Annotated in this window: 55 protein-coding genes and 2 pseudogenes (1 of these 57 running past the window's edge); 45 read left to right on the top strand and 12 right to left on the bottom strand. The window is 42.9% G+C overall.

Features of this window, described 5'->3' with window-relative positions; genetic code table 11:
- Window positions 1-280 precede the first annotated feature (280 nt).
- The 3 genes from ACVRYP_RS07425 (at window position 281) to ACVRYP_RS07435 (ending at window position 2,040) form a co-directional block, all read left to right on the top strand.
- Window positions 281-850 (top strand): TetR/AcrR family transcriptional regulator, encoded by a 570-nt coding sequence (locus ACVRYP_RS07425; protein ID WP_447468102.1) that lies wholly within the window; start codon window positions 281-283, stop codon window positions 848-850.
- Window positions 851-955: 105 nt separating this feature from the next.
- Window positions 956-1,279 (top strand): hypothetical protein, encoded by a 324-nt coding sequence (locus ACVRYP_RS07430; protein ID WP_447468170.1) that lies wholly within the window; start codon window positions 956-958, stop codon window positions 1,277-1,279.
- 8 nt (window positions 1,280-1,287) lie between these two features.
- Window positions 1,288-2,040, top strand: coding sequence for a ferredoxin reductase domain-containing protein (locus tag ACVRYP_RS07435; protein WP_447468103.1), 753 nt, complete (start codon window positions 1,288-1,290; stop codon window positions 2,038-2,040).
- Window positions 2,041-2,187: 147 nt separating this feature from the next.
- Here ACVRYP_RS07435 and ACVRYP_RS07440 read toward each other — a convergent pair whose 3' ends face one another.
- The 5 genes from ACVRYP_RS07440 to ACVRYP_RS07460 are packed head-to-tail and all read right to left on the bottom strand — an operon-like array spanning window position 2,188 to window position 5,680.
- A complete protein-coding gene (locus tag ACVRYP_RS07440; protein ID WP_447468104.1) occupies window positions 2,188-2,784 on the bottom strand; it encodes a response regulator in 597 nt (198 codons plus the stop codon).
- A complete protein-coding gene (locus ACVRYP_RS07445; protein WP_447468105.1) occupies window positions 2,781-3,878 on the bottom strand; it encodes a sensor histidine kinase in 1,098 nt (365 codons plus the stop codon). Before ACVRYP_RS07445 ends, ACVRYP_RS07440 begins: the two co-directional genes overlap by 4 nt.
- A complete protein-coding gene (locus ACVRYP_RS07450; protein WP_447468106.1) occupies window positions 3,878-4,609 on the bottom strand; it encodes an ABC transporter permease in 732 nt (243 codons plus the stop codon). The genes ACVRYP_RS07445 and ACVRYP_RS07450 overlap by 1 nt, the downstream gene beginning before the upstream one ends.
- A complete protein-coding gene (locus tag ACVRYP_RS07455) occupies window positions 4,606-5,496 on the bottom strand; it encodes an ABC transporter ATP-binding protein (RefSeq protein ID WP_447468107.1) in 891 nt (296 codons plus the stop codon). The genes ACVRYP_RS07450 and ACVRYP_RS07455 overlap by 4 nt, the downstream gene beginning before the upstream one ends.
- The gene (locus ACVRYP_RS07460) at window positions 5,483-5,680 is read right to left on the bottom strand and encodes a hypothetical protein (protein WP_447468108.1); all 198 of its coding nucleotides are present in this window, start codon (window positions 5,678-5,680) and stop codon (window positions 5,483-5,485) included. The genes ACVRYP_RS07455 and ACVRYP_RS07460 overlap by 14 nt, the downstream gene beginning before the upstream one ends.
- A gap of 78 nt (window positions 5,681-5,758) precedes the next feature.
- On the opposite strand from ACVRYP_RS07460, the gene metG reads away from it, so the two are divergent.
- The 5 genes from metG to ACVRYP_RS07485 all read left to right on the top strand — a co-directional run bounded on the left by metG (window position 5,759) and on the right by ACVRYP_RS07485 (window position 12,768).
- Window positions 5,759-7,927 carry a methionine--tRNA ligase gene (gene metG, locus ACVRYP_RS07465; RefSeq protein WP_447468109.1) on the top strand — a complete coding sequence of 723 codons (2,169 nt, stop codon included), beginning with the start codon at window positions 5,759-5,761 and terminating at the stop codon, window positions 7,925-7,927.
- A gap of 115 nt (window positions 7,928-8,042) precedes the next feature.
- Complete coding sequence (gene gloA, locus ACVRYP_RS07470; protein WP_447468110.1) at window positions 8,043-8,420, top strand: lactoylglutathione lyase; 378 nt, start codon at window positions 8,043-8,045, stop codon at window positions 8,418-8,420.
- Between the two features lie 174 nt (window positions 8,421-8,594).
- Entirely contained in the window at window positions 8,595-10,265 is a 1,671-nt protein-coding gene (locus ACVRYP_RS07475) for a phosphoenolpyruvate carboxykinase (ATP) (RefSeq protein WP_447468111.1), read from the top strand.
- A 243-nt stretch (window positions 10,266-10,508) separates the two neighbouring features.
- Complete coding sequence (locus tag ACVRYP_RS07480) at window positions 10,509-11,285, top strand: hypothetical protein (RefSeq protein WP_447468112.1); 777 nt, start codon at window positions 10,509-10,511, stop codon at window positions 11,283-11,285.
- Between the two features lie 70 nt (window positions 11,286-11,355).
- Window positions 11,356-12,768, top strand: a complete 1,413-nt coding sequence (locus ACVRYP_RS07485; RefSeq protein ID WP_447468113.1) for a polysaccharide deacetylase family protein — start codon at window positions 11,356-11,358, stop codon at window positions 12,766-12,768.
- 338 nt (window positions 12,769-13,106) lie between these two features.
- Here the strand turns inward: ACVRYP_RS07485 and ACVRYP_RS07490 are convergent, their stop codons facing one another.
- Both ACVRYP_RS07490 and ACVRYP_RS07495 read right to left on the bottom strand, forming a co-directional pair.
- Window positions 13,107-14,195: a DEAD/DEAH box helicase gene (locus ACVRYP_RS07490; RefSeq protein WP_447468114.1), complete on the bottom strand. Its 1,089-nt coding sequence runs from the start codon at window positions 14,193-14,195 to the stop codon at window positions 13,107-13,109.
- Window positions 14,192-15,175, bottom strand: coding sequence for a Gfo/Idh/MocA family protein (locus ACVRYP_RS07495; protein WP_447468115.1), 984 nt, complete (start codon window positions 15,173-15,175; stop codon window positions 14,192-14,194). Before ACVRYP_RS07495 ends, ACVRYP_RS07490 begins: the two co-directional genes overlap by 4 nt.
- Window positions 15,176-15,342: 167 nt before the next feature.
- Between ACVRYP_RS07495 and udk the strand changes: the two genes are divergently transcribed.
- The 11 genes and pseudogenes from udk to ACVRYP_RS07550 all read left to right on the top strand — a co-directional run bounded on the left by udk (window position 15,343) and on the right by ACVRYP_RS07550 (window position 25,590).
- A complete protein-coding gene (gene udk, locus ACVRYP_RS07500; protein WP_447468116.1) occupies window positions 15,343-15,969 on the top strand; it encodes a uridine kinase in 627 nt (208 codons plus the stop codon).
- 169 nt (window positions 15,970-16,138) lie between these two features.
- Window positions 16,139-17,167: a DNA polymerase III subunit delta gene (holA, locus tag ACVRYP_RS07505; protein WP_447468117.1), complete on the top strand. Its 1,029-nt coding sequence runs from the start codon at window positions 16,139-16,141 to the stop codon at window positions 17,165-17,167.
- An 81-nt stretch (window positions 17,168-17,248) separates the two neighbouring features.
- Window positions 17,249-17,857 (top strand): superoxide dismutase SodA, encoded by a 609-nt coding sequence (gene sodA / locus ACVRYP_RS07510; RefSeq protein ID WP_447468118.1) that lies wholly within the window; start codon window positions 17,249-17,251, stop codon window positions 17,855-17,857.
- A gap of 110 nt (window positions 17,858-17,967) precedes the next feature.
- The gene (locus ACVRYP_RS07515) at window positions 17,968-19,305 is read left to right on the top strand and encodes a D-alanyl-D-alanine carboxypeptidase family protein (protein ID WP_447468119.1); all 1,338 of its coding nucleotides are present in this window, start codon (window positions 17,968-17,970) and stop codon (window positions 19,303-19,305) included.
- 163 nt (window positions 19,306-19,468) lie between these two features.
- The gene (locus ACVRYP_RS07520; RefSeq protein ID WP_447468120.1) at window positions 19,469-19,786 is read left to right on the top strand and encodes a PadR family transcriptional regulator; all 318 of its coding nucleotides are present in this window, start codon (window positions 19,469-19,471) and stop codon (window positions 19,784-19,786) included.
- Window positions 19,783-19,965 (top strand): annotated as a pseudogene (locus ACVRYP_RS07525) (DUF1700 domain-containing protein); the annotation flags it as partial. The gene ACVRYP_RS07520 and the pseudogene ACVRYP_RS07525, both read left to right, overlap by 4 nt.
- A 33-nt stretch (window positions 19,966-19,998) precedes the next feature.
- The gene (locus ACVRYP_RS07530) at window positions 19,999-20,946 is read left to right on the top strand and encodes a DUF4097 family beta strand repeat-containing protein (protein ID WP_447468171.1); all 948 of its coding nucleotides are present in this window, start codon (window positions 19,999-20,001) and stop codon (window positions 20,944-20,946) included.
- Between the two features lie 158 nt (window positions 20,947-21,104).
- Entirely contained in the window at window positions 21,105-22,697 is a 1,593-nt protein-coding gene (cshA, locus tag ACVRYP_RS07535) for a degradosome RNA helicase CshA (protein WP_447468121.1), read from the top strand.
- Window positions 22,698-22,814: 117 nt separating this feature from the next.
- Window positions 22,815-23,732, top strand: a complete 918-nt coding sequence (locus ACVRYP_RS07540) for a diacylglycerol/lipid kinase family protein (RefSeq protein WP_447468122.1) — start codon at window positions 22,815-22,817, stop codon at window positions 23,730-23,732.
- 227 nt (window positions 23,733-23,959) lie between these two features.
- The gene (locus ACVRYP_RS07545) at window positions 23,960-24,778 is read left to right on the top strand and encodes a glycosyltransferase family 8 protein (protein WP_447468123.1); all 819 of its coding nucleotides are present in this window, start codon (window positions 23,960-23,962) and stop codon (window positions 24,776-24,778) included.
- 32 nt (window positions 24,779-24,810) lie between these two features.
- Entirely contained in the window at window positions 24,811-25,590 is a 780-nt protein-coding gene (locus ACVRYP_RS07550) for a sulfite exporter TauE/SafE family protein (protein WP_447468124.1), read from the top strand.
- Window positions 25,591-25,673: 83 nt separating this feature from the next.
- Here ACVRYP_RS07550 and ACVRYP_RS07555 read toward each other — a convergent pair whose 3' ends face one another.
- The 4 genes from ACVRYP_RS07555 to ACVRYP_RS07570 form a co-directional block, all read right to left on the bottom strand.
- A complete protein-coding gene (locus ACVRYP_RS07555) occupies window positions 25,674-26,246 on the bottom strand; it encodes a xanthine phosphoribosyltransferase (protein WP_447468125.1) in 573 nt (190 codons plus the stop codon).
- Window positions 26,247-26,251: 5 nt separating this feature from the next.
- Window positions 26,252-27,565 carry a uracil-xanthine permease family protein gene (locus tag ACVRYP_RS07560; protein WP_447468126.1) on the bottom strand — a complete coding sequence of 438 codons (1,314 nt, stop codon included), beginning with the start codon at window positions 27,563-27,565 and terminating at the stop codon, window positions 26,252-26,254.
- A 65-nt stretch (window positions 27,566-27,630) separates the two neighbouring features.
- The gene (locus ACVRYP_RS07565) at window positions 27,631-27,930 is read right to left on the bottom strand and encodes a GIY-YIG nuclease family protein (RefSeq protein ID WP_447468172.1); all 300 of its coding nucleotides are present in this window, start codon (window positions 27,928-27,930) and stop codon (window positions 27,631-27,633) included.
- On the bottom strand, window positions 27,920-28,666 hold the full coding sequence (locus tag ACVRYP_RS07570) for a tRNA1(Val) (adenine(37)-N6)-methyltransferase (RefSeq protein WP_447468173.1): 747 nt from the start codon (window positions 28,664-28,666) through the stop codon (window positions 27,920-27,922). Before ACVRYP_RS07570 ends, ACVRYP_RS07565 begins: the two co-directional genes overlap by 11 nt.
- A gap of 64 nt (window positions 28,667-28,730) precedes the next feature.
- Between ACVRYP_RS07570 and ACVRYP_RS07575 the strand changes: the two genes are divergently transcribed.
- From ACVRYP_RS07575 to pepF, 15 genes are all read left to right on the top strand, one after another.
- Window positions 28,731-29,486, top strand: coding sequence for a lysophospholipid acyltransferase family protein (locus ACVRYP_RS07575; protein WP_447468127.1), 756 nt, complete (start codon window positions 28,731-28,733; stop codon window positions 29,484-29,486).
- Between the two features lie 49 nt (window positions 29,487-29,535).
- Window positions 29,536-30,216 (top strand): helix-hairpin-helix domain-containing protein, encoded by a 681-nt coding sequence (locus ACVRYP_RS07580; RefSeq protein ID WP_447468128.1) that lies wholly within the window; start codon window positions 29,536-29,538, stop codon window positions 30,214-30,216.
- On the top strand, window positions 30,200-32,437 hold the full coding sequence (locus tag ACVRYP_RS07585; protein WP_447468129.1) for a DNA internalization-related competence protein ComEC/Rec2: 2,238 nt from the start codon (window positions 30,200-30,202) through the stop codon (window positions 32,435-32,437). The genes ACVRYP_RS07580 and ACVRYP_RS07585 overlap by 17 nt, the downstream gene beginning before the upstream one ends.
- Window positions 32,438-32,772: 335 nt before the next feature.
- The gene (locus ACVRYP_RS07590) at window positions 32,773-34,326 is read left to right on the top strand and encodes a 2-isopropylmalate synthase (protein WP_447468130.1); all 1,554 of its coding nucleotides are present in this window, start codon (window positions 32,773-32,775) and stop codon (window positions 34,324-34,326) included.
- Complete coding sequence (leuB, locus tag ACVRYP_RS07595; RefSeq protein ID WP_447468131.1) at window positions 34,327-35,364, top strand: 3-isopropylmalate dehydrogenase; 1,038 nt, start codon at window positions 34,327-34,329, stop codon at window positions 35,362-35,364.
- A 2-nt stretch (window positions 35,365-35,366) separates the two neighbouring features.
- Entirely contained in the window at window positions 35,367-35,642 is a 276-nt protein-coding gene (locus ACVRYP_RS07600) for a DUF1294 domain-containing protein (RefSeq protein WP_447468174.1), read from the top strand.
- On the top strand, window positions 35,639-37,021 hold the full coding sequence (gene leuC / locus ACVRYP_RS07605; protein ID WP_447468132.1) for a 3-isopropylmalate dehydratase large subunit: 1,383 nt from the start codon (window positions 35,639-35,641) through the stop codon (window positions 37,019-37,021). Before ACVRYP_RS07600 ends, leuC begins: the two co-directional genes overlap by 4 nt.
- Before the next feature lie 15 nt (window positions 37,022-37,036).
- Complete coding sequence (gene leuD / locus ACVRYP_RS07610) at window positions 37,037-37,627, top strand: 3-isopropylmalate dehydratase small subunit (protein WP_447468133.1); 591 nt, start codon at window positions 37,037-37,039, stop codon at window positions 37,625-37,627.
- A 71-nt stretch (window positions 37,628-37,698) separates the two neighbouring features.
- On the top strand, window positions 37,699-37,968 hold the full coding sequence (locus ACVRYP_RS07615; protein ID WP_447468134.1) for a hypothetical protein: 270 nt from the start codon (window positions 37,699-37,701) through the stop codon (window positions 37,966-37,968).
- Window positions 37,969-38,259: 291 nt separating this feature from the next.
- Window positions 38,260-39,636, top strand: coding sequence for a 6-phospho-beta-glucosidase GmuD (gene gmuD / locus ACVRYP_RS07620; protein WP_447468135.1), 1,377 nt, complete (start codon window positions 38,260-38,262; stop codon window positions 39,634-39,636).
- 19 nt (window positions 39,637-39,655) lie between these two features.
- On the top strand, window positions 39,656-40,741 hold the full coding sequence (locus ACVRYP_RS07625) for a DUF871 domain-containing protein (RefSeq protein ID WP_447468136.1): 1,086 nt from the start codon (window positions 39,656-39,658) through the stop codon (window positions 40,739-40,741).
- Between the two features lie 53 nt (window positions 40,742-40,794).
- The gene (locus tag ACVRYP_RS07630) at window positions 40,795-41,106 is read left to right on the top strand and encodes a PTS sugar transporter subunit IIB (RefSeq protein ID WP_447468137.1); all 312 of its coding nucleotides are present in this window, start codon (window positions 40,795-40,797) and stop codon (window positions 41,104-41,106) included.
- 29 nt (window positions 41,107-41,135) lie between these two features.
- Complete coding sequence (locus tag ACVRYP_RS07635; protein ID WP_447468138.1) at window positions 41,136-42,527, top strand: PTS sugar transporter subunit IIC; 1,392 nt, start codon at window positions 41,136-41,138, stop codon at window positions 42,525-42,527.
- 103 nt (window positions 42,528-42,630) lie between these two features.
- Complete coding sequence (locus tag ACVRYP_RS07640; RefSeq protein ID WP_447468139.1) at window positions 42,631-43,611, top strand: competence protein CoiA; 981 nt, start codon at window positions 42,631-42,633, stop codon at window positions 43,609-43,611.
- Window positions 43,598-45,397 (top strand): oligoendopeptidase F, encoded by a 1,800-nt coding sequence (pepF, locus tag ACVRYP_RS07645; protein WP_447468140.1) that lies wholly within the window; start codon window positions 43,598-43,600, stop codon window positions 45,395-45,397. The genes ACVRYP_RS07640 and pepF overlap by 14 nt, the downstream gene beginning before the upstream one ends.
- A 374-nt stretch (window positions 45,398-45,771) precedes the next feature.
- Here the strand turns inward: pepF and ACVRYP_RS07650 are convergent, their stop codons facing one another.
- On the bottom strand, window positions 45,772-46,341 hold the full coding sequence (locus ACVRYP_RS07650; protein WP_447468175.1) for a TVP38/TMEM64 family protein: 570 nt from the start codon (window positions 46,339-46,341) through the stop codon (window positions 45,772-45,774).
- A gap of 135 nt (window positions 46,342-46,476) precedes the next feature.
- Between ACVRYP_RS07650 and ACVRYP_RS07655 the strand changes: the two genes are divergently transcribed.
- The 11 genes and pseudogenes from ACVRYP_RS07655 to ACVRYP_RS07705 all read left to right on the top strand — a co-directional run.
- On the top strand, window positions 46,477-47,022 hold the full coding sequence (locus ACVRYP_RS07655; protein ID WP_447468141.1) for a GNAT family N-acetyltransferase: 546 nt from the start codon (window positions 46,477-46,479) through the stop codon (window positions 47,020-47,022).
- Entirely contained in the window at window positions 46,995-47,507 is a 513-nt protein-coding gene (locus tag ACVRYP_RS07660) for a GNAT family N-acetyltransferase (RefSeq protein ID WP_447468142.1), read from the top strand. Before ACVRYP_RS07655 ends, ACVRYP_RS07660 begins: the two co-directional genes overlap by 28 nt.
- A 52-nt stretch (window positions 47,508-47,559) precedes the next feature.
- Window positions 47,560-48,267, top strand: coding sequence for an O-methyltransferase (locus tag ACVRYP_RS07665; protein WP_447468143.1), 708 nt, complete (start codon window positions 47,560-47,562; stop codon window positions 48,265-48,267).
- Between the two features lie 69 nt (window positions 48,268-48,336).
- Window positions 48,337-49,311 (top strand): peptidylprolyl isomerase, encoded by a 975-nt coding sequence (locus ACVRYP_RS07670; RefSeq protein WP_447468144.1) that lies wholly within the window; start codon window positions 48,337-48,339, stop codon window positions 49,309-49,311.
- Window positions 49,312-49,537: 226 nt separating this feature from the next.
- Window positions 49,538-50,035, top strand: coding sequence for an LURP-one-related/scramblase family protein (locus tag ACVRYP_RS07675; RefSeq protein WP_447468145.1), 498 nt, complete (start codon window positions 49,538-49,540; stop codon window positions 50,033-50,035).
- Window positions 50,036-50,058: 23 nt separating this feature from the next.
- Entirely contained in the window at window positions 50,059-52,680 is a 2,622-nt protein-coding gene (alaS, locus tag ACVRYP_RS07680) for an alanine--tRNA ligase (RefSeq protein WP_447468146.1), read from the top strand.
- Between the two features lie 184 nt (window positions 52,681-52,864).
- A complete protein-coding gene (locus ACVRYP_RS07685; RefSeq protein ID WP_447468147.1) occupies window positions 52,865-53,878 on the top strand; it encodes a Gfo/Idh/MocA family oxidoreductase in 1,014 nt (337 codons plus the stop codon).
- A gap of 9 nt (window positions 53,879-53,887) precedes the next feature.
- Window positions 53,888-55,332: pseudogene (locus tag ACVRYP_RS07690) on the top strand (amidase).
- Window positions 55,333-55,554: 222 nt separating this feature from the next.
- Window positions 55,555-56,442, top strand: coding sequence for a transporter substrate-binding domain-containing protein (locus ACVRYP_RS07695; RefSeq protein WP_447468148.1), 888 nt, complete (start codon window positions 55,555-55,557; stop codon window positions 56,440-56,442).
- 369 nt (window positions 56,443-56,811) lie between these two features.
- Window positions 56,812-57,483 carry an amino acid ABC transporter permease gene (locus ACVRYP_RS07700; RefSeq protein ID WP_447468149.1) on the top strand — a complete coding sequence of 224 codons (672 nt, stop codon included), beginning with the start codon at window positions 56,812-56,814 and terminating at the stop codon, window positions 57,481-57,483.
- Window positions 57,484-57,664: 181 nt separating this feature from the next.
- Window positions 57,665-57,671, top strand: partial view of a DUF1576 domain-containing protein gene (locus ACVRYP_RS07705; RefSeq protein WP_447468150.1) — the start only. Its footprint extends 1,286 nt past the window's final position; 7 of the gene's 1,293 nt are visible here — the first part of the coding sequence; the start codon lies at window positions 57,665-57,667; its stop codon lies beyond the right edge, outside the window.

Below are 57,671 nucleotides of genomic sequence, written 5' to 3' on the forward strand. Positions count from 1 at the left end.
GGCCCTATCTTTCGTTTTTCTCCCGTCACAAACAGCCTTAATGGTCTGGTATTTTCTTGTTTCTGTCATGGTTAAGTCTATCCTTTGCATGATACTAGAATAACAGATGGGACATTTTTACCTTCGATCTAACTAGGACATTATCACTTTCGAATGATATTAGGTCTAAAACATTTTCCAAAATATTTGACAATTATTAAGTTGAGGGTTATAATATGAATGAATAATAAAAAATATTCATTCACTCATTTATTCATCTAATAAAAAGAAAGGAGCTAGGATGCCAGAAGTTAAGAAACAAGTTATAAGGACTGTTGCACAGGAAATCTTTTCGCAAAAAGGTTACAAGGCGACAGGAATTTCGGAGATTGCCAAGCAGGCTGGAATAGCAGTAGGTTCGTTTTACAACTACTACGACAGCAAAGAAGCCATTTTCCTTGATGTTTATATTGCTGAAAACAGGCGCATTCGTCAGGAGATGATGGACAGTCTGGATTGGAAAGCAGAAGCAGTTGAGCTAGTAACCCAAATCTTTGCCTGGTCTAGGACGATGATTTCCTCCAATAAAATCTTACTAGAATGGTATAATCCAGCGATTTCGGACTATCTGCACGGTTATTTTGCATCGGAAAAAGGTCAGCAAGAAAACCTTTTTCATCAATTTCTGATAGACAATTTCACGCAACGTCTGTTGGCTGAAGGCTTTTCGCAGGCCAAAATCCAAGAGATTTTGCAGGTCTACCAGTTGTTTTATTACATGGATATGCACATCACAGAGGATGATTTTCCAGATGTTAGCAGGACGCTAGAAACTTTAGCAACTAACTTTGTGAAAGGTGTTTTTAAATAAAGAATTCATTTCTTTATTTTTAAAAGAAAATGAATGAATAAAAAATATAATTCATTCAAGTAAAAATAAAAGGAGAGATTTATGGCTACACAAGGAGGAAAGCGAATGAGGGGATTATCAATGATAGGACTATGTTGCGTGTTAGTGGGAATTTTAGTGGTTATTTGGGGAGCCTGGCTGAAGCCGATTGATTTATCACGTCCTGATTTTATGTCCTTTGCCACTGGTGGACTCATCTTGCTAGCAACAGGACTTTGCCTGATAGCTGGCTTGCCTGCCATTCTGCAAATGACAGGAATCTGGCTGGCGGCACTGGCCACTATGGTTTATATTTACAGCCTGCCAGATACTGATTTAATTGTCAAGGTGATTGGCTTTGTCCCTGTCATTGCACTGGCTGCTTGGCTATCTTTTAAATTTTGGAAATGAGGAAAACAATGAAAAGAGGTAAGAAAATGTTTGTAATCATTGTAGCAGTTCTTGGCGTTATTGGTCTGATTGCTTGGGGGGTATTTGCCTATCTTGGACGCAGTCAAACCTTGTCTGTTAAATCCATTGAAAATCCGAGTGGAGATCTTTATCTGCTTCATCTGGAAAAACCAAATAATATGACATGGGAAGCTGGCTCTTATGCTCAGTTTACCCTACCTGATGTGAAGGAAAGTGGGCAAAACAGTCGGTTCCTAACCATTGCTTCTATCCCTGATGAGAATGAACTCCTTATTTTGACACACAATAGTGGCAGTCTCTATAAGGAAAACTTGACCGATTTATCAGTAGGGAGCAAGATTGAGATGAGTTGGCTAGGGTCTCATTTGCAAGTTGCAGATGGAAAGGAACCGCTTGTTTGCTTTGCCTCTGATGTCGGTATTGCAGCCATACGACCTATCGCCAAAGAATGGGCTGGTAAGCGTGAGCTTGTCCTCAGTCATTTGGATAAGGGGGTGACAGTTTTTGATACGGAAATGGCAGAGTTGGCAAATATGGAGGATGCTTTTACTTATGAAAGCAGTGCCAGCCTTTCCCACAGTCAGGAACAATTGAAAGGGGCAACAGAAGCGTATGGCAATAATGCTATCTATCTCTTGGCTGGTCAACCTGATGATGTTGAAGCCATGAAAAAATTCCTTCAAGAAAAAGGAATTGATCTCAAGCAAATAAAAGTGGATAGTTTTAAAGGGTTGAAATAGTTGGCAATTCGTGACCCTCAACTCTTTTGATAAGTTTAAAGCAGTATATACTCAAATAAACAGAGTTGGCGGCAATTTTAAGGAATAACGGCTGAGCGAGTGCTCAGTCGTTTGCTAGAATCTAGGGATGTAAAAAAAGTAAGATGATTAAATCCAATCCTGTTCCTGAGCGATTTTGATGGCTTCCACACGATTGCTGACGCCCAACTTGTTAAAAATGGAACTGGTGTAATTTCGGATGGTACCATCGGATAAGAAGAGCCGCGCAGCAATTTCCTTGCTAGTCTTTCCTTCAGCGATTAGTTCTAACACCTTTTGTTCTTGGTTGCTGAGGGGATTTTCATTGATTATAATCGTTTCCATCAGTTCAGGCGAATATTCTTTCTTCCCTGCAAGGACCGTGTGAATAGTTGTCATCAGCTCTGAAATGGAGCGGTCTTTCAAGACATAGGCATCTACGCCAGCCTTGAGCGCCCGTTGGAAGTAACCAACCCGCTTGAAGGTGGTTACGATGATGACCTTGGTTTTCTGATAGGTTTTGATCCATTCTAAGACATCGAGTCCAGTCTTTTGGGGCATTTCAATGTCGAGGATAGCAACATCAATGCTTTCTTTTTCTAACAGGGTGATGGCTTCTAGGCCATTAGAGGCTTGAAAAACCACCTCGACTTCGTCTTCCATCAGTAAGAGCTGGCAGAGGGCGTCTCGGAGCATGGATTGGTCTTCGGCGACTAAGAGTTTCATGGGCCTACCTCCTTATTGGCCAAGCGGACTTGAATGGTTGTTGGGTCTTGACAGGATAAGATGTGTACCTCTCCCTTGACCAGTTGCAGGCGTTCACGGATGGAATGGAGTTCCTGCCCAGTTAGGTCACCAAATCCCTGGCCATTGTCCGTAACAGTAATCGCAATACCATCTTGCTCTTGTAGGGTAATCTGGCAGCTAGTGGCCTTGGCATGCTTGATGATATTAGTGGTCAATTCACGCAGAATCATGCTCATACTGGATTGCAAGACAGGAGAAAGTTGGTTGGTTTCTAGTTGATTATCAATGGTAAGCTCAATATCAGATAGGGAAAAAACGTCAGAGATGGCCGTCAGTTCTTCTGAGACAGTCCGGTATTTGAGATTGTTAATCAGCTCTCTGACTTCTTTCATAGAGGTCTGGCTAATGGCTCTCAAGTCTTCTAACTCTTTTTGGACAGCTGGGAGATTATCCTTGTCTAACTGCTTGAGGGCCAGCTCGGTCTTCAAGGTCATCATGGCAAAGGTGTGTCCGAGGGTATCATGCAAATCTCGTCCAATCCGATTGCGTTCATTTTCAGCTGCCAAGAGGTTAATGGTTTCATTTTGCTGGTAGAGTTCAGCTTTCAAACGGTCTTCCACCATGGATTTTCGTTGGAAATAGTAAATCGTTAGAATAAAACCTGTGACAGCTAAAGCAATTATTTTACTGATAGTAGGGCTATTGCTCAACCAAACACTGGTATTTAAAAAGAGCAAACAGGCTAAAAAGCTGACCATACGATAACTGCTATAGCTATCTTCAAAACGATAGACCAGGAGATTGGCGATATAGAAGAAGAACCACATCATTGTGCCTTCAATGCCAATCGTCATGAGGGTAATATAGGCCAAAAGGTAAAACCAAAGACAGGCAATCAGAATCTTGTGCTGATCTCTGATATGAATAATAGCCAAATAAGACAAGGCAAAGCCTATTGTTGGGATTAAGGTCCACATAGGGTAATCAAACCAAAAAATACCACCAATAGGAAAAATCAGAAAGACTAGTCCGATGTAAAAGAGCGGGTCGTATTTTTGAAAGGGTCGAAACATTAGTCTACCTCAGTTCTGTGTTTGATAGCAAGGGCTATTCCTGAGATGATTATAGCATAAATGAGGACGATTCCCAAGGACTTCCAGAGCAGGTCACCGTCTTTGGCATACTGGACAACGACTTGGTTAATATGGTAGGTCGGTGTTAGCTTAGAAATGTTTTGCAGCCATTTTGGAAAGGTCTCAATCGGCATCCATGAGCCACCGACAATAGCTAATCCTAAGAAGGCAATATTGCCGACGATGGACATGAGTTGGCTAGATGGGATTTGGGCAATTAAGAGACCAAAGGCTAAAAACAAGAGACTCATCAGAAGTAAGAGAAGGATGGCTCCTAGCCATCTGCTTGCTGGCATGGACACTCCTCGAAAGTTGGCACCAACTGTGAAAGTCACTGCGATGGACACGGTAAAGTTCAGAAGCACTCGAATGACCTTTGACAGATAATATTGGCTGATTCGAAGAGGTGAGTGTTCGATATAGGACAGCCAGTGTTCTCGCTTGTCTTCTAAAAGCATGAAAGGGAAGGTGAAAAAGCCAAAACTAGACATGGAAAAAGCAGTCATGGTTAACATGTAAGATTGGACAAATGCTTTTTGCATTTCAGGGTCTTTATACATGTCCATTCCTGAGTAAAAGAGGAAGAAACCAAGGGGCATACCAATAGCAAGGATAAAACTTGGCCATTCCCGCCAGGTCTTAACCCATTCGATGTTTACTAAAGCTTTCATGAGGCATCTCCTTTCGTGCTGTCAAAGAGGGTGTTAAGCAGTGTCTTGTTTTGCACTTCCAGGTCTGATAGTGTGCAACCGACTTCTTGCAAGGCCTGCCAAACGGTTTCAATATCCTTGGTCATAAAGCTGACAGTGTCGGTCTTGGTCTCTATCTGATAAATCCCTTCAAGTTGGTCGACAGCAGCTGCAAATTGACGGGGTAAGGTCATCTGCTTCTCACAAGCTTCCTGCCGCATGGCAAAAGGTGTCGTGTCCCGAATGAGCTGTCCCTGATGCAAGACGAGGATACGGTCGGCAGTGTGTTCCACCTCTTCGATATAATGGCTGGAGTAGACGATGGTTGTACCTTGAGCCTTTAAATCAGTCACAATCTCCCAAAAGCGTTTACGAGTTGAGGTGTCCATACCGGCCGTTGGCTCGTCCAAAAAAAGAACACTTGGTTTTCCAATCAGACAAAGAACAAAGGCCAGCAAGCGTTTTTGCCCACCGGACAATTTATCCGTCAAGAGATTTTTTTGATTTTCCGTAAAACCAAGTAGCGTATCGATTTCCCTCAAGGTTAAATAGTCCTTGTAAATGGACTGGAAAAAGTCTAATAATTCCTTGACCTTGAGGCTAGTCGGCACAGCATTTTCTTGTTGCAAGAAGGCTATCTTAGCCTTGTTAGTCGTTGCTTTAGGAGGCTGTTCGTTAATGAGGACACTTCCTGTACTTGCTTTTTTGTCACCTAAAAGGCAGGACATGAGCGTGGTCTTGCCCGCCCCATTTGGCCCGACAAGGGCCACGCATTCCCCTTGATGGATGGAAAAGGTCATATCTGACAGAATGGGTTTTCCCTTTATGGTTTTGGACAGATTGCTTGCCTGTATCTTAATTGTTGTCATGACAAGCTCCTTTCTGAGGGGTTAGGTGAGGATATATAAGGCCGATGATGAGACTAGCAGGTAGGGACCAAGCGAGGTACTGAAGGGCAGTTGCTGGGAGGCTTGCTAGTGGACGACCAAACAGGATACAAGCGGCGTAGATTAGCACAAATGCGGTGATTGTAGGTGTTATGTATTTTTTCATAAGTAACTCCTTTTCGTTCTTGTCTTTAGTTTACTGGAAAAAGGCGGAGCTGATTAGTCGATTCTGTCATAACATGAGATGACATTTGTCATATCTGAGTGGTCAAGAGGTCTGTTCACTGGTCAAAATTATGATATAATAGAGTGTTATCAAATAGAGGTTTCATTCGCCTCGAAGGAGAAAAAAATGACTGAAAAGAATTTCTACATTACCACACCGATTTATTACCCATCTGGTAAGCTTCATATCGGCTCTGCCTACACGACCATTGCCTGTGATGTGCAAGCCCGCTACAAGCGTTTGATGGGCTATGACGTCTACTATTTGACTGGCCTTGATGAGCACGGTCAAAAGATTCAACAAAAAGCAGAAGAAGCCGGTGTTACACCTCAAAAATACGTTGATGGTATGGCTGTCGGAGTTAAATCTCTTTGGGAATTACTGGACATTTCCTATGATAAATTTATCCGAACCACGGATGATTACCATGAAACTGTTGTTGCAGAAGTTTTTGAAAAATTACTAGAGCAAGGCGATATTTATCTCGGCGAGTATTCTGGTTGGTATTCTGTCTCGGATGAAGAATATTTCACAGAGAGCCAACTGGCGGAAGTCTTCCGTGATGAAGACGGTCATGTGATTGGTGGAATTGCGCCGTCAGGACATCAAGTTGAACTGGTTTCTGAAGAATCCTATTTCTTTAAACTCAGCAAGTATCAAAAGCATTTAGAAGCTTTCTTTAAGGCCCATCCAGATTTTATTAGTCCCAACAGCCGGATGAATGAGATGCTGAGAAACTTTATTGAGCCAGGTCTTGAAGATTTAGCCGTTTCTCGGACGACCTTTACATGGGGCGTTCAGGTGCCTTCTAATCCAAAGCACGTGGTCTATGTCTGGATTGATGCTCTCTTGAACTACGCAACAGCTCTTGGCTATGGGCAAGCAGATACAACCAATTTTGATAAGTTCTGGACTGGTCAGACAGAAGTTAAATCATGGACAGATGAAGAGGGTAAAACTTGGGAATTCAATGTGGCGTCTAATGTCAATCACATGGTTGGTAAAGATATCTTGCGTTTCCACAGCATTTACTGGCCGATTATCTTGATGGCTCTAGATGTTCCATTACCGAATCGCCTAATTGCTCACGGTTGGTTTGTCATGCAAGATGGCAAGATGTCCAAATCTAAAGGCAATGTGGTTTACCCAGACATGTTGGTAGAACGTTTTGGTCTTGATCCGCTTCGCTATTACCTTATGAGAAGTTTGCCAGTAGGCTCTGATGGCATCTTTACGCCAGAAGATTATGTTGGTCGGATTAACTATGAGTTGGCCAACGACCTTGGAAACCTCCTTAATCGTACGGTCGCTATGATCAACAAGTACTTTAACGGTCAAGTCCCAAGCCTTTCTACTGGTCGGACGGATTTTGACGCAGACCTAGAAGCTGTGGCGACGCAAGCCATTGCAGACTACCACAAGTACATGGACCTGGTTGACTACCCACGTGCTCTTGAGGCTGTTTGGAGCTTGATTGCCCGTACCAATAAGTACATTGACGAAACAGCACCTTGGGTTCTGGCTAAAGACGAGGACCAAAAAGGCAACCTTGGCTCTGTCATGGCGCACTTAGCAGAAAGTTTGCGCGTGGTAGCTCATTTAATCGCACCATTTATGATGGAAACGTCAACTAGCATTGTTAGCCAATTGGGGCTTAGTGAGGTTGCGTCAATGGAAACCCTAACTTTTGGTCAATTCCCAGATGGCGTGACAGTGGTTGCAAAAGGTACCCCAATCTTCCCACGTCTGGACATGGATGAGGAAATTGCCTACATCAAGGACCAAATGGTTGCTGGCAAACCTGCTACGGAAAAAGAGTGGGTGCCAGAAGAGGTTGAATTGACCCTCAAAAAGCCTGAAATCAAGTTTGAAGATTTTGACCAGACTGAAATCCGTGTGGCAGAAGTCATCGACTGCCAAAAAGTCGAAGGCTCTGACAAATTGCTCCAATTCCGTCTGGACGCAGGAGATGTGGAGCATCGTCAAATTTTGTCTGGCATTGCCAACTTCTACCCAAATCCAGAAGAATTGATCGGCCTCAAAGTCCAAATCGTGGCCAATCTCAAACCGCGTAAAATGATGAAAAAATACGTCAGCCAAGGTATGATTCTCTCGGCTGAGCATGACGGCAAATTGACCCTCTTAACTGTTGACCCAGCCGTTCCAAATGGCAGCGTGATTGGGTAAATCTAGCCTTAAAAGAGTTGGAGAGAGTCTTCTTTCCAGCTTTTTTGTTTCAAATTTTTGAATATCATTTGTAAAAATAGTAGAATAAAAGTATGACAAAATGGAGGTGTTTAATATGGCAAAAATGGCGCATACCTGTTACCGCGTTCAGGATTTGGACGCATCCTTGAAATTTTATCAAGAAGCATTAGGGTTTGAGATTTCGCGTCGCCGCGATTTTGAAGAACACAAATTTACTTTGGTTTATCTGACTCTGCCGGGCGATGATTACGAGTTGGAGTTGACTTATAATTATGATCATGGACCTTATACGATTGGCGATGGTTATGGTCACATTGCAATCAGTGTGACGGACCTTGAAGCCTTACACGAAAAGCATGTAGCTGCTGGTTATGAGGTTACTGATCTCAAAGGATTACCAGGAACTGACCCGAGTTACTACTTTATTACAGACCCAGATGGCTATAAGATTGAAGTCATCCGCGAAAAATAAAACCATGTAAGATGCAGACGGAAAACCGTGTTGCATCTTTTTTTGTATTACTGCAATGATGGTTCTGAAAATTATCTCTAGTTTGCTAAAAAAATAACAATTTTTATTGAAAACGCTTTCTTTATAAAATAAAAAGGTGTATAATAAGGGTATTAAAGAAAGAGAGGTAACTTTATGGTCACACATCATCGCTTTAGTAATGAATTGCTTTCTAAGAAAAGCGGCTTTATTTCTCCTTTAAAGGCTACGGTTCAAACAGCATTTTACGGGAATAATGTGCGCGAGATTGAATCGATGGAAGAAGTTTATCACTTGGTTTCAGCTGCCCCTAATGCAGTGCTCCTTCATCAAAAAGTTGCTCACGCTAAAGAGCTTGGATTACCTGAAGATGCGCGTGTTATTCTCACCAATGATGGTGCTGTTGTTGGTCGTACAGCTAAAGCAAGACGGATTTTGGGACAAAAACCAGAAGAAGATGCAAAACTTTTGCCAATTGTCCGTGAAGCCGTCTACCAATCAAGCTTTTTCCCATTTTTAAAAGCTTGCGCGGTTGTGGGCTTAGATGAAGACTTTATGGTAAGAGCCCATATCACTATGCCAGAACACGAAGTAGCAAACCTTTATTCCTGGCTCTTAAATTTCCAATTCCTCAATGAAACCTACTATAAACGCCTCCAAGAGTCTGTTCCGTATGATGAAAATGATATCTATATTTTCTTTGATCCAACTTGGTCTCATCCAGACTACCCAGATGGTTTAGCTTATTTTGACACCAAACACAACTGTGCGGCTATCTTGGGGATGAACTATTTTGGTGAAATCAAGAAAGGAACACTGACCATGGCTTGGGGAACAGCTGCTCGTAACAACTATGCAGCTTGTCATGGTGGGCTAAAAGAATTTAAAACCAAAGATAAGGCCCTCGTTGCATCTTTCTTTGGTCTGTCAGGTTCTGGGAAATCTACGCTTACCCATGCCAAACACAATGGCAAATATGATGTCAAAGTCCTTCACGATGATGCCTTTATCATCTCGATGGAAAATGGGTCTTCGGTGGCTTTAGAACCAAGTTATTTTGACAAGACTAACGATTATCCTGTTGGACACCCAGAGCAAGAATACTTTGTTACTGTTCAAAACTGTGGAGTTGCGCTTAATGAAAATCTTGAGCGTGTACTGGTCACAGAGGATATCCGAAATGGTAACGGTCGGACAGTGAAATCACGCTATTCAACGCCTAACCGTGTGGATAAGGTTGAAGAACCGATTGATGCTATTTTCTGGATCATGAAAGATGATGCTCTGCCACCTCTCATTAAAATTAAAGATCCCGTTTTAGCAACGACATTTGGTTGTACCCTAGCTACTAAACGGAGCACAGCTGAAAATACGACTGAGAGTCGCGACTCCCTGGTTATTGAACCGTATGCCAACCCATTCCGAGTATATCCTTTGGTAGATGATTTTACCAACTTCCAAAAACTCTTTGAGTCAGGGGTAGATTGTTATATTGTCAATACTGGAGCTTATCTTGGTAAGGATGTAACCAAGGAAGCGACACTTGCCTTGATCGAAGGGGTTGTTGATGGGACTGCTGATTTTAAACCGTTTGGTCCATTGGTAGGGTTTGAATATGCGGACATTGAAGGTTACGAAGTCCCTGACTTTGATGATGCGTATCTCTATTTGCTTCGCGATCGTTTGCAGTTCCGTTTAGATTTCCTTTTGCAATTTAACCAAGACAATCCAAGCCAACCTCTGCCAGTAGAAGCCATCAAACATGTTCAGGAACTGGTGAACCTTTTGCCTAAAAATGAAGCATCTGAAGAAGATTCAGAAGGATAGTGACTGATACTCCTTGCAAATAAGATTGAGGTTGCGCTACCATTGGTTAATAAGATGGGATTGTGATAATCACTAATACTCAACAAACGCGTTTGGAAAATGATGTCCAAGCGCGTTTGTTGAGTTAGGGCCAGTCTCAACTGAACGTGTATACCCTTTAAACGATTGAATAGCTCTAAGATTGAAAACGCTTCAAAACTTAATCTATTTTTGCTATAATAGAAAGAGAAAGAGGTGATTAGGATGTCAAAAAAACAGCAATTTAGTCTCCTTGGGCTAGTAGTATTGATTGTTCTTGGCTTAGGCATTTGGTTCGCTCAGCAAAAAAGACAAGAAAAAGTCGCCAATGAAGCTCTGACACAGTATGTCAACCATCGAATGGAAAGTCATAAATCCCTATCCGTTTATTCTATCTTTGAGCTTGATAAAAATGGCTTATCCTATGTGAAAACCCTTAGAACAAGCCGTCCAAACGATAGAAATCAAACTGATAATGCTGTGTTTGACCGCCGATATCAAGAATTACAAGAACAGAAAAAAGCAGACAAACTAGATCATGTCGATCTGGTCCATTTTGACTCTTATGTTTCTGACACAGGTTTACCATCAGTCAAAAGGATAACCCTAACGGAATGGTACCTTTCCTATAAGAATAATCAATTTCAGGCCAAAGGTGGACCTAGTCCGGTACTTGACACCTACTATGTTTTTACAGAAGGAACTCAACTAAACCTTGACGATACCAGCAGAACCCTTGACCGATTGACCTATTCGGATGTTTTCTCAGAGGGTGAGGCTTTTGAGAGTTTAGCCAAGGAAAAGATGGTTTCAAGCGGATTTAGTGAGACAGAAGCAGAGGTAAAGTTCACCGAGCTCAAAGAAAACTTAGACGTTGCCATTTTTGATCCCAGAACAGATCGTCTGGTTCTTAATTTTGATAAGGAAAGGATTTACCTGGAGTTTCCGTACAGTGATATAGAATCTTTCTTAGCGGAGGGTATCTTAGAAGAAGGAACATAACCGTACCGTTCGGGAATTAATTTTGAAAAAATCGTCAAAAAAGGACAGCATTTGTGCTATAATGGGTGGTATGAGTCAAAAGATACAAAAAAACACACCATTTAGTTCTCCTAAGCTTATTTGGTCACTCGCGGGTGGCCTCCTTTTATGCCTTTTAGTCTTTCTAGGATGGCAAAATTACAAACAAGAAGAAAGACGGAAAGCTTTGGAGGTGTCCGCCAATCAATTGTTAACCCATCAAATCCAAAACCATCAAGATCAAGGTCTTTCAACTCAAGACCGTTTGGACCGAGACAGCCATCCCCTAGCTCTCGTGTCAGTTCTAGCTGATTCATCAGGCAATCCGATAGAAGGTTTAGAAAATCTTCAAACGGAGCGTATCGCGCTCGCTTCAAACGATAATGCTATTGATTTGATCCAGTTTCAGTATCAAACCCAGGATAGTCCCTTGGGTGGAGTTAAGGATATTCAAGTGCTAGAGACGAGCTATAAGGCAGATGAAACAGAGTTTGTACCTTTTCAGGAGCAGTTGGAACTAAAACGGTTCTACTGGCAAGACAGTGGTGGTCTCTTCACTCTTGAAATCTTTTTAAGGGATAAAGAAGAGTTTATCAACCAGGTGACCAAAAAGTTAAGCCATTCCGGCTGGTCTGAGGAGGAGATTGCTTTATCTGCGGATCAAATTTTGCAAACGGCAGCATCCCTCCCGATGACTCTGACAGGGCACAGTTTAATCATTCCTTTAGGAACTCAGTATACTCCCGTTGAAATGCTCTATTCTGATTGTTATGAAGCCATCAACACAGATTTCTTGATTGGCGATGCTAGGGGAGCTTACGAAAACTACTTGGTTGAAAAAGCAGCAGAAGAAGAACGCTTAGCCCAAGAGGCTGCTTTAAGGGCCAAAGGTCCTAATCCTGTTGCAGTTGGTAAGGTTATTGCCTTAACTTTTGATGACGGTCCTGACCCGAACACAACCAAGCAATTACAGGATATCTTGCGCCAAAATCAGGTGAAAGCAACCTTCTTTATCCTTGGACAAAAGGTCTCAGGAAACGAAGCATTGTTGCAGGAATTGGTCCAAGAGGGTCATCAATTAGCCAACCACACCTGGTCTCATCCGAATCTAACCAAGCTATCATCAGCTCAGGTACAAGCCGAAGTCGGAAATACCCAACAAGCGATTTATAATGCAACTGGGGTTTGGCCAACTGTTCTAAGGCCTCCTTATGGTAGTTCTAATGCTGCTGTAGCGCAAGCAGCGGGTCTCCCGATTGTCAATTGGACGGTTGACACTCTTGATTGGCAATCTCGGAATACCGAAGCTATTTTGACCAAGGTCAAAGCCCATGTTCAACCAGGTGGTGTCATCTTAATGCATGATATCCATCAAACCAGTGTCGATGCCGTTCAACCAGTCATCGACTACCTAAAAGCAGAAGGCTACAGCTTTGTGACCATTAATGAGCTTTATGGGTATTAATAATAAAAGACATTTGCGGTGGGCAAATGTCTGAGATTGAAGACAAAATCTCTTTTGAAACTTTCCTTAGGTGATAACGGACGGTAGCGACTCCCTTCGGGATTCCAAACCTAAGTTTTGAGCCCAAGGTCTCAAAACTTCCGAGTGCCTGAAACGCAATGGTTTCAGGCACTTTTACCACAGCGGAAAGTTTCGATAATTGCTTGCTTAGCTCGCAAAAAATCAACTCTTTAAATCCTTGAAAGAACTTCGTAATGTCCTGTTGACAGAAAATTAGGGTTTGTCTACGTCCTCAGACATTTGCAATGGCAAATGTCTTTTTGGGTTTTTAATAGAAGCTAGTCTTCTAGGATAAAAGCTTGATTCTTTAGGCTGATAGCCTGAACCTTGGCGTATTTTTTGAGGGTTTTAAGCTCTTCGGGATGAGAAATGAGGGTAATGACAGCTCCGTTTTTTCCCATACGCCCTGTTCGTCCTGACCGATGCGTATAGACTTCTAGATCTCTTGGGACGTCGAAATTGATAACGCATTCCAGATTATCAATATCGATCCCTCGCGCAACTATGTCTGTGGCTAATAAGAGGTTGATCTCGTTAGCTTTAAATTTTTCAAGGATGATTTTGCGGAACTTAATATTGACATCACTGGCTAGAGAAACGACATTTGCAGACCTGAAAGTTAGTTTTTCGTCGCTAGCCCCTAGATCAGATAAGCTATTAAAGAAGACCAAACCTCGGAAATCAGGAATATTGGACATTTTACGGAGCAACTCAATCTTGTCTCGTTTAGAGACTTCAAGGTAATAATGGTCTATGTTACTGAGAGAGGTCGTTTCTCGGACATCGATAGTCACTGTGTCTTCAGCAATCAGATCTCTTTTAAACTTATCCGTCGCTGACATGTAAACGAGTTGGTAATCGCGAGGAGCATGATTGAGAATATGGTTAACAAAGTGTGCCTGGCTTTCTTCAAACAGTTGGTCAAATTCATCTAAAACCATTTTATCAACAGCCATCATTTTAATTTTTTTGAGTTTAATCAACTCCCAAATGCGACCAGGAGTTCCAATGATAATTTGGGGCACTTTTTTGAGGCGTTCAATCTGCCGTTTTTGGCTAGATCCGGAAATTAAAACCTGAGCAGTCAGATTGAGCGGTTCCGCCCAAGTTTTTGTAACATCAAAAATTTGGCCAGCTAATTCTGTATTTGGAGCCAGGATCAAAATCTGTTGTGCCTTTTGACTGGTCAGGGAGGAAAGCAAGGGCCAGAGATAAGCCAGAGTCTTACCTGTACCGGTTGGGCTAATGCCTAGGACACTTTTCCCGTCACGAATAGGCTCAAAAGCTTTTTCTTGGATCGGTGTAAACTGGTTAAAATTCAGCTGGTCTAGCTGGTCTTGCCAGATGGGTGGAAATTTGTTTTTCATAAGTCGGCCTCAAATTGGATGTTGGCGTCTTGACGCATCAAGGTCATGGTTTGATTGACTTGTTGCGCGACGGTCAGGAGATGAGTATAGAGGTCTTGATGCTCCTCAGGTTTGCTAAGGATCCTTTCAAAGACCTGAGCCTCTTCTAACATCAGATGCTGAAGAGGTTTTAGGGGAATGGTTCTGGTATTGCCATCAAGGCCACGAAACTGTGCCGATTGGAGTCCCTGAATATGGTTAAGAATAAGGGTTCCTTGATCCGTGTAAATCTCGTTAGCTAGGCTTGATTGCGCGTTTTTGCGGACGATCATTGATACCTGAAAGTTATCATAGATCAGCTGGCCACAGCCTGCCACATCGACCCCCGTTGGTAATAAATCAGCAGAATAACGAGCTGTTTTAGGCTGTCCAAATAATCTGTAGGCAGCATAAATCTCATAAATACCAAGGTCAACTAAAGCCCCGCCAGACATTTTCCCTTGGAAGGTATTATCGTAGATGCCAGCTAGTAAATTCTCCATACGGGAGGAATATTGCGCAAAGTTGAAGCTAGCACCATAAATGGTTTTGTCCTTTAAAAATGCTTTAATACTGTCAAAGTTGGCCTCATGGTAATTGCGAGCCGCTTCTAAAACCAGAACTTGGTTGCTCGTAGCAACCTCAATAATATGAGCAAATTCCTTCGGATTTGAAAAGGCTGGTTTTTCAACTATTAAATGTTTACCCGCTTCTAAAATCATCAGGGCTTGCTGATAATGCAGGCTATTGGGACTCGCCAGGTAAATCACATCGAGATCACTAGCCACAAAAGCTTCTAGTTCAGTAAAAAGCTCAATATCCCCATAAGGCAGGGCAAATTGAATAGCCGTTTCTAACCGACGTGAATAGATGGCACTTAGCATATAGCCACCTGCCAGTTGAGTGGCTTGAATGAATTGGTGGGCAATATTGCCTGTACCAATGATTCCGAGTTTTAACATAGCGTCTCCTTGTCCTGTCTTTCTTTCTAGATTATACCATGAAAAGGGTTGCTAGAGCATTTTTTTTCAATAATCTATGCCACAATCTGTCATTTTAGAGAAAGTTATACGCTTTTAAGGCCATTTATGATAAAATGAAAGGAGTGAAAAAATAGAGTGAGGTTAGGATGAAAAAACCTATTATTATTGGTGTTACGGGTGGTTCTGGTGGCGGTAAAACATCGGTATCCCGTGCTATTTTAGCAAATTTTCCAGATGAAAAGATTGCCATGATTGAGCATGATTCCTACTATAAAGATCAGGCTCATTTAACCTTTGAAGAGCGCATCAAAACGAATTATGACCACCCATTGGCTTTCGATACAGATCTGATGATTGAACAACTGAAGGAACTTTTGGAAGGTCGACCTGTTGATATTCCTGTTTATGATTATGCAGCGCATACAAGGTCAAATCAGGTTTATCGTCAAGAGCCACAGGATGTTTTCATTGTGGAGGGAATCTTAGTTCTTGAAGATAAACGTCTCCGTGAGTTGATGGATATCAAGTTATTTGTGGACACAGATGATGATGTGCGAATTATTCGTCGGATTAAGCGGGATATGGTTGAGCGCGGACGCAGTCTGGACAGCGTTATCGACCAATACCTCGGTGTTGTGAAACCGATGTACCATCAATTTATTGAGCCGAGCAAGCGGTATGCTGACATCATTATTCCAGAAGGCGTCAGCAATACAGTTGCGCTAGATTTAATCACCACAAAGATTGCAGCTATTTTAAGTGAGAGAAAGTGAACCTAATCCAGTAGGGTGACCTTGTTATTAAGTCAGAATCGGATGACGAGAGCATACCAGATGAGCTTTAATCTGTTATCCTCTGCAAACTTGAAGTGTATAGAGCTTTGGGATTACAATTTTTGCAATGATTCATCAGTTAAAAGCGTTAAAGGTGGAAAGGAGTACGATGTTAGCGATTGAACGGGTTGAGGAAATTTCACGAGAGAATTTACCAGCCTTAACCGTCCTGGCTGGGGATGATATCGGTCAATTTAGCCAAGTCAAAGCGCGATTGCTGGAAAAGCTGGCCTATGATCCCAGTGATCTGTCTCAGGCTTACTTTGACATGCGAGAGGCTAATTTTGACGATGTCGCCATGGATTTAGAATCCTTACCTTTCTTTTCTGAGGATAAGCTGGTATTACTAGACCATGTTTTGGATTTAAGCACTGCCAAGAAAAGGGTTCTCTCTGATGAACAGTTAGAGCGGCTGGAAAATTACCTGGAAAATCCAGTGGAAACAACTAAATTAATCCTCCTAATACCAGGTAAGTTAGATGGCAAGCGGCGCGTGGTTAAACTGTTAAAGCGTGACGCTCTCTTGATTGAGGCTAATGATCCCAAAGAAACAGAATTGCGAGCTTACTTTACCAGAGCCGTTCAGAAGATGGGCTTTGCCATGGAAGGCAGTGCATTTGAAACGCTTCTAGCTAAATCTAATTTTGATTTTAGTCAGATTCAACAAAACTTAGCTCTTTTAAAAGCCTATAAAGGGTCTGGCACGATTTCCCATCACGATATTGAAGTGGCTATACCGAAAAGCTTGCAGGATAATATTTTTGATTTAACGCAGCTCACACTTAAGGGGCAAATGGAACCGGCTCGCCAACTGGCCAAGGATTTGAGTTTGCAAGGTGAAGACGAGGTGAAACTGATTGCCATAATGGTGACCCAGTTGCGACTCTTTGCGCAGGTTAAAACCTTATTAGACCAAGGAAAAACAGAAACACAGATGGTTGGCATATTATCTGATATTCTGGGACGTAAGGTTAATCCTTACCAGATTAAGTATGCCTTGAGAGATAGTAAGAATCTTTCGATGCTTAAGGTTCAAAAAGCCCTAAAGGTTTTGATTGAGACGGACTATCAGATCAAAACGGGTGTCAATGACAAAAGCTATCTATTTGAAATTGCTCTGTTTAAAATAGCCTCTTGAATAATAGAGCGTAATTCTTGAAAAGGATTGCAAAAAACGTTATCATAAAAGTAATCATTAAAATGAAAAGAGGACAAGATTATGGCTATTACTTTACCAGACCTTCCCTATGCATACGACGCTTTAGAGCCGCAGATTGATGCTGAAACAATGACACTTCACCATGACAAGCACCATGCAACTTACGTTGCTAATGCTAATGCAGCTCTTGAAAAACACCCTGAAATCGGTGAAGACTTAGAAGCACTCTTGTCAGATGTTGAGTCTATCCCAGCAGATATCCGTCAAGCTTTGATCAACAACGGTGGTGGTCATTTAAACCACGCCCTTTTCTGGGAACTGTTATCTCCTGAGAAGACAGAAATTTCGTCAGAATTAGCAGCAGACATTGACGCGACATTTGGTTCATTTGACGACTTCAAAGAAAAATTCACGACAGCAGCAACAACTCGTTTTGGCTCAGGTTGGGCTTGGTTAGTGGTTAACAAAGAAGGAAAATTAGAAGTTACTTCTACGCCAAACCAAGACACGCCACTTATGGATGGCTTAAAACCAATTCTTGGTCTGGATGTTTGGGAACATGCTTATTACCTCAACTATCGAAATGTCCGTCCAAATTATATCAAAGCTTTCTTTGAAATCATTAACTGGGATAAGGTTGATGAGTTGTATAAGGCAGCTAAAGCATAAGAGAGTACCCCTTTTAATCCGAGAGTTTTCTCGGATTTTTTTGATTTGCCTGTAGAATCTCTACTAGAGATATGGTAAACTAGAAAGGTAGTACAATTTAGGAGAACAGTGTGAAGAAAAAGTTTATCAGTTGGATAATAGCCCTTGCTTTTAGCATACAGCCGGGAGTTGTTGCAGCCAATTCATTGATTGAGATAACACATAATGCTGGCTATACCGATTCCTTAGAAAGCAATCAACCCAAAGCCTCCATCGTCATCGATGCCAAGTCAGGCGATGTCCTTTGGGAGGATAACGCAGACACGCTTCGTGACCCTGCGTCGATGTCCAAAATGTTAGCTTTATATCTCGTGTTTGAGGCCATGGAAAATGGAAAATTTAGCCCAGATACGATTATAACCGCAACTGAAACAGACCAGGCAATCGCTAGTATCTATGAGATTAGCAATAACAAGATTGTGGCAGGTGTCGACTATACTGTTGCTGAGCTAATCATAGCGACTATAGTACCATCATCCAATGCAGCAACTCTTATGTTAGCTAACTTGGTTGAACCCGATCCAGATGCCTTTATTGATTTGATGTCGGCAAAGGCAGCTGAGCTAGGCATGACAAATACAACTATTAATAATGGAACAGGAGCAGTGATACGTGCTTTCCAAGGGCACTATGCGGTTCAGCGCCACGATATTTATAGTCCAAACGAGACAACTGTCCGAGATTGGGCTATCTTAACCTACCATTTTGTCAATCGTTTCCCTAATATTTTAGATTACACTGGGGAGTCCTACATCACCATCAAAGCGGGAACGCCTTATGAGGAGACCTTCAAATCCTACAATTATTCTCTTCCAGATGGCAAGTACGCCCTTGAAGGGGTCAATGGGTTGAAAACAGGATCCAGCCCGAGTGCGGGTTTTAACATTACAGCTACCGCTAAACGGGGCGACCAAGAATTGATTGCTGTTCTAATGGGGGTCGGAGATTGGTCGGACCAAAATGGAGAATTTTACCGCCACCCATTTTTAAATGCCCTCTTGGAAAAAGGGTTCTCAGAGTACGATTACCAGCAAATAGCACCAGCAGGAAAAGCAGAGGCTTCTGGGAAAACGGTCACGCTTGAGGAACCAATCTATGGCACTATTCCAGTTGGCCAAACAGTTGATTTGGTTTATGCCGATAATCATGTAACCGTTTCTAATGGCCTGACCAAGGTATCTCCCTTAGTGGCTGAGCAACAAGTAGTTGTTGCTAAATCATCTGGACTCTTTGGTTTTGGCAATTCAGATAGCACGGATACGAGTGCTCAAACCAATAAAAAAGGTGGCTTTCTGCAACTCTTTTTAGGGGTCCTATCAGCCATTCTTGTTGTTATTGGTCTGATCTACCTTATTGAAAAGCGGAGTCGCAAAGACCGCCGCAGTCATAAAATGAACCAGAAGAAATAGTTTTATCACCACAGGAAGCTAGATTTGCCTAGCTTCTTTTTTTAATCTCTTCTAACAATATATAAAAATGTTACATATTTACTTGACATTAAGACCTAATAGGTATAAAATTTATATATAAAATATTTATATATAAAAATTTCTAACATAAGGAGGACGACGGATGCACTTTCCGGTTTCGTCAACCTTGATTGAGTTTTTAGTGTTAGCCATCATCGAAAGACAGGATTCGTACGGCTATGAGATTAGCCAAACGATAAAGTTGGTCGCTAATATCAAGGAATCCACACTTTATCCTATTTTGAAAAAAATGGAACAAGCAGGTTTTGTGATAACTTATAAACAAGAACATCAAGGTAGACAGCGCAAATATTATGCGATTACAACGGTGGGGCGTGAGCAATTAACCTATCTCAAGGAAGAGTGGGCAAAACACACAGCTACCTTATCTGACATTATTGAAGGGAGATTACGACTATGACGCGCGAAACCTACTTAGCAGAGTTAGCCAGCTATCTCAAGAGATTGCCAAAGGCTGATTTTGAAGACAGTATGGCTTATTTTACGGAGTTGTTTGACGATGCTGGAGTTAATGGAGAGGCAGACTTAATCGCAAGTCTTGGAACACCAAGAGAAGCAGCTGCAGAAATTTTGAGCCATTTCAAAGTGACAGTTGACAATCAAAATAAACCAATGAATCCTTCAGAAAGTGAAACAGATGACCAAAATCGTTCAGAAACCTCTCAATATGAAAGGTTACCTGAATTTAATCATATTAACATCAAATTGGATTATGAAAATGTTATTATAGCGTCAACAGATCATTCATTTGGCCTTTCTCATCCAACATTGAAGTCTTCAATTAGATATTGTGTTAAAAATGGTGTTCTTGATATAGAGTCTCTAAAAAAAGATTATAGAATCAATTCTATTGGTATGGGATTTAGACATTTCATTAGCAAACAGTTTCAAGAGACAGACAACTTAATAATTAGTTTACCGAAAGACTATTCCCTTAACAATTTATCACTGAATCTTGGCAGTGGGGATTTTCAGTTAAAGGAATTGACAATTTTAGGTTGTTCCATAGCTCTCGGTAGCGGGGATGTGACCCTTGAACAAGCATCGATAGCCAAAGCGGAAGTCAATCTTGGTAGTGGGGATGTTGAAGTAGTAGATAGTAAGGTTCACCAGACTACGGTGAATACAGGCTCTGGTGATATTGAACTAACCTCCTCTCATCTTGAAGATGTCAATTTAAATACAGCATCTGGTGATATCATTGTGACTAATACTCAGACGAATTCAAGTATGATTGTTGCAAATTCAGGCGATATTGAGTGTAAAGGAGGACAGATTTCTCAAGTTGAAATGGTTGCAAATTCAGGTGACATAGACTTAGATATGCACTATAAAGGCCTAAATAAGATTGAGACAAGTTCAGGCGATATTACCATTAAAGGTTTTGAAGAGCATTATCATCGTTTGTCAGTTACTGCAGAAACACTTAGTGGTGAGATTGAAGTTTCACTGCAAGACAGTGGAGACAGAGTGTTTGAGGGTAGATATACGCATAGTGTTAGTGCTCCGTCTGATCAGTTGTACCTTCAGACAAACTGTGGCGATATTAGTCTAGGTTAAAAGTTCTTTTCGAAAACTTCTAAAGCTCAAACAGGCATTATGCCTGTTTTTGTGTTATAATAGATAGGTTGCAATTCTGTAACGTAATACAAGCCCTATAAGACAGCTTCGCACTGTCTTGCATGAAGACCTTGTCTTCCAATAGAAAGAAGAACACATTGAAATTTACAGAACTTAATCTGGCGGAAAACATCTTGTCAGAAGTCGAAAAAGCAGGCTTTACAGAGCCATCACCAATCCAGGAACAAACGATTCCACTTGCCCTTGACGGTAAGGACGTGATTGGCCAAGCCCAAACAGGTACTGGTAAGACCGCAGCCTTTGGTCTCCCAACCTTAAACAAAATTGATACTGAAAATCCTTTGGTTCAAGCCCTTGTGATTGCTCCTACCCGTGAGTTGGCCGTGCAAAGTCAGGAAGAATTGTTCCGCTTTGGCCGTGCTAAGGGCGTTAAAGTCCGCTCTGTCTACGGTGGCTCTAGTATTGAAAAGCAAATCAAGGCCCTCAAGTCTGGTGCCCATGTCGTTGTTGGAACGCCAGGTCGTCTCTTGGACCTTTTAAAACGCAAAGCTTTAAACCTCAAAGGGGTTGAAACGCTCATCTTGGATGAGGCAGATGAGATGCTCAACATGGGCTTCCTCGAAGACATTGAAGCCATTATTGAGCGTACACCAGTTGAACGCCAGACCCTCCTCTTTTCTGCAACCATGCCTGACGCCATTAAGCAAATCGGTGTTAAGTTTATGAAGCAACCTGAACACGTGAAAATCGCAGCTAAGGAATTAACGACAGAGTTAGTTGACCAATACTACCTCCGTGTGCGTGAAGATGAGAAATTTGATACCATGACCCGTTTGATGGACGTGGACCAGCCAGAATTGTCGATCGTCTTTGGTCGAACCAAACGCCGAGTGGATGAGTTGACGCGTGGTTTGAAACTGCGTGGTTTCCGTGCAGAAGGTATCCATGGAGACTTGGACCAAAACAAGCGCCTCCGGGTTCTCCGTGATTTTAAAACAGGCGGAATCGATATCTTAGTAGCAACAGATGTTGCGGCGCGTGGTTTGGACATTTCAGGGGTGACCCATGTCTACAACTACGATATCCCACAGGATCCTGAAAGCTATGTTCACCGTATCGGACGTACAGGTCGTGCTGGTAAGTCTGGTCAGTCCTTCACTTTTGTGTCACCAAATGAGATGGGATATCTGTCTATCATTGAAAACCTGACTAAAAAACGCATGAAGGGCATGAAGCCTGCGACAGCAGAAGAAGCTTTCCAGGCTAAGAAAAAGGTTGCTCTCAAACGCATTGAGCGTGACTTTGCGGATGAAACCATTCGTGCCAACTTCGACAAGTTTGGTAAAGATGCCCGTGAATTAGCAGCGGAATTCTCTCCAGAAGAATTGGCCATGTATATCTTGACCTTGACGGTTCAAGACCCTGAACATCAGCCAAAAGTTGAGATTGCGCGTGAGAAACCATTACCATTTAAGCCTTCAGGAAATGGCTTTGGTAGCAAGGGCGGAGGCCGTGGTAAAGGTAGTCGCCGTGATAACCGCGATGGCAACCGTCGAGGGGATCGTCGTGATCGCAGAGACCGTCGTGACGGAGGTCGTAAAGGCGACTTCAAAGGCAAAGATAGCCGCTTTGATAAAGAAAAGCGTTACCGTAAGGACCATAAAAAGCCTTTAAACACATCAAGCGAAAAATCAACAGGTTTTGTGATTCGTAACAAAGGAGAAAGATAAACTGAAAAAGAGCGAACCTCGGGTTCCTCTTTTTTGGTTAAAATCAGGCAATTTTCAGAAAATGTGCTATAATCACTAGTATCAATGTCTCGTATCACCTTAGAAAGGAGTATTTCCATGAAAACCATAGCTGTTTTGTATAATCCAGAGTCAGGATCAGGCGACAAACAGGCTCTTGTATCAGAACTCGAAGCCTACCTTCTAAGCCAGGGATTTCTTTCGGAAAATATCTCCTTAGTAGGGACGGAGTCCGCCCAACATGCCTTTGAAATGGCTAAGTATGCCACCTTAGCAGGCATTGACCTTGTCGTTACCATGGGTGGGGATGGCACCATAAATAAGATTGCTGCTGGTATTTATGAAGGTGGCGGCACCAGCTGTTTGGGGATTATCCCATCTGGAACGGTCAATAATTTTGCCAAAGCCTTAAACCTCCCCATGGACCGTCAAGCAGCTATTCGTAACCTTCTAGAAGGTGAGGTACGCTCCGTCGATCTAGCTCAAGTGAACGAGGATTACATGATTTCTAGTTTGACCCTAGGCATTTTGGCGGATATTGCAGTTGATGTCAGCCAGGAGGAGAAGCGACAGTTTGGGCCGCTAGCCTTTCTTAAAAATGCTTATAAAATCATTCGGCGCAATCGCAATTACTACCTCAATCTGGTGACCAATGATGCTGAGCGCCAAATCAAGACTAAATTTTTACTGATTACCATGACAGGTTCCGTAGCTGGACAAGTTCATTTTGACCGGGGCGCCAGACCAGATGATGGGTTGATGAGTGTATATTTATTGTCGGATTTTCGCTTTTGGCAAGTACTTCGTTACCTGCCTAGCTTTGTCAAAGGAAATTTTGCCAAACATCAAGAAGTCAAACATTTTCGAACATCAGAGCTCTCCATCAGTCAATACAAACACCGAAAAAGTCAAAAGGCGCGAACGCGCGTTGATGGGGATAAGAGCCAGTATTTACCCATTCATGTAGCTGTTCATCCAGGTGCTATCAAAGTCATCGTTCCAAAGGACAAGTCCTAAGTCTTTTTGCAAGACTCTCTTCAATTTTGAAGGGATAACCATTTACCTATGAATAATGTGAACGGGCTCAAATCAATCTCATAGAAGTCTGTTTAAGGGGAACAATTGCAAAGGAAATGGTTATGTAACAAAAAGCAAGAGTTCGATAATAGGAAATCACTTGCCATTTATACTAAAATAGCAAATAGGTCCGACCTTAATCGTCCACCTTATCAGAAAGGAAAGCCATGTCCGTCAATTTATTGTTTTCCATCGACAATGGTTATGTTGACCAGTTTAAAGTCACCTTATATTCCGTCGTCGAGAACTGTAGCCAAAAAGACCTGGCTATCTACGTCCTCCAACCCTCTGTTCTGGAGCAATCAGAAGCCGTAACAGCTTATTGTAAAGCTTTAGGCGTCAGCTATCACCCTATTGTGGTGGAGGATGCCTTATTCGCCAACGCGCCGACAACAGATCGTTACCCTAAAACCATTTATTACCGGCTGTTGGCGCATGAGATGTTACCCGATCATCTGGATAAGATCCTCTACCTAGATGCAGATATCCTTTGCCTGAATGATATGATGTCGCTTTACCAGTTGGACATGACAGGAATGCTCTATGCAGCTGCTAGTCATATAGAGGACAATGACATGATGGATTTTATCAATAAAAAACGTTTGCGAAACATCGAAGCTGCTTCTTATTTCAATTCGGGTGTGCTCCTGATGAATCTTGAGGCCATTCGCCAATCGGTTAGAGCTCAGGATATTTTTGAATACATCGACAAGCATCGGACGGTTCTCTTTTTACCCGATCAGGATGTGCTCAATGGCCTTTATGGACACCAAACTATTCTTATTCCAGAAGAAATCTTCAATTACGATGCTCGATACAGTCTTGTCTATCTCATGCGTAGCAATCGTGAATGGGACCTTGATTGGGTGATTAAGCACACCGTCTTCCTGCATTTTTGTGGCCGAGACAAGCCTTGGAAAAAAGACTACCGAGGACGCTTCTCGGGGCTCTATAAATATGTTGCAAGGAAAGCTTGGGAGGTCTAAGCTACTTTAAACCTTCTTGAAAGGAGAAAACCTTGATTGGATTGATTTATTTTATCGTCATTATTTTAGCCAATACGGTAGGAGCTGTATCGGGCATGGGTGGTGGTGTCATTATCAAACCTGTTTTTGATTTTATTGGTGCCCACGATGTGGCGTCTATCTCTTTTTACTCTGCGGTTGCAGTCTTTACCATGTCACTTGTTTCGACCTATCGACAGATTAGAAATGGTGTTCACATTGATGGTAAACAGACCGTTAGTCTGGCCTTGGGCTCTATTCTAGGTGGCTATTTAGGAAATGCACTCTTTTCCTTTATCCAATCCCAGTACCAATCCGAAAGCTTGACCCAAGGGGTTCAAATTATCCTGACCTGCTTAACCTTAATTTTTGCCTTCTTTTATTCCAAGCATTCGGGTTACTCTCTGCAATTAAAAGGCTTGGGCTACTACCTGCTTTGTGGCTTGATTTTAGGGACTCTGGCGAGTCTTTTGGGTATCGGAGGTGGACCAATCAATGTCTCCTTATTGATGCTGATGTTTGCCATGCCTATAAAGCAAGCGACTGTTTATTCTATTTGCACGATTTTCTTTTCCCAACTGTCAAAAATCGTAACGATCGGCTTAACAACGGGATATGGCGGATATGATAGGACCATTTTGCTTTATGTCATCCCTGCAGCTATTCTAGGTGGCATTATCGGAGCAAGTCTGAGCAAGATTTTGAGTGCTGAGCGCGTGGCTTCGATTTTCCAACTCGTTATCATTTTAGTCTTGCTAATTAACGTTTATAACGGAATCCAATTACTAGTCTGAAGCCGTGAAGTGATTCAAGAAAACCTCCCTTAGATTATTTCTAAAGGGAGGTTTTGTCATATGTATGTCATATATAAAGAAATTTAATCTTCTAAAAAAGTGACTTTTCCATTGTCGAGTGAAGCGATGCGGCAGACAGAGTGAACGTTGAGGCCTTTGGCATCTAGTTTAGCACGGCCATCTTGGAAGGATTTCTCAATGCAAATCCCGATCCCTGCAACCTTAGCACCGGCTTGCTCGACAATATCCACAAGACCAAGGGCAGCTTCACCATTGGCAAGGAAATCATCAACGATTAAGACAACATCGTCTTCATTGAGGTATTGTTTAGAGATGATCACTCGGCTAGTGACATTCTTAGTATAGCTATGGACATCTGTCTCATAGCGTTCTTGATTGGCAAGGGTTGACGGTTGTGTCTTTTTAGCAAAAAGCATAGGTACATCAAAGAGTTCAGCAGTTGCAATAGCTGGCGCGATACCTGAAGCTTCGATGGTAAAGATTTTTGTAATACCAGCATCTTTAAAAGTTGTATAGAACTCTTGCGCGATCTCACGGATAATAGCTGGATCAATCTGATGGTTCATAAAAGAGTCCACTTTGAGGACATTGTTTGGAAAGACTTGACCGTTTTTTAAAATACGTTGTTTTAACATACGCTTTAGCGTTTCTCCTTAAGGACAATATTGAGAATCAAGGCAGCTAAAGTACCAGTTGAGATACCTGAGGAAAGGATCATTTGAAGGGCACCAGGCAAGCCTTGAAGAATTTCAGGGCGAACGGTTACACCAATACCAAGGGCAAAGGCAACCGAAATGATGAGGAGCTCACGGTCGCCCAAATGGACAGTTGCTAAGGTTTTCAGACCTTGCGCAGCAACTAGGCCAAACATGATAACACCAACGCCGCCGAGAACAGGCTGAGGCATAACCGAAATCAAGGCGCTCAGTTTAGGGAAAATCCCAAGAATAGCTAAAATTAGACCAGCGATAATCATGACGTGGCGGCTAGCAACCTTTGTCAAGGCAATCAAGCCAACGTTTTGCGAGAAGGCAGTATTAGGACCAGCTCCAAATAAACCTGAAATCATGGAACCTACACCGTCGGCCAAGACACCAGATGCTGCACGATCGCTAGACACTTTGACGTTAGAGGCTTCACCAATAGCCATCATGATACCAACTGTACCGATGGTTGAAACGATATATGCTGGAACGAATGATAGGGTAGAGGCTAGGTCGAATTTAAAGCCATAACGAAGTACGTTAGGGATTTCAATCCAGGCAGCATCTTTCACAGCAGAAAGATCTACCATGCCAAGCGGGATACAAACCAAGTAACCAAAGACCATCCCAATAAAGACAGAAGCCGTGCTCCACATGCCTTTACCAAAGTGGTTAAGGAAAAGGGTAAAGAGCATGATAACAAAGGCAACAGCTAAGTTTTTTACAGAACCGTAGTCTGCTGCTCCAGAGCCTCCTGCCGCCCAGTCAATGCTGACAGGAAGAAGGGTAATCCCGATGAGGGCAACGACAATTCCTGTAATGAGTGGCGGGAAGAACTTCATTAGAGGTTTAATAAAACGACTGAGCACAATCTCAACTAATGAACCAGTGATGGTCGCAGCGACAATACCAGCGATACCGAATTTGGCACCAACGCTGATTGACGGGTTAACAAAGGTAAAGTCCGTTCCCATCATCCCAGACACACGAGAACCGATGGGGCCCAGTCCGCGTGATTGGATGACCGTTGTCAAACCAGAGGCAAAAATCGTCGCACCGACCATGAAGGATGTATCCTTAACATCAAGGCCTAGAGCACTCCCAACGACAAGTGGCACAGCAATAATCCCTGCAAAAGCAGCAAGAATATGCTGGAGCGCAAGCACAATGGCCACTCCCATAGGTGGTTTATCGTCAATCCCATAAACCATTTGGTTTGTATGTTCTTGAATAGTTGGTTTTTCAGTCATTTGACACCTCTTTTGTAAAAATAATAAGGATATTATAGACAAAAGACGGTTAAATGAAAACAAATTTATCTAAAATTAGAAGAATCATTCGTAAAAGACGAATGATATCTTTTTTGTTCATTTATATAATTCAGTTTTGACTGGCGACTACGGCGTTTAAAGCGAGATTCTGCAGACATAGCGGCTTCTTTGCTATCAAAGACTTCAAAATAGAGCAATGTTACAGGCAATCTTGCCCGTGTGTATTTGGCGCCCTTTCCCGCATTGTGCGTCGCCAGGCGTTTATCCAAGTCAGTCGTGTAGCCCGTATAGAGAGAATCATCAGCGCACTTGAGGACATACATATAGGCCTTTTTAGTTTCCATAGTAAATATCAAAGACCTCCTTAGTATAGCTACCGTCCTTCTTGTGGACAATCAAGGGTGGCAGGAATTTGAGACCTTCCGTTGATCCATCCTTAATCGCCTCTATCAAGATCATATTGGCTTCCTTGCCAACCTTGGGATAGATGAGTTGCAGACGTTTTGGCGCTAGCCGATATCTTGTCATCGTTTCAATGATTTCGATAAGCCGATCAGGACGATGGACCATAGCTAAACGACCGTTGGATTTGAGGGCCTGCTGACTGACCTTGCAGATTTCTTCCAGATTAGTGGCGATTTCATGGCGGGCGAGCAGGTAGTGCTCGCTAACATTCTTTTTGGAGGTTTCGGTGACCTTAAAATAGGGCGGGTTGCAGAGGATGAGGTCAACCTTCCCTCGCGGGACATGATTGAGCAAGTTAGCCAGATCGTCCGTGATTATACTGACTTGATCTTCTAAACCGTTTAAGGCAATGGAGCGCTGGGCCATATCGGCCAAGCGGTCCTGCAGTTCAACAGCGACGATCTTGGCTTTAGTAGCTGTGGAGGCAAAGAGCCCCACAGCACCGTTGCCCGAGCAAAGATCAACGATTAAACCTTCCTTAGGCAACTTGGGAAAGCGCGATAAAAGGACGCTGTCCACTGAGTAACTGAACACCGCCTTGTTTTGAATAATTTGCACATCTGTCGAAAAGAGCTGGTCGATGCGCTCTCCATCTTTCAAAATTGCCTTGGTCATGGTATAATTATAGCACATGATTTAAAATCAAGCAGTGCTTCACTGATAAAAAAAGGAGATTCTTGTGTTTTATGCTTATTTAAGGACAGTGGTGACCTTCCTGCTTTGGGTTGTCAATGGCAATATTCATTACCATAATACGGATCGCATTATCTCTAATGATGAGAACTATGTCTATGTCGCCCCTCACCGTACCCTTTGGGAAGTCGTTTTTATGGCCCATGCTGTCCGTCCCAAGGAATTTGTTGTGATTGCTAAGAAGGAACTGTTCACTAATCGGATTTTTGCCTGGTGGATTCGGATGTGCGGCGCCTTTCCCATTGATCGTGAAAATCCAAGTTCAAAAGCCATTCGCTACCCTGTCAACGCCCTAAAGAAAACAAACAAATCGGTGATTATGTTCCCGTCAGGAAGCCGCCACTCGACTGATGTTAAGGGAGGTGTTGCGGTCATCGCCAAGATGGGTAAGGCTAAAATCCAGCCAACGGTTTATGTGGGACCGAGGACTTTCAAGGGTCTTTTTAAGCGGGAACGGATCGATATGAATTTTGGCGAGCCTATTGACATCTCAGATATCAAGCGCATGAATGATGAAGGCATTGCAGAAGTATCTCGTCGGATTCAGGCTTCCTTTGATGCCTTAGATGCAGAAATGGTGCCCGTTCATGATAATAAGAAACCTAATCCCCTTATGTGGCTTATCTGGATTCCAGCTGCTCTGTTAGGAGTTCTTTTAATTCTCTTAACAGCGATTATCAGCCTCTTTGCACCATTTATCTGGGATGCTGAAAAACATCAAGAAATTAATGAAAACAATTAAAATACGTTTTTAACCTTCTTTACGAATTAAGAGTAAAGGAGGTTTTTTCATGTTTGAGAATATATTAGAAATGGTTAAGGAAAACAAGATGGCGGCAGGTCTTATTGGGATAGGAGTAGCGGTTGGACTTGCCCTTTTCTTTTTCCAACAACCAGGTCAAGTGGAACAAGTGCCCTCCGTCACCGCTTTAGCCAGCCAAGTCGTTCCCGAAGAAAAGGACAAGGAGTCTTTAGACCAAGCCTCGTCACCACAAAAAGACGACAAAAAAAGTCAGATTGAGGAAGAGAGCATCATGGTGGATGTTAAGGGAGCAGTGCGAGAGCCTGGGCTTTATCAGATGAAGCTGGGAGACCGTTTGGCTGATGCTGTGGCCAAAGCAGGAGGTCTGACGGAAGAGGCAGATGGAAAATCTATCAACCTTGCCCAAAAACTCAGCGATGAGGCCGTTATTTATGTGGCCAGTCAAGGGGAGGACATTAGCGTCATTACCAGCTCGGTTAGCGAAAAAGAAGGCCAGTCTGGAGAGAGCGGAAACAGTTTGATTAACCTCAACACAGCTAGCTTAGCCGAGCTGCAGACTATCTCAGGTATCGGTGCCAAGCGTGCCCAGGATATTATCGATTACCGCGAGGCCAACGGTGGCTTTAAAACGGTGGACGACCTAAAGAAAGTCTCAGGCATTGGTGACAAGACCATGGAAAAGTTGAGAGTTTATGTTTCAGTGGATTAAACGTTCATCTCTTCCGCCTATCCAGCTAGCCCTTATCCTCATCCTAGCCTTTTACACCCTCCATTTTCCTGGACCCATCACCTTTTCATTATTAGGCTATATCCTTTGGCGCTTTTTGTTTAAGCATAGCAGAGCAGTGATCAAGGCGAGCCTGATGATTCTGCTACCTTTTGGGCTCTTCTTTATCAGCCATCACTACCTCGCAGCGCAGACCAAACGAACAGCTCCAAAAGAAATCAGCCATCTTCAGCTAGTCCCAGACACCATCGGTGTCAATGGGGACAGTCTGTCCTTTCGAGCGAAAGCATCAGGCCAAACCTTCCAGGTCTTTTACAAGCTCAAAAATAAAGAAGAACAGTCCTATTTCCAAAAGCTCACACAGACTGTTCAGATGACTGTCCAGGCAGAGGTTTCTGAAGCGGAAGGGCAGCGAAATTTTGAGGGATTTGACTATCAGTCCTATTTAGAGACACAGGGGATCTATAAGATCGTCCAGCTTGAGCATATCGAGACTATCTCTCCTGTCACCAGTTTCAATCCCTTTGACCTGTTAGCCCAATGGCGACGTCGAGCTATTGTTTATACACAACAACAGTTTCCTGACCCCATGCGCCATTATCTGACAGGCCTGCTTTTTGGGCAGTTGGACAAGGACTTTGACCAGATGAGAGACCTTTACTCTAGTCTGGGCATCATTCATCTCTTTGCACTTTCAGGCATGCATGTCAGTTTTTTTGTAGATAAGTTTCGTTGGCTCTTGTTGCGCTTGGGCTTGACCAAGGAACTGGTCGATGGGTTGCAGTTGCCTTTTTCACTCTTTTATGCAGGAATGACTGGATTTTCGGTTTCGGTCCTGCGTAGCTTGATTCAAAAAAACTTAGCCAATCAAGGTATCTCCGGTTTGGATAATCTTGGACTAACGGTTCTGATCAGCTTCATACTCATGCCAGGTTTTCTTCTGACCACAGGTGGTGTCCTCAGTTTTAGCTATGCCTTTATCCTGTCCTTTATTGCTAGCGATGACCTAAAGGGGCTTAAAGGATCAGTCCTAACGTCCCTAAGCCTGTCCCTTGGCATCCTACCGATCCTCATTTGGCACTTTGCTAGCTATCAACCGCTCTCCATCGTCCTGACCTTTGCCTTTTCCTTGCTTTTTGATACCCTGCTCTTACCCCTTTTGACCCTCACTTTCTTGCTATCGCCTTTTTGGAAAATAGCAGAGCTCAATAGCTTGTTTATTGGGCTGGAGGCCATCATCCACTGGCTAGCAGGGATTGTTCAGCGACCCTTTGTCTTTGGCAAGCCCAGTCTTTTGGTTTTAGTTCTGTTACTGATCTGTTTGGGCTTTTTATATGATTCTTGGAAACAGCCAAAAATTCGCGTTAGTCTATGCTTACTTTTAATATCCTTGCTCTTTCTGACGAAGCATCCCTTGACCAATGAAGTGACCGTTGTAGATGTTGGTCAGGGCGACAGCATTTTTCTAAGAGATATGAAAGGTAGAAATGTCCTCATCGATGTGGGTGGAAAGGTCAGTTTTGCAGGCAAAGAAGAGTGGCAGCAGGGGCAAACAGACAGCAATGCAGACCGAACTCTGATTCCTTACCTGAAAAGCCGTGGGGTCGCAAAGATAGATACCCTCGTTTTGACCCACACCGACACCGACCATATCGGTGACCTCATTCCAGTCAGTCAAGCTTTTGATATCGGTCAAATCTGGGTCTCGCCAGGCAGTCTGACCGATGCGGATTTCGTTCAGGTCCTAGAAAGCTTAAACATACCTGTCCATGTGACGACCGTCGGTGACCAGATTCCCCTCTTTGATAGCTATTTAGAAGTGCTCTATCCCATGACGACAGGAGATGGTGGCAACAATGATTCGATTGTCCTCTACGGGCAGTTGCTCCAAACCCGTTTTCTCTTTACAGGGGATTTGGAGGATGGCGAGCTGGACTTGATCGAAACCTATCCTCACCTTTCCGTTGATGTTCTAAAAGCTGGCCACCATGGTAGTAAAGGGTCTTCTTATCCAGCCTTTCTTGACCACATCCAGCCTCAAATTGGCCTCTTCTCAGCAGGTAAGAATAACCGCTACCAACATCCCCATTCTGAAACCTTGGAGCGATTTGAAGAGCGCGGGATAACCACCTTTCGGACGGACCAAGAGGGCGCTATTCGGTTTACAGGGTGGCGCAGCTGGCGCGTTGAGACGGTGAAGTGAGGAATAGATTGCCGGTTAGATAATCGGTTTTAAAAATCAAAAAGAAAATTCTGATAATTCACACAAAAGTATTGACAGAGTTTTCTGAAAATGATAAACTAGGACTCATCATTACTTACAGGGAGTCAGCACATGGTATCAACAATGTCATCATCTTTATTGTTGCGACCCAAGGACTAATGCAAGAGCATTAGTCCTGTTTGGCTTACCAAGCGGGATGAGGAGTCTCGCTGGAGGCTCCTCTTTTTTGCTAGGGGGTCTTACAAGGTAAGCTCTCCTCTGAATATTAATGAACTGGGAGATTCCTGAGGTTTAAAAGAAGAAAGGAAACTGTAATGAAAAGACAGATTGAATTTTTAGACACGACTTTGAGAGATGGCGAGCAGACGCCGGGAGTGAATTTTTCCATCCAGGAAAAGTTGGCTATTGCTAGGCAGTTGGAGAAGTGGGGCATCTCAGCTATTGAAGCAGGTTTTCCAGCAGCCAGTCCAGATTCTTTTGAGGCCGTTCGTCAGATTGCAGGAGTGATGACGCAAACAGCAGTAACAGGCTTGGCTCGTTCAGTAAAGTCAGATATTGACACCGCTTATGAGGCCTTAAAAGATGCCAAATATCCTCAGGTTCATGTCTTTATCGCGACCAGTCCCATTCACCGAGAGTTTAAACTTAAAAAGTCAAAAGAAGAAATCCTCGAAGCGATTAAAGAGCATGTTAGCTATGCTAGGTCCAAGTTTGACGTGGTTGAATTTTCACCAGAGGATGCGACAAGGACAGAGCCAGACTTTCTGTTAGAAGTTGTTCAGACAGCAGTGGATGCTGGCGCCACCTATATCAATATTCCAGATACAGTAGGCTTTACCACACCGGAACCTTATGGTCAAATTTTTAAAATGCTAACGGAAAATATCCAGTCGGACCGTGAGATTATCTATAGCCCTCATTGCCATGATGACCTTGGAATGGCTGTAGCTAATACACTTGCTGCTATTAAAAATGGAGCAGGTCGCGTCGAAGGAACGATCAATGGTATCGGTGAGCGGGCTGGAAATGCTGCCCTAGAGGAAGTTGCTGTTGCCCTAAACATTCGTGAGGATTTTTTCCAAGTGGATAGCCCGATTAAACTTTCAGAAACCATGGCTTTGGCGGAGTTGGTTTCGCAGGCTTCTGGGATTCCGCTACCAAAAAACAAGGCTGTTGTTGGTGGTAATGCCTTCTCTCACGAATCGGGCATTCATCAGGATGGTGTGTTAAAGAACCCATTAACCTATGAAATCATCACGCCAGAATTAATTGGGGTTCAGAAAAATGCCCTACCTCTCGGCAAACTCTCAGGTCGTCATGCCTTTGTTGACAAATTAAAATCCTTAAATTTTGAAGTAGACGAGACAGAAATTAGCCGCTTGTTTGCAAAATTTAAGGCCCTGGCTGATAAAAAACAAGAGATTACTGATGCGGATATTAGAGCTCTGGTCTTAGACCGTGAGGTTCAAGATTTAGAAGGTTTCCAATTCGCGGATTTAAAGGCCATGACAGAGGATTCTGGTAAGGTGACGGCCCAAATCTTTATGGTCAATCAACAGGATGAGCAGGTGGTATTGGTAGCAGAAGGGCAAGGGTCTGTTGAAGCCATCTTTAATGCAGTCGACCAGTTCTTCAAACAAAAAGTACGTTTAGAACGCTATCAAATTGAGGCTGTGACAGAAGGTATTGATGCGCAAGCCTCCGTACACGTGACGGTTGAAAATATGGAAACCGGGACACTCTTTAACGCATCTGGCATTGACTTTGATGTTCTAAAGGCTTCGGCAGAAGCCTACATCAACGCCAATACCTTGGTACAGAAAGAAAATGCTGGCATTATTGGTCAGCGCCTATCGGAGAAAGATTAAATGACATATCAGATTGTAACGCTAGCTGGAGACGGCATCGGTCCTGAAATCATGACAGCAGGGTTGGATGTTCTTGCAGCAGTTGCCAAAAAAATCAATTTTGACTACGACCTAAAGGACTTTCCTTTTGGAGGTGCTGGGATTGATGCGAGCGGACACCCCCTACCAGCAGAAACGCTTGCAGCTGCCAAATCAGCGGATGCCATCTTGCTTGCTGCCATTGGTAGTCCCCAATATGATTCAGCAGCTGTTCGACCTGAACAAGGCCTCTTGCAGTTGAGGGAAGCCTTGGGGTTGTTTGCTAATATTCGTCCGCTCAAAATTTTTCCAGCTCTAGCCCACTTATCACCGCTCAAGGCGGATCGTCTGGAAAACTTGGACTTTGTCGTTGTGAGGGAGCTGACAGGAGGCATTTATTTTGGCAAACATGAACTAGACAAGGATTGGGCTGAGGATATCAATCGTTACACGCGGCCAGAAATTGAACGGATTTTGAGAACAGCCTTTCGCTTAGCCCAAACACGCCGAGGCAAGGTCACTAGTATTGACAAGCAAAATGTTTTGGCGACTTCAAAACTCTGGCGCCAAGTCGCTGATGAGGTGGCCAAAGAGTTTCCGGACGTGCAACTAGAGCATCAGTTAGTTGACTCTGCAGCCATGCTGATGATTACGCAACCGAGTCGCTTTGATGTCATTGTCACCGAAAATTTATTTGGCGATATTCTCTCGGACGAAGCGTCAGTTCTAGCAGGAAGTCTCGGCCTCATGCCGTCAGCCAGTCATTCAGAGACAGGTCCTAGCCTTTATGAACCGATTCACGGGTCAGCCCCTGATATTGCTGGTCAGGGCTTGGCCAATCCTATTTCCATGGTCTTATCCGTTGCCATGATGTTACGGGAATCCTTTGGTCAAGAAATCGGGGCCCGCATGATAGAAGAGGCTGTTGAGAGTGTGTTGTCTGATGATATCTTGACAGCTGATCTCGGTGGACGGGCAAGTACAGCAGAGATGACAGCGGCTATTATAGAAAAACTATGACCATAAAGGAAATATTAACGGGGCTCTTAGCTCTATGGAATATCTTAGTGTTCGCTAGCTATGGTTGGGACAAGTACTGCGCTGTTAAAAATCAGTGGCGCCTGCCCGAAAAGCTCTTACTTGTGGAGAGTTTCCTTTTCGGCGGTCTTGGAGCTTGGTTGGGTGGGCAAGTCTTTCACCACAAAACTCGCAAATGGTATTTTCAGCTGGTTTGGTGGGTTAGTCTAGCTCTCTTGGTAGGCGTTTATTATTGGATTTGGAATGGAGGTGTCCTATGAGCGGGCAGACAATTTTTGATAAAATTTGGGAGCGCCATGTCATAACTGGAGAGCTTGGCCAACCTCAGTTGCTCTATATTGATCAGCATTATATCCATGAAGTGACAACTCCTCAGGCCTTTGATGGCTTGAGAGAAGCAGGGCGTCGGGTACGGCGGCCTGATTTGACCTTTGGAACCATTGATCACAATGTTCCGACCAAGGATATTTTTAACATCAGGGACTTGATTTCAAAAACGCAGATAGATACCTTGACGCGTAATGTTGAGGAATTTGGGATTGAGACAGCAGTTCATGGCAGTGAGAAGCAAGGGATTGTTCATGTAGTAGGACCAGAGACTGGCCGTACTCAACCTGGCAAAATCATTGTCTGTGGAGATAGCCACACCGCAACCCATGGCGCCTTTGGCGCAATTGGCTTTGGGATTGGGACATCAGAAGTTGAGCATGTCTTTGCGACCCAATGTCTCTGGCAAGTTAAACCTAAGCAGATGAAGGTTGAATTTGTTGGCACACCGCAAGCAGGGGTGTATTCGAAAGACTTTGTCATGGCTCTCATTGCCCAGTATGGCGTTGGTGCTGGTGTCGGCTACGCCGTAGAGTACACGGGTGAAGCCATTGCACGCCTCAGTATGGAAGAGCGCATGTCTATCTGTAATATGACCATTGAGTTTGGTGCCAAGTATGGGATAATGGCACCTGATGAAACCACCTTTTCCTATATGAAAGGTAGAGAGTGCATGCCAGAGGCCTTTGAGGAAGCTGTGGCCGATTGGAAGACCTTGGTCTCAGATCAGGATGCTTCTTATGATAAGGTCATTACTATCGATGTCTCCAATCTGGCACCGATGGTATCATGGGGCACTAATCCAGAAATGGCTGTCGCCTTTGACCAACCTTTTCCAGAGATGAGGGATATGAACGATGAGCGTGCCTATGCTTATATGAACATGAAACCCGGCCAGACCGCACAAGACATTAAAATTGGTTATGTCTTTATCGGATCCTGTACGAACGCTAGGCTCAGCGATCTACGTCTAGCTGCGAAGTTTGTTAAAGGCCGACAGATTGCTGATCATGTCACAGCTATTGTTGTACCAGGCAGTCGGCCTGTTAAACGGGCTGCAGAAGCCGAAGGACTGGATAAAATATTCTTGGAAGCTGGCTTTGAATGGCGCGACCCAGGTTGTTCTATGTGCCTAGGTATGAATGAAGACAAGGTTCCAGAAGGTGTTCATTGTGCCTCGACCAGTAATCGTAACTTTGAAGGCCGGCAAGGTTTTGGAGCAAGGACGCATCTCTGTAGCCCAGCTATGGCTGCCGCTGCCGCTATCGCTGGTCGCTTTGTCGATGTTCGCCAGCTGCCTGAAACAAAGTAAGGTGTAAAAACAATTATGGAAAAATTTACAATCTATACAGGGACAACAGTTCCTATCATGAACGACAATATCGATACCGACCAACTCCTGCCCAAGCAGTTTCTCAAGTTGATTGATAAAAAAGGATTCGGCAAGTACCTCTTCTTTGAATGGCGCTACTTGGATAAAAAATACACAGACAATCCTGATTTTATCCTCAACCAACCCCAGTATGCCAAAGCAAGTATCCTCATTTCAGGAGATAATTTTGGGGCGGGTTCTTCTCGGGAACATGCCGCCTGGGCCTTAGCCGATTATGGGTTTAAGGTGGTGATTGCTGGCTCTTTTGGAGACATTCATTACAATAATGAGCTCAATAACGGCATGCTTCCCATTGTCCAACCCAAGGAAGTTAGAGAACAACTGGCTCAGTTAGCACCAGATCAGGAGATTACCATCGATCTCCCTAAGCAGGAATTGATCACACCATTTGGGACTTTTTCCTTTGACATCGATGACCAGTGGAAGCACAAGTTGCTCAATGGTCTCGATGACATCAGAATTACCCTGCAATATGAGGAGTTGATTGCTGCCTACGAAAAAAATCGCCCCAGCTATTGGCTCTGAGGCGATTTCTCCTGCTGACTATGTTAGAATAACATCAAAGAATTATTTGAGGATAGGAGGGAAAGACGATAATGGCACGTGTGGTCTATGTTCAACGGAATGCTTCCAATGCGGGTTGTGGTTGTTTGGCAATTCTTCTTTTGTTAGGACTTGTCTTTCTCAAGTCCTTTTGGCGCCCTCTGCTGATCGTTATTCTACTGGTTGTTATTTGGAACTGGCTCAAACAGTTTTTTTCTCCTGAGAATAGGGAAGATGACTCCCAAGGAATAGCTCCTATACCGCCAGATAGGAGTCGAACCATTAAAGAAGCAGATGTCATTGAGGATGATCAAGATGCCTGATATGGCTATATGGCTGTAGCCAAACTATGCAGAGCTGAGTTTAACAGCATGGCAGGGATATTAGCACTCAGGTCTTTTGGAAAAGGCCGAAACATTCTCTTTCTTGCTTATCTCAGTTTTTAAACATACTTTTTACCGGAATTCATCTATGAGAGCTGAATCGTTTATCAGGCTCTTTTTTTGTTATTAAATTTCCTTTTTGATAGGGAAAATATATAACTTTAAAACCGTTTACAATGTTGATTTATTAAGCTATTATGGAATTAAGAAAAGAAAATGAAAGGAGCAGTGATGATTACATTTCCAACTGGTTTTTTGTGGGGGAGCTCAACCTCAGGTCCTCAGTCAGAAGGACGTCTCCCAGATGATGGAAAGGGTGATAATACATGGGATCACTGGTTTAAGGAAACACCAGAAAAGTTTCACAATCAAGTTGGCCCTGAATTGACCTCTACCTTCTATGAGAATTATGAAAAAGATTTAGACTACTTGGTTGAGACCGGTCATACAGCATTTAGGACATCGATCCAGTGGTCACGTCTTATTCCAGACGGTGATGGAGAGGTCAATGATAAAGCCATTACCTTTTACAGAAGTGTTTTTGAAGGTGTAAAAGCGCGAGGAATTGAATTACTTGTCAATTTGTATCATTTTGATCTGCCTATGCGTTTGGAGGAAAAGGGGGGCTGGATAAACCGTTCTACGGTTCAGGCTTATGAGCGTTATGCACGTATTTGCTTTGAAGAATTTGGTGATTTGGTTGATCGCTGGATTACCTTTAATGAGCCGATTGTACCTGTTGAATGTGGTTATTTTTACCAACTTCATTACCCTGCAACGGTAGACCCTAAAGCAGGGATTCAAGTTGCTTTCCACACCCAATTAGCCAGCAGTTTAGCAGTAAAGGCATGTCATGAGGTTAGTTCTGATTATAAAATAGGAATTGTACTCAATTTGACCCCGGCTTATCCAAGGAGTCAGCACCCAGCAGATTTAAAGGCCGCTCGCATCGCGGAACTGTTTCAAGCAAAATCGTTCTTAGATCCTTCGGTCAAAGGGGAATATCCGCAAGAGCTAATTGAACTGATCAAAGAACATCATTTACTACCTGATTTTCAAGAAGATGATTTGAAAATAATCCGTGAGAACTGTGTTGACTACCTAGGGGTTAACTATTATCAACCACTACGTGTAGCCGCTCCTAAATATCTGCCTAATCCAGAAGCACCATTCTTCCCTTCCGTTTACTTTGACCATTATGAAATGCCAGGCCGGAAAATGAATCCGCACCGTGGTTGGGAAATCTATGAACATGGTGTCTATGATATCGCATGTGACATCAAGGAAAACTATGGTAATATCGAATGGATTTTGACGGAGAATGGTATGGGCGTTGAAGGGGAAGAAAAATTCCGTGAAAATGGAATGATTCAAGATGACTACCGGATTGAGTTCATCAAAGGCCATTTAAAAGAGCTTCATAAAGCCATTGAAGAGGGAGCTAACTGTAAAGGATATCTGCTTTGGACCTTTATAGATTGCTGGTCATGGCTCAATAGCTATAAAAACCGCTATGGTCTTGTCGAACTCGATTTAACAGATCAATCTCGTAAAGTTAAAAAATCTGGAAAATGGTTCAAAGAACTCAGTCAAAATAATGGCTTTTAATTAGAAAAGAGCAATCGATATGGTAAAACTTGGCTTTTCACTTTATCCAGAACATCACGACTTAGAAACCTTAAAAGCCTATGTGGATCAATTTTCTGACATGACCTGTGAACGGGTTTTTCTGAGCCTGTTGCAATTGGATCCAGAAGACATGATAATGCTTAAGCATTATAAGTCCATAGTCACTTATTGCCAATCTAAATCCTTTAGAGTTTTCGCAGATTTAAGTCCAGAATTTATAAAAAAATTAGGTTGGCAGGATGATTTGACGAAACGGGCATTTGAGTTCGGCCTTTCTGGGATACGTTTAGATGAATCCTATCCAGATCAAGACTTAGTTGATTTAAGCCACAATTCTTATGGTATAAAAATTGAGCTAAATATGAGCACTGAACCACATTTATTGGAAAGATTAGTTGCACTAGGAGTAAACCTAGATAATATTACAGCTTGCCATAATTTTTATCCAAGAGAATACACAGGATTAGGCACAGACTATTTTTTAAAAATCAGTGAGGAATATAGTCGATACGGGATTGAACGAGCTGCTTTTATCACTGCTCAGACGGCAGATACAGGTCCATGGCCAGTGTCAGAAGGCTTATGCACATTAGAAATTCATCGGCATTTGCCCCTTACGTCTCAGTATAAGTGGTTGTTAGCTTCTGATTTAGTGGACCATATTATTATATCTAATCAGATGGTATCTAAAACGGAATTAAGAACTATTCCCAAGGGTGAATTATTGACTTTAGATGTCGAGTTGAGGTCAGATCTTTCAGCCATTGAAGAGGCCATCATTGGCGAAAGACATAATTATCGTGGGGATATATCTGATTATGTTATTCGTTCTACAGGTCATCGACCAAAATACAGCCAATATAACATTGTACCCCTTCCTTCTAATAGAGAAGTGAAACGAGGGGATATTCTGATTGACAATTGTCTTTATGCTCGATATTGTGGAGAATTACAAATTGCTTTAAAAGATTTTAAGATTTCTGAGAAGACGAATATTGTTGGACGTATTTGTCAGGAGGATTTAGCACTTCTCGATCATTTAAAACCTTGGCAAACTTTCAAATTATCACGTCGAGAAGGTTAGCCCATTTCATTATTATTGTTAACAAACATTATCCAAATATAAGGAGGAATTATATGAAAACAATTATGCTTGTCTGCAATGCAGGTATGTCAACTAGTATGCTGGTAACGAAAATGCAAAAAGCTGCTGAGGCTAAAGGCTTTGACGCTAATATTTTTGCTGTACCAGTTTCGGAGGTAGATCAAGAGATGGCGAAAAACACAGTTGATGTGCTCTTGATTGGTCCACAGGTCCGTTTTATGCTAAAAGAGTACAAGGAAAAGTTTGAACCAGATACCAAGGTCACTGATATTAATATGGTAGACTATGGTACCATGAATGGGGAGAAAGTACTTGATAGTGCTTTAGCATTAATAAACGCTTAGGGGAAAAATAAAAAGAGGAGTAATTTATCATGGATAAATTTATGAACAGTAAGTTTATGGAAGGGTTCATGACCTTTGCAGGGAAGATGGGCTCCCAGAAACATCTGGTTGCCATTCGTGATTCTTTCATCGCAATGATGCCGATTACATTAGCAGGGTCCATCGCTGTCTTGCTTAATGTATTCTTTCGGGATATTCCAAATAGTCTTGGAGCAACAGGTATTGCTGAGGCTATGCAGCCAATTATTACCATAAATGGCTATGTTTTTGCAGGGACCATTGGCATTACTGCCTTAGTTTTTGCCTTTGGAATTGGTTACCACCTTTCTCAGGGTGATGGTGTTAACCCAATTGCAGGTGGTTTGATTTCATTTGCGTCTTTTGTTGCAACGATTCCACAAACCGTTAAAGTTGCTATCGACCTGGCAGGAGCTGAAGGAACAGCCCTAGATGCCCTTTCTGCTTTAGGACTTACTATTGCACAAGGCGACACTGGTGCATCATTAGATTATGCTCACAGTGGTGCTATTGGAACCTCATATCTTGGAGCAACTGGTCTTTTTACAGCTTTAATTATTGGTTTTATTTCTAGTCTTATTTATATCAAATTAACTAAGAAGAATATCATTATTAAGATGCCTGACTCCGTACCGCCTGCAGTTAACAAAGCCTTTGCTGCTATTATTCCTGGTACAATTGCTATTTATGTATCAGCAATTTTAGCACATCTTGCTATTGCGCTGACTGGCTCACCACTTAATGATTTGATTTCTACCTACATTCAACAACCATTGATGGGCTTGTCTCAAGGATTGTTTAGTGTTATTCTGTTGTCATTCTTGGTTCAATTGTTCTGGTTCTTTGGCCTTCATGGTCATAACGTTTTAGCACCAATCATGGATGGTATTTATGGTCCTGCCCTTTTGGAAAACACTTCTGTTTACGAAGCCACTCAGGATATCAGCCAACTTCCTTGGGATTGGACGCGTGGTTCCTTTGATGCCTTTGCGCAGATGGGGGGATCTGGTATTACACTGGGCTTGATTATTGCCATATTTGTCTTTTCAAAACGGCAAGATCATAAAACGATTGGCAAATTAGCAGCTCCAATGGGCCTCTTCAACATCAATGAACCTGTTATCTTTGGTATCCCAATCGTCCTTAATCCGATCTTCTTAATTCCATGGTTAATTGTGCCACCGGTTTGTTGTACGATTGCTTATTTAGCGACTTCTGCAGGGTTGATTCCACCAGTCTATCTTTCTGTTCCGTGGATTACGCCTCCGGGTCTCTATGCCTTCTTAGCGACAGGAAATAATATCATGGCAGCTTTGGTAGCAATCTTCAACCTATTCGTGTCATTCTTGATTTGGACACCATTTGTTATTGCAGCTAATCGCATGAATGTAGAAGAAGCGTAGTTTTCATATCAATCATGTTTTAAGAGTTTATATTTTTAGCAGACTTGGAATTCTGGTCTGCTTTTTTCATTTCTTTACGAATATAGAGATGGAGGTGGTGGTTATGTTAGTGGCCAAGGATCGGCATGGTCAGCTGGTTAATGCTGTCCATCAGGAAATCAAGAGGAATCAGGCCCCTTTTACTTGTCCTGGTTGTCTGGGGCAAGCCCGATTTAAAAAGGGGACAATCAATCGGCCACACTTTGCCCATGTGACTCGAGAACAATGCAGTTTTTTTGCGGAAAACGAATCTACAGAACACCTCAATCTCAAAGGTCATCTTTACAGGTGGGCCTCAAAAGATAAGTTCACCCATGTCATTCTGGAGGAATGTTTATCAGACATTGGCCAGATTGCGGATGTTATGTTAAACGAACATTTGGCTTTAGAAGTCCAGTGTTCGACTTTATCGCAAGAACGGTTGAAAGAGCGATCAAATCAGTACCATGCTTCTGGACGTGAAGTCCTTTGGCTTTTGGGACGGAAACTTTGGTTAAAAGAAACGCTAACTAAGCTTCAACGTGGTTTTTTATATTTTAGCAAAAATTGTGGCTTTTACCTGTGGGAATTGGACGAAGAAAACACTGTTTTGAGGTTAAAATATATGATCCATGAGGATCTCCGTGGGAAGGTCCAGTATTTGACCAAGGCATTTCCATTTGGGGAGGACGACTTGATGGCCTGCTTGCGGTTTCCATTTAAGGCGCAGTCGCTTCATAGCTTTGAAGGGAAAATGGATCATAGCATTGTTTCTTATGTCCGTCAGCAACTCTATTTTCAAAACCCAAGATGGATGGCCAAACAAGCCGAGGCCTACCGACAGGGGAAAAATTTACTGACTTATGGTTCAGAAGACTTTTACCCTCAGGTGACCCCCATTTCTGCTGATGGATTAACGCAAATCTCCCGGGATCTAAAACCCTATTACCAACAATTTCAGCGTTACTATGTTAGTAAAAAGGATAAGCGTTGCCAAATCCTTTATTCTCCAGCTTTTTATGATAAAATGAAAGATACGGAGGATCTTATACATGGTAAAAAATAGAACTGAAATCGACGAAAAATACACCTGGGACCTGTCCACGATTTTTCCAAGCGATGAAGCTTGGGAGGCTGAGTTGGTTGATATTATGGCAACTCTAGAGGAGGCTGGTCGTTTCGAAGGGACGTTGGCACAGTCAGGTCAAGCTTTATTAGAAGTAACGGAGGCATACTTGGCTTTGGCTCGTCGAATTGACACACTTTATGTTTATGGTCACATGAAAAATGACCAAGACACGCGCGAGGCCAAGTACCAAGAATTTAATGCTAAAGGTAAAACAGCCTATGCTAAACTGAGTCAGGTCTTTGCCTTCTATGAGCCAGAGCTCTTGGCGCTGTCTGAAGAGACTTTTAATCAATTTGTGAAAGAGGAGCCGAGTCTTGAGGGGTATGCCCATTACTTTGACCGTTTGTTCCAAAACAAACCGCATGTGCTTTCAAAAGCAGAAGAAGGTATTTTGGCGGCAGCTAGCGAGGTATTCTCAGCTGGACCGGAAACCTTCTCGATTTTGAATAACGCTGATCTGAAATTCCCAACGATTCGTGATGAAAATGGGGAGGAAGTACAATTGTCACATGGCAATTATATTACCTTTATGCAGTCTAAGGACCGTGATGTCCGTAAACGTGCCTATGAGGCCATGTATTCTGTTTATGAGCAATTCCAGCATGTGTTTGCCAAAACCTTACAGACTGCTGTTAAGACGCATAATTTGAATGCCTCTGTTCGTCATTTTGACAGTGCGCGTGAAGCGGCACTGTCTCGGAACTTTGTGCCTGAAGCGGTCTACGATACCTTGGTATCAGCGGTTAATAAACATCTGCCTTTGATGCACCGCTACATCAAGCTGCGTCAAAAAGTCATGGGGATTGACGATCTCAAGATGTATGATCTTTACACACCACTTGGTGAAGGAGACCCGTCATTTAGCTATGAAGATGCTCTGGCTAAAGCAGAGGAAGCCCTGGCGATTCTTGGTGATGACTACCTTAGCCGTGTGAAGCAAGCCTTTAGTGAGCGTTGGATTGATGTCCATGAGAACACTGGGAAACGCTCGGGAGCCTATTCTGGTGGCGCTTATGACACCAATGCCTTTATGCTTCTTAACTGGCAGGATAACCTCAATAATCTCTATACCTTGGTTCATGAGACAGGTCATTCCATGCATTCAGCCTATACCCGTGCTAATCAACCATACGTCTATGGTGATTACTCTATTTTTTTAGCGGAAATTGCCTCTACGACAAATGAAAATCTCTTGACAGAGCACCTGCTCAATGAAGTGGAAGATGATGCTGCACGCTTTGCCATTCTCAACCACTATTTGGACGGCTTTAGAGGAACGATTTTCCGCCAAACCCAGTTTGCAGAGTTTGAATTAGCCATTCACCAGGCAGATCAGGCGGGTGAGGTACTGACCAGCGAGTACATGAATGCTCTCTACGCAGACCTAAACGCTAAATATTATGGTCTTTCCAAGGAAGATAACCCGCAAATTCAATACGAATGGGCACGTATTCCGCATTTTTATTACAATTACTATGTCTTCCAATATTCAACAGGTTTTGCGGCGGCAACAGCCCTTGCTGAAAAAATCATCAATGGCAGTCAAGAGGACAAGGACAAATATATCGCCTACCTCAGTGCTGGAAGTTCAGATTATCCAATCAACGTCATGCAAACAGCAGGTGTGGATATGACCAGCGAGGACTACCTCAATGCAGCCTTTGAAGTCTTTGAACGTCGCTTGGAAGAATTAGAAGCCTTAGCTGAAAAACTGTATTCTTAATCTAGATGACTCTTACCTCTGGTAAGAGTCTTTTTGAATACAAAAAAGACCAGTGATAAACTGGTCGCAGACTGAAGACAAAGTTATTTTTGAAACTTTCCTTAGGCGATAACGGACGGTAGCGACTCCCTTCGGAATTCCAAACCTAAGTTTTGAGCCTAAGGTCTCAAAACTTCCTAGAGCCTGAAACTATTAAGTTTCAGGCTCTTTTATCACAGCGGAAAGTTTCCGTTTTTGCTTACCTCTCTCGCTAAAAATACATTATTTTAAATCATTAGCCAAACTTTTGAAAATCAATAATACAGAAAACAGGGTTTGTCTACGCTCTCAGACTAGTGATAAACTGGTCGAATTGGGATAAAGCCTTTACTCCATTATGTCCAAAACAGTTGCTGGAGGACTTCAAAGAGGCCCATGCTATAAACGATGATGGCTAATGGTTTTCCTAGTAGTATGATGGTGGTAAAGGTTTGATAAGACATCTTAGTCGTTCCTGCTAGATAGCAGAGAAAATCATCCGGAGCAAAGGGAAGGAAGATGGCAATGGCAAAGTATTTGGTAAAGTTACTGCTAGGATCTGTCCATTTTTCATATTTGGCAATCGTTTCTGGCTTAAAAAAGAGAGCTAGGGATGGACGACCAAAGCGCTTGGCGATGTGAAACCCTAAAAGAGACCCGATACAAATACCTGTGTAATTTAAGAGGAAGCCAAGAAAAGGACCAAAGAGAGCGACGCCTGCAATGGTTGAAATCCCACCTGGAAAGATGGGAATAGCGACTTGAATAATCTGCATGACAAAAAAGAGGACGGGACCAAAAACACCAGAGCCTTTGACAAGATTTTTGAGTTTGTTAATATCGGTCAAGTAGCCTTTATAAGCCAAATATCCCAGAAGGGCTAACAGACCAACCAGTAGGAGACGGCTAATGAAGGTGATTATCAGTCGAATGCGACGTATTCTTAAACTTTCTTTCATCATTTTTATTGTAGCGTTTTTTGATAGAAGAAACAACTAAAGAGGGGTTGTTAAGGGGGTAATCTTTGGTATAATAGAATAACAATTTAGGAGGGAATCAGTATGCTCGACATCAGAACGATTCGATTAGAAGACGAAAGTGCCTACCGAGAGTTTCAAAGGCTTTTGCAAGAGGAGAATAATCCGTTTGTGGAAGTTAACGAAGTTGATAATTTTAAAGAATTTGTTGCAAAATCTCAACTGCTAGAGACGAAGGGATTATCTGACGCAATGTCTCGTATGAGTCGTTACTATGCTTTTGAAGGAAATCGTCTGGTTGGGGAAGTGGAATGTTTTTGGGATGCTGATAAACCTATTATTCAACAATTGGGTCAGGTTGGTTATAAGGTCCTTAAAGATTATCGGAGACAAGGCGTTGCACATCAGCTCTTAGTATATGCAAAAAATGCCTTTATCCAGAAAAAACAGAAGGAAGTATTAGTGACTGTTAAAGAAGATAATCTAGTAGGGCGACGTTTTATTGAACAAGAAGGGGGCGTCTTTGAGGGATTTTCCTCTGTAACCTATTTTGAAGAATCGATAACAGTTGCTAGGTATTGGCTTAGAACAGGAGAAAAAGTATGCTCGACATCAGAACGATTCGATTAGAAGACGAAAGTGCCTACCGAGAGTTTCAAAGGCTTTTGCAAGAAGAGGATAATCCATTTATCAGACCGAAGATTTTAAAAGACGGTGAGTTTGCAGCTTTTGTTGAGCGGTCTAAGCGGCAAGAGACCCAGACTGATCATCCTGACTGGTCAACATCGACCAATTACTATGCCTTTAAGGATGGTCAAATGGCAGGTCGTATTGGATGCCGTTGGCAGTTAGAAAAGGGCGACTTGGCAACTGTTGGTGGGCATATCGGTTATGTGACCGCTCCAAATTTTCGCCAAAAAGGGGTTATGACAGCATTGCTAGCTTTTGCGCTCGAACGATACAGAGAACGTGGCATAACAGCTGTTTTAATAACAGCTGATGAAACCAATGTTGCCAGCCGTAAAACGATTGAAAAAGCCGGTGGTGTCTTGGAAAGCATTATTTCTATAGAAGATGGCAAGCGTTTGGCTCGTTATTGGATTCATGTTAAATAAGAAATAAGGCTCAAGTATTTGCTTGAGTCTTTTTCTGTGGTAGAATAAGACCATGGTAAATACATATAGTCAACACGCAAACCCAAATATGAGACGACCAGTGGTCAAACCAGAAATCGTTGATTTTATGCGTCAACGCCAAGCGCCAGTCACTGATCATCTCAAGATATTGGAAACTTTTGCAAAAGAAAATAATGTTCCCGTTATTCCACATGAAACGGTAGCTTTCTTTCGTCTGATGTTAGAGAGTATGGAACCCAAGAGTATTTTGGAAATCGGGACAGCTATCGGTTTTTCAACACTCTTAATGGCACATCATGCTCCAGAAGCAAAGATTACGACCATTGACCGTAATCCTGAGATGATTGCTTTAGCTAAGGAAAATTTTAAAAAGTATGATAACCGTCAGCAAGTGACCCTTCTCGAGGGAGAGGCTCTGGAAATCTTACCAGACCTCCAAGGACAGTTTGATTTTGTTTTTATGGACTCTGCTAAATCAAAATACATCGTCTTTTTGCCTGAGATTCTCAAGCGAACCGAGACAGGTGGGTTAATCTTGATTGATGATGTTTTTCAGGGAGGCGATGTCGCCTTACCGTTTGAAGAGATTAAAAGAGGTCAACGGGCAATTTATAAAGGCCTCCAAGCACTTTTTGACGCAACACTAAATCACCCTGACTTGACCGTGAGTGTAGTCCCATTGGGGGATGGACTTCTTATGATACGAAAAAAGAGTGAAAATGTTGTTTTACCAGATTAATTTAAGCATTTTTAAAGCTTTTGTGGTATAATAGTCAAGTTGATTCTAAACAAGGAGTACATCGATTTAATGACTAAAAAATCTATTTTAGGAACTGGTATCGCTTTGATTGCAACAGCTGTTATCTCTTCTGTTGCAACCTTATCTGTTACCTCTTCTACTAATACAGACACAGATATTATTACAATGAAAGGTGATACCATCACTGTTTCCGAGTTTTACGACGTTGTCAAAAACAACGGTTCAGCCCAACAAGTTTTGCTGGAGCAAGTCATTGCCTCTGTTTTTGAAACAAAGTACGGTTCTGATGTCACCGACAAAGAAGTTCAAGAAGCTTACGACGAGAGTGTTGCCCAGTATGGTGACAATTTCGCTGCAGCTCTTGCCTCAGCAGGCATGACAGAGGAAAGTTACAAATCTCAAATTCGTACCAATAAATTAGTTGAGTACGCAGTTGCTCAAGCAGCTGAAAAAGAGTTGACTGATGATGCCTATAAGGCGGCCTATGATACATATACACCTGAAGTAACTGCCCAAATCATCAAATTGGCTGACGAAGAAACAGCAAATGAAGTTCTTGAAAAAGCTAAGGCAGATGGTGCTGATTTTGCAGCCTTGGCTAAGGAACATTCTACAGATTCCGCGACCAAGGAAGATGGTGGAACTATTACGTTTGACTCAACGTCAACTGAAGTTTCTAGCCAACTTCAGGAAGCCATTTTTGCCCTTGAAGTTGGAAAAGTTGGTGATTCTGTTGTAGCTGTAATTGATCCATCAACTTATGCAACAAGTTACTATGTGGTCAAACTGAATGAGAAAACAGAGAAATCTGACAACTGGGAAGACTATAAGGATATCTTAAAAGAAGCTATTCTGACTCAGAAAAAATCAGATGCTAGCTTCATTACAGGTGTTGTTGCAGATGAGCTGCAGGCAGCAAATGTTAAAGTGAAAGATGAAGCATTCCAAAGCATCTTATCTCAATACATCACATCAGATAGTTCATCAACTTCAGATAGCTCATCAGCTTCATCTGAAGAATAAGGAAAAACAAGAATCATCTCTCCTCAAAAGCAAATTCAGGGAAGTGGCGGTTAGTGCGAGCCACCTTTGCTGGAGAGATGTTGCTACTTGTTTAACAACTGAGTGGAAACACTCTACATAGTCGAGCTTTGGCTCAATGAGGATGACAAGTTCATCGAATGAAGGTGGTACCGCGGTTTTCGCCCTTCGTTTGATGGACTTCATTTGTTTCAAAGGAGGAAACATTATGTCTAAAAGATATCAAATAAAGCAAAAAATGTGGTCATTGGGTGGTAAATTTACAATACATGATGAAGCGGGAATGCCTGCTTATGAAGTAACTGGAAGCTTTTTGAAGATTCCTAAAACATTCACCATTTCAGACATGAAAGGAAATCTCATTAGCAGGATTGAGAAGAAAGTCTTGAGCTTTTTACCCCAGTTTACAGTGACACTGACAAATGGACAGAGTTTTACAATCAAAAAAGGCTTATCACTTTTTAGACCAAAATATGAGATTTCTGATATAGGTGTCGACATTCAGGGAGACTTCTGGGGGATGAATTTTACCCTTGAAAAGTCAGGCCAAACCCTAGCTGAGATTCGTCAAGAGTGGCTACGAATGACATCGACCTATCAGGTAAATATCTATGAAGAAGACTATGCTGATCTAGTGATTTCTCTTGTCATTGCTATTGATTACGTCAAAGAACAGGACAAAGCTGCAGCTAGTTCTGCAACATAGCCTAAAAAAGAAAAGGAAAAAAAATGAAACAACTCTCATCAGCCCAAGTCCGCCAAATGTGGCTCGACTTTTTTGCTTCTAAAGGTCATGCGATCGAACCTTCTGCCAACTTGGTTCCAGTTAATGATCCGACTCTTTTATGGATTAACTCAGGTGTTGCAACTCTCAAAAAATATTTTGATGGATCTGTGATTCCAGAAAACCCACGGATTACCAATGCTCAAAAGTCTATCCGTACCAACGACATTGAAAACGTCGGTAAGACAGCTCGTCACCATACCATGTTTGAAATGCTCGGCAACTTCTCAATCGGGGATTATTTCCGTGACGAAGCGATTGGTTTTGCTTTTGAGCTCTTAACCAGTCCGGAATGGTTTGGCTTTGACTTAGACAAGCTTTACATGACTTATTACCCAGAGGACAAGGATTCTTATAACCGTTGGATCGAACTTGGGGTTGATCCGAGCCATTTGATTCCGATTGAGGATAACTTCTGGGAAATCGGTGCAGGTCCTTCAGGCCCTGATACGGAAATTTTCTATGACCGTGGGGAATCCTTTGACCCTGAAAACATTGGGGTGCGTTTGATTGCTGAAGACATCGAAAACGACCGCTACATCGAGATTTGGAATATTGTTTTATCTCAATTCAACGCAGACCCAGAAGTGCCACGTTCTGAGTACAAAGAGTTGCCAACTAAGAACATCGATACGGGGGCGGGTCTTGAGCGTATTGTGTCAATCTTCCAAGGGGCTAAAACTAACTTTGAGACAGACCTCTTCCTGCCAATCATCCGTGAAGTAGAAAAACTTTCTGGGAAAACCTATGACCCAGATGGGGACAATATGAGCTTTAAGGTCATTGCGGACCACATTCGTTCGCTAGCTTTTGCAATTGGTGATGGTGCCCTTCCAGGTAACGAAGGTCGTGGTTATGTGCTTCGTCGCTTACTACGTCGTGCCGTTATGCATGGCCGTCGTCTGGGCATCAACGAGCCGTTCCTCTACAAGTTAGTAGTAACTGTCGGCCAAATCATGGAAAGCTACTACCCAGAAGTGCTTGAAAAACGTGACTTTATCGAGAAGATTGTCAAGCGGGAGGAAGAAACATTTGCCCGTACGATCGAAGCGGGGAGCAGTCATTTGGACAGCCTCTTGTCAGACCTCAAAGCAGCAGGCAAAGATACGCTTGACGGCCAAGCTATCTTCAAGCTCTACGATACTTATGGCTTCCCTGTGGAATTGACAGAAGAATTGGCTGAAGACAATGGTTTTAAGATTGATCATGAGGGCTTTAAAGCAGCCATGAAAGAGCAGCAAGACCGTGCGCGTGCAGCTGTGGTTAAAGGTGGCTCTATGGGCATGCAAAATGAAACCCTGCAAAACATCACAGTAGCCTCAAGCTTTAGCTATGAAACCTTAGAATTGGACTCAGACTTAGTGGCCTTAGTTGTCGACAACGAAACCGTTGAAACGGCTGAAGCTGGACAAGAAGCCTTGGCTGTCTTTAGCCAAACCCCATTCTATGCGGAAATGGGTGGTCAGGTGGCTGACCACGGTGTGATCACAGATGCTTCTGGCAATGTCGTTGCCAAGGTTGTTGATGTCCAAAAAGCGCCAAATGGCCAACCGCTTCATGCTCTGGAACTGCTTGCAGATGTAGCTGTCGGTGAGGCCTATCACCTCGTGGTTGACGCTAAGCGTCGTTATGCGGTTGAGAAAAACCACACAGCGACTCACCTGCTTCACGCCGCCCTTCATCAGGTCCTTGGCAACCATGCTACTCAGGCAGGTTCCTTGAATGATGTGGATGTGCTTCGTTTTGACTTTACGCACTTCCAAGCCTTGACAGCTGAAGAATTGCGTGCCATCGAAACCCAGGTCAACGAAAAAATCTGGGAAGCGATCGCAGTTGAAACTATCGAAACAGATATTGATACAGCAAAATCGCTCGGTGCCATGGCCCTCTTTGGTGAAAAATACGGTCAAAGCGTGCGTGTCGTGAAAATCGGCGATTACTCCATCGAGCTTTGTGGTGGTACCCACCTTGCTAACACGTCTGAAATCGGGCTCTTCAAGATTTTGAAAGAAGAAGGGATTGGTTCAGGTACCCGTCGTATCGTCGCTGTCACTAGCTCTGATGCCTTTGCAGCCTTGCGCGAGCAAGAGGATGCGCTTAAAGAGATTGCCACAACGCTTAAAGCGCCACAAATCAAGGAAGTTCCAGCTAAGGTAGCTAGCTTACAAGACCAACTGCGTGAGCTTCAAAAAGAAAACGCAGCCCTTAAAGAAAAAGCTGCAGCAGCTGCTGCTGGCGATGTCTTTAAAGTTGTCCAAGAAGCAAATGGCGTTCGCTACATTGCTAGCCAAGTTCAGGTATCCGATGCAGGGGCTCTACGTACCTTTGCCGATAACTGGAAACAAAAAGATTATTCTGATGTCCTAGTTCTTGTCGCAGCCATCGGTGAGAAAGTAAACCTCTTGGTAGCCAGCAAGTCAGCAGACGTTCACGCTGGAAACTTGGTCAAATCTCTGGCACCGATTGTGTCAGGTCGTGGTGGTGGTAAACCAGACATGGCCATGGCCGGAGGAAGCGATGCTTCAAGTATTGACAAACTCTTGGCAGCTGTTGCAGACAATCTATAGACCCTAAATCCTCTGAAATGGTTCAGAGGATTTTTTAAACTATTTTTATAACTTGACCAGCTTTGTGAAAAAAGTTATGCTAGGATAAACTCTATTATCCAAAATAAAGTCAGAGCCTTGAAACTTGTAGGCGATGTCTCTAGGCCCTGTCACTTGGTTTTAAACAAAGAAAAAGGAGAAAACAATGCTTACGATTGCTTTTATTGGAAATGGTAAATCGACCTATCGCTACCACATGCCCTTTATTCAAAAACAGGGTCAATTTAAGGTGAAGACTATCCATTCCCGAACAGCGGGAACATGGCCTAAGATAGATGGGATTGCATACACTCATGATATCCAAGATGTGTTGACGGATCCTGAATTGGATCTGGTTGTCATCACAACCCCTCATACCGTTCACTATGAGTTAGCCAAAGCCTGTTTGGAGGCTGGGAAAAATGTTCTCCTCGAAAAGCCTTTTACTGAGACAGCTGCAGAAGCACGAGAGCTTTTTGCTCTCGCCAAGGAAAAAGGCCTGTTCTTACAAGCCTACCAGAATCGTCGGTTTGACTCGGACTTTTTAACAGTCAAAAAAGTAATCGAATCTGGGAAGTTAGGGGAATTGCTGGAGCTGGAGATGCATTTTGACTATTTTCGTCCAGAAATTCCTGAGTCAATTGATTTTTTTGATAATGCGACTAGCTACCTCTATGGCCATGCCTGTCATACTCTAGACCAAGTCATTTCTTATTTTGGTTTCCCAAAAAAGGTCCATTATGATGTTCGCCAGCTTCTTGGAGACGGTCGGATGAATGATTATTTTGACCTCGATTTGTACTATGAGGGCCCACTTAAAATATCAGTGAAGTCTTCCTATTTCCGCTTGAAAGAACGACCAAGTTTCATCGTTTACGGCAAAAAAGGGGTCTTTGTCAAGGAAAGCAAGGACCGTCAAGAAGCAGACCTCAAACGCTTCTACATGCCTACCAACCCAGATTTCGGCCTCGATTTTCCAGAACACTACGGCACCTTAACCTACATTGATGACAGAGGGCAGTACCGTGAAGAAAAAGTCATCAGTGAAGTTGGCGATTACACCACCTATTACCAACATGTTTATGAAACTCTAGCTAATGAAGCTCCAAAATTAATCAAGGATGAAGAAACGATTGCCCTTATGGAAATGCTTGAAGAAGGGTTAAAGATACTTAAATAAGGAGAATACATGTTTCAAGATGCAGTAGCAATGGCTAATGCTGTTCGCGAGAAAGAAGTCTCAGCGCTTGAGCTCGTAAACGACAGCATTGCCAAAATTGAAAAGATGAATCCTGAGCTCAATGCCGTTGTCAGTAAACAGTATGAGGAAGCCAGAGAGAAGGCTGAATCTTTAACAGATAATGGTCAGCCCTTCTTAGGGGTTCCCTTTCTGCTCAAGGACTTAGGCCAGAATCAAGCTGGACAGCTATCTACTTCAGGTTCCAAACTCTTCGCCAACTACAGAGCGCAAAGAAGCGATTACCTGGTAGAGGTTTTTGAAAGCCTTGGCTTTATCGTCCTTGGACGAACCAATACCCCTGAATTTGGCTTTAAAAATATCAGTGATTCGCGCCTGCATGGTGCCGTCAATCTACCGCAAGATGTCACTCGCAATGCGGGTGGGTCAAGTGGAGGTGCGGCAACAGCAGTGGCCTCAGGGATGGTACCTTTAGCAGGAGCTAGTGATGGGGGAGGCTCTATCCGCATTCCAGCTTCCTTTAACGGCCTCATCGGCCTCAAACCCAGCCGAGGACGTATTCCAGTAGGACCAGCTTCCTATCGAGGCTGGCAAGGCGCCTCGGTTAACTTTGCCTTGACCAAATCTGTGAGAGACACTCAGCACCTGCTCTATCACACCCAACGCTATCAGACGGAGAGCCCTTTTCCTTTAGCGACACTAACTCGATCTGAGATTTTTAAGGAAAAATGGGAAAAGCCCTTAAAAATCGCTCTGCTAACGGCGTCGCCGATTGGGGGCCGTGTGTCAGACCAAGCCATTGCTGCCGCGACAGAGGCAACCAAGTTCTTGTCTGACCAAGGGCATGAGCTCACCCCACTCCAGGCCCAGCCTGTCGATGGGGTCACAGCCATGAAAGCCTACTATATCATGAATAGTGTCGAAACGGCCACCATGTTTGACGGGATAGAAGCCAGCTTAGGACGGCTTATGACACCAGACGATATGGAACTGATGACTTGGGCAATTTACCAATCAGGCCAGACCATTCCTGCCAAAACCTACAGTCATACCCTCAATATCTGGGATCAGTTCTCAGCTCAGATGGCTCATTTTCATGAAAAGTATGATATTTTGCTGACGCCGACGGTTGCTGATGTGGCCCCTAAGCATGGACAATTTGATTTATCAGAAAAGCTAAAAGACAAATTGCTCCATATTAGAGAGGTTCTATGCAGGAGCAGCATGACCTCATTTGGCAAATGTTTGCAGATAGCCTAGACTGGACCCCCTTTACCCAGCAGGCCAATCTGACCGGTCAGCCAGCCATTAGCTTACCGACTTATCGCAGGCCCGATGACCTGCCAATAGGGGTTCAGCTGACAGCAGCAAAAGGGAGGGAAGATCTATTGCTCCATTTAGCCAAGGATTTTGAAGATGCAGGCCTATTGAAATAAAATAGAAGATTGTGAAATGTAAAACGTTATTGTAAAAAATAAGTTAGAAAAACCTTGTTTTTAAAAGAGGAAAAGTCTGAAAATGAGTTTAAATTAGTTTGTGAAATTTTCAAGCAAATGAATTGAGAATAGGCTTTCATTATGATATAGTGAAACCGTTGGAATCTGCTCTAAAAAGGGGAGCGAGTCCAATCATAAAAATATTTTAGGGGATTCTTTGTCATGAAAAAGAAATTATTAGCATCACTAGTTGCTCTAGGGGCTACAGTTTTAGTCGGTTGCAGTACTAACAACGCAACGGAATCTACAACGTCATCTACTGAGGCAACAGTATGGGACAAAGTGCAAGAAGTGGGTGTTCTTAAGGTAGCGACACCAGCAACCCTTTACCCAACAAGCTACTATAATGACGATAACCAATTGGTCGGTTACGAAATTGATATGATGACCGAAATTGCAAAACGTCTTGATATTGATGTTGAATTCGTTGAAATCGGAGTAGCAGAGGCTTTTACTTCAGTTGATAGTGGTAAGGTAGATGTTGCCGTCAACAACTTTGACTCAACACCAGAACGTCTCGAGAAATACAATTTCTCAACACCTTACAAATACTCAGTTGGGGGGATGATTGTACGCGAAGACGACAGTTCAGGTATTGAAGCGGCAGACCTTAGCGACTGGACTGGCAAAAAAGCTGGTGGTGGTGCTGGTACCCAGTACATGAAAATTGCTGAAAAACAAGGTGCCGAACCGGTAATCTATGACAATGTGACTAACGATGTCTACTTACGAGATGTTTCGACAGGTCGGACAGATTTTGTACCGAATGATTACTTCACACAAGTGATTGCTGTTCAAATGATTACAGAAAAATTTCCTGACATCAAAGTCAAAATGGGAACTGTAAAATACAACCCAACTGAGCAAGGGATTGTCATGAGCAAAACCGATGAGACCTTGAAAGCAAAATTGGATGAAACTATCAAAGCGATGCAAGAAGATGGCACGATGAAGGCTATCTCAGAAAAATATTATGCTGGTCAGGATTTGACACAACCTCTTGAGGATGTCGATAATATTCCAGTCATCGATGTTTCTGACATCAAATAAAAGCACTCTTACTGAGTGGAGGAGAGTGGGACAGAAGTCATAATTTCAAAGAAATTGACTTCCCTTCACTTTTGCAGTTTTTAGGTTCAGGCTGAGAAGGTCTATCCCCAGACCTTCTCACTCCCATCTCCGCACAGTTGATTAGGAAGTCCTCTAACGGTTACGTGGCAAGCGTTAGAGGGCTTCCAATCAGCAGTGGCTCATTGGTGCTAAAGCACTAATGACCTGTACAGGGATAACACTAAAACTGGCAAAGCCAGTGAGTGTTACTCCCAACCACTGCGTCTGGTTTAACTGACGATAAATTAAGTTAGAAGGCTAGGACTTTTTCCAAGCCTCTTTTCTTGAATAATTTTGAAGGAGAAAGCAATGATTAAATGGGATGCCATATTTAGCCTTCCTTTAGCGTTTGAAGCCCTACCAAGTATTTTGGAAGGACTTCCTTACACGCTGTCTCTATCTTTGATAGGCTTTTTACTAGGTACCGTGTTAGGGTTCTTTGTGGCTTTGATGAAAATGTCGTCACTGCGTCCACTGAGGTGGTTGATGAACGTACACATTTCCTTGATGCGAGGGACTCCGCTGATGGTTCTCTTGTTTCTGATCTACTTTGGCTTACCTTTTGTCGGGGTTCAACTAGATGCTATTACGGCATCAATCATGGGCTTTACCATGATGTCGAGCGCCTATATTGCTGAGATTATTCGCTCCTCCCTTTCAGCAGTCGACAAAGGACAATGGGAAGCGGCAAGAGCCCTCGGGATTAAAACGACGACCATCTACCGGAAGGTTATTATTCCTCAGGCGATACGGATTGCCATACCTCCACTAAGCAATGTTCTCTTAGATATGGTTAAAAGCACGTCTCTAACAGCCATGATTACAGTTCCTGAAATTTTCAACAAGGCTAAAATCATTGGTGGCGCCAAATCTGATTACATGACGGTTTATATTTTGGTCGCCTTAGTTTACTGGGTGATTTGTACCCTCTATGCTTTTGGACAAGCAAGGCTTGAAACCAGGTTAGCAACCTATCAGTGAATCTGTATACGGTTTCAAAAGCACACTGAAAAAACACCAAAATCTCTTGTCAATTACCCTAAAATTGGGTAAGGTAGAAGATAAGATAGTGAAAAAAAGACACGTATGTGAAAGTGGTTTGATGTTGTCGACGATTCGTTAAATAAAACGGTACTGCTAAAAATACTAGAGAAGGAGCACTATGGTAG

Source organism: Streptococcus rifensis (genome assembly GCF_053203525.1).

Coding starts and splice junctions, on each gene's coding strand:
- ACVRYP_RS07640 (WP_447468139.1), top strand. CDS start 42,631: ATGTTAGTGGCCAAGGATCGGCATGGTCAGCTGGTTAATGCTGTCCAT.
- ACVRYP_RS07455 (WP_447468107.1), bottom strand. CDS start 5,496: ATGACAACAATTAAGATACAGGCAAGCAATCTGTCCAAAACCATAAAG.
- holA (WP_447468117.1), top strand. CDS start 16,139: ATGTTAGCGATTGAACGGGTTGAGGAAATTTCACGAGAGAATTTACCA.
- ACVRYP_RS07630 (WP_447468137.1), top strand. CDS start 40,795: ATGAAAACAATTATGCTTGTCTGCAATGCAGGTATGTCAACTAGTATG.
- ACVRYP_RS07580 (WP_447468128.1), top strand. CDS start 29,536: ATGTTTGAGAATATATTAGAAATGGTTAAGGAAAACAAGATGGCGGCA.
- ACVRYP_RS07440 (WP_447468104.1), bottom strand. CDS start 2,784: ATGAAACTCTTAGTCGCCGAAGACCAATCCATGCTCCGAGACGCCCTC.
- ACVRYP_RS07555 (WP_447468125.1), bottom strand. CDS start 26,246: ATGTTAAAACAACGTATTTTAAAAAACGGTCAAGTCTTTCCAAACAAT.
- ACVRYP_RS07615 (WP_447468134.1), top strand. CDS start 37,699: ATGGCACGTGTGGTCTATGTTCAACGGAATGCTTCCAATGCGGGTTGT.
- ACVRYP_RS07495 (WP_447468115.1), bottom strand. CDS start 15,175: ATGTTAAAACTCGGAATCATTGGTACAGGCAATATTGCCCACCAATTC.
- ACVRYP_RS07670 (WP_447468144.1), top strand. CDS start 48,337: ATGACTAAAAAATCTATTTTAGGAACTGGTATCGCTTTGATTGCAACA.
- udk (WP_447468116.1), top strand. CDS start 15,343: ATGAAAAAACCTATTATTATTGGTGTTACGGGTGGTTCTGGTGGCGGT.
- sodA (WP_447468118.1), top strand. CDS start 17,249: ATGGCTATTACTTTACCAGACCTTCCCTATGCATACGACGCTTTAGAG.
- ACVRYP_RS07425 (WP_447468102.1), top strand. CDS start 281: ATGCCAGAAGTTAAGAAACAAGTTATAAGGACTGTTGCACAGGAAATC.
- ACVRYP_RS07570 (WP_447468173.1), bottom strand. CDS start 28,666: ATGACCAAGGCAATTTTGAAAGATGGAGAGCGCATCGACCAGCTCTTT.
- ACVRYP_RS07560 (WP_447468126.1), bottom strand. CDS start 27,565: ATGACTGAAAAACCAACTATTCAAGAACATACAAACCAAATGGTTTAT.
- pepF (WP_447468140.1), top strand. CDS start 43,598: ATGGTAAAAAATAGAACTGAAATCGACGAAAAATACACCTGGGACCTG.
- ACVRYP_RS07480 (WP_447468112.1), top strand. CDS start 10,509: ATGTCAAAAAAACAGCAATTTAGTCTCCTTGGGCTAGTAGTATTGATT.
- ACVRYP_RS07625 (WP_447468136.1), top strand. CDS start 39,656: ATGGTAAAACTTGGCTTTTCACTTTATCCAGAACATCACGACTTAGAA.
- ACVRYP_RS07430 (WP_447468170.1), top strand. CDS start 956: ATGAGGGGATTATCAATGATAGGACTATGTTGCGTGTTAGTGGGAATT.
- ACVRYP_RS07520 (WP_447468120.1), top strand. CDS start 19,469: ATGCACTTTCCGGTTTCGTCAACCTTGATTGAGTTTTTAGTGTTAGCC.
- leuC (WP_447468132.1), top strand. CDS start 35,639: ATGAGCGGGCAGACAATTTTTGATAAAATTTGGGAGCGCCATGTCATA.
- ACVRYP_RS07635 (WP_447468138.1), top strand. CDS start 41,136: ATGGATAAATTTATGAACAGTAAGTTTATGGAAGGGTTCATGACCTTT.
- alaS (WP_447468146.1), top strand. CDS start 50,059: ATGAAACAACTCTCATCAGCCCAAGTCCGCCAAATGTGGCTCGACTTT.
- metG (WP_447468109.1), top strand. CDS start 5,759: ATGACATTTGTCATATCTGAGTGGTCAAGAGGTCTGTTCACTGGTCAA.
- ACVRYP_RS07445 (WP_447468105.1), bottom strand. CDS start 3,878: ATGTTTCGACCCTTTCAAAAATACGACCCGCTCTTTTACATCGGACTA.
- ACVRYP_RS07530 (WP_447468171.1), top strand. CDS start 19,999: ATGAATCCTTCAGAAAGTGAAACAGATGACCAAAATCGTTCAGAAACC.
- ACVRYP_RS07665 (WP_447468143.1), top strand. CDS start 47,560: ATGGTAAATACATATAGTCAACACGCAAACCCAAATATGAGACGACCA.
- ACVRYP_RS07490 (WP_447468114.1), bottom strand. CDS start 14,195: ATGAAAAACAAATTTCCACCCATCTGGCAAGACCAGCTAGACCAGCTG.
- ACVRYP_RS07545 (WP_447468123.1), top strand. CDS start 23,960: ATGTCCGTCAATTTATTGTTTTCCATCGACAATGGTTATGTTGACCAG.
- ACVRYP_RS07565 (WP_447468172.1), bottom strand. CDS start 27,930: ATGGAAACTAAAAAGGCCTATATGTATGTCCTCAAGTGCGCTGATGAT.
- ACVRYP_RS07695 (WP_447468148.1), top strand. CDS start 55,555: ATGAAAAAGAAATTATTAGCATCACTAGTTGCTCTAGGGGCTACAGTT.
- ACVRYP_RS07675 (WP_447468145.1), top strand. CDS start 49,538: ATGTCTAAAAGATATCAAATAAAGCAAAAAATGTGGTCATTGGGTGGT.
- ACVRYP_RS07660 (WP_447468142.1), top strand. CDS start 46,995: ATGCTCGACATCAGAACGATTCGATTAGAAGACGAAAGTGCCTACCGA.
- ACVRYP_RS07475 (WP_447468111.1), top strand. CDS start 8,595: ATGGTCACACATCATCGCTTTAGTAATGAATTGCTTTCTAAGAAAAGC.
- ACVRYP_RS07460 (WP_447468108.1), bottom strand. CDS start 5,680: ATGAAAAAATACATAACACCTACAATCACCGCATTTGTGCTAATCTAC.
- ACVRYP_RS07585 (WP_447468129.1), top strand. CDS start 30,200: ATGTTTCAGTGGATTAAACGTTCATCTCTTCCGCCTATCCAGCTAGCC.
- ACVRYP_RS07540 (WP_447468122.1), top strand. CDS start 22,815: ATGAAAACCATAGCTGTTTTGTATAATCCAGAGTCAGGATCAGGCGAC.
- ACVRYP_RS07435 (WP_447468103.1), top strand. CDS start 1,288: ATGAAAAGAGGTAAGAAAATGTTTGTAATCATTGTAGCAGTTCTTGGC.
- ACVRYP_RS07590 (WP_447468130.1), top strand. CDS start 32,773: ATGAAAAGACAGATTGAATTTTTAGACACGACTTTGAGAGATGGCGAG.
- leuD (WP_447468133.1), top strand. CDS start 37,037: ATGGAAAAATTTACAATCTATACAGGGACAACAGTTCCTATCATGAAC.
- ACVRYP_RS07655 (WP_447468141.1), top strand. CDS start 46,477: ATGCTCGACATCAGAACGATTCGATTAGAAGACGAAAGTGCCTACCGA.
- gmuD (WP_447468135.1), top strand. CDS start 38,260: ATGATTACATTTCCAACTGGTTTTTTGTGGGGGAGCTCAACCTCAGGT.
- ACVRYP_RS07685 (WP_447468147.1), top strand. CDS start 52,865: ATGCTTACGATTGCTTTTATTGGAAATGGTAAATCGACCTATCGCTAC.
- ACVRYP_RS07485 (WP_447468113.1), top strand. CDS start 11,356: ATGAGTCAAAAGATACAAAAAAACACACCATTTAGTTCTCCTAAGCTT.
- ACVRYP_RS07450 (WP_447468106.1), bottom strand. CDS start 4,609: ATGAAAGCTTTAGTAAACATCGAATGGGTTAAGACCTGGCGGGAATGG.
- leuB (WP_447468131.1), top strand. CDS start 34,327: ATGACATATCAGATTGTAACGCTAGCTGGAGACGGCATCGGTCCTGAA.
- gloA (WP_447468110.1), top strand. CDS start 8,043: ATGGCAAAAATGGCGCATACCTGTTACCGCGTTCAGGATTTGGACGCA.
- ACVRYP_RS07700 (WP_447468149.1), top strand. CDS start 56,812: ATGATTAAATGGGATGCCATATTTAGCCTTCCTTTAGCGTTTGAAGCC.